Below are 54,603 nucleotides of genomic sequence, written 5' to 3'. Positions count from 1 at the left end.
AATCACCTGTATGAGCTGGCCAAGATGGACGGGGCCATCATTCTGAGCGAAGATATCCGCCGGATTCTGTATGCGAATACGCAGCTGATCCCGGATCCGACCATCTCCTCCTCGGAGACAGGCATTCGTCACCGGACCGCCGAGAGGGTGGCGAAGCAAACCGGCAAGCTGGTAGTCTCCATCTCTCAACGCCGGAATGTCATCACCTTGTACCAGGGAACCCTGCGCTATGCGCTTAAAGATATCGGGGTCATTCTGACGAAGGCGAATCAGGCCATTCAGACCCTGGAGAAGTACAAGACCGTTCAGGACCAGGCCTTAACCAACCTGGGGGCCTCCGAGTTTGAAGAATTGGTGACGGTCCATGATGTTTGTAATGTTCTGCAACGCATTGAGATGGTGCTGCGTATAAAAGGAGAGATCAAGCGTTACATTAACGAGCTCGGTACCGAGGGACGCTTGATCAGCATGCAGCTGGAAGAATTGGTCGGCAACACGGAGTATGAGATGCTTCTCTTACTGAAAGACTATGCAAGAGACCCATCGGACGAGAAAATCAAGGAAATTCGCATGGCCTTAAAACGGTTGAGCTCCGACGAGATCCTGGACCAGCATGATTTGGCAAGGCTTCTGGGGTATCCGCATTCTAATTCCATGCTGGAGGAGCAGCTGTCTCCCCGCGGTTACCGGGTGCTCAACAAGATTCCGAGACTGCCTTCCATCATCATCGCCAACCTGGTGGAGAAGTTCGAATACCTGCCCCACATGGTCATGGCGACCATCGAGGAATTGGATGAAGTTGACGGTATAGGCGAGGTGCGGGCCCGCGCCATCAAGGAAGGTTTAAAGCGGATACAGGATCAAGTATTCATTGACAGACATATTTAAATTGCATACAATCATGAAGTAGTGAATGGGGTTTGTGAAGAAATCGTAAAAGATTCCTGATGGCTTCATCGAATCTTTACAAAACGAGGTGGCGGCATTGATTAGAAAATCCGTTCCCAACATGTTCACGATCGGGAACCTGTTCTTGGGAATACTCGCGATTATACTTGTCTTCAACGACTATCCGGCACTGGCTGCCATCATGGTCATCGTGGCCATGCTGTGCGACGGATTGGACGGACGAGTTGCCCGCGCATTGAATGCTCAATCGGAATTCGGCAAAGAACTGGACTCTCTGTCCGATGTCATATCCTTCGGTGTAGCACCGGCTTTCATCATGTATGTGGTTGGCTTCCAGAACATCAATGAGCCTACGGCTTGGATCGTGACCGCCATCTTCCCGATATGCGGCGCGCTTCGTTTGGCCCGGTTCAATGTCATCGCCGGCACTCCTGGTTACTTCATCGGCCTGCCGATTCCGGCAGCCGGAGGCGTACTCTGCACCTTGGCCTTGTTCGCGCAGGACATGAATGAGATCGTGCTTCTCTTGAGCACCCTTCTTTTGTCCTACCTGATGGTCAGCACTGTGAAGTACCCGAACTTCAAGAAATTCGGCATTCCGAAGTCCGCGATTTGGGCTACGCCCATCGTGGTGATCGTGGCTGTGGTTCTGGCAATCAAGTTCCCGGAGCACCTGACCAAGCTGATCTTCATCCCGCTGGTTATCTATGCCCTGTACGGACTAAAAAAAAACGTTGAGCGTTTCGCTCGTTTGGACCGGATCGGCAAGCGCCGCAACCGCCATCTTCCGAAGGAAGAGCCGGTGAAGGAAACCAACGTGTAAGAGCCTAACAATTGCATATAAGCCCAAATAAAAAGCATTTATTTTCCGGGGAGGAAAATAAATGCTTTTTTATGCATCCGGCATGGATTATCGAATATTGAACAACCCGAGCGTAGAGCATTTGGCGGATTCCTGGGCGACGACCTTCTCCATATCCATATCGAGCAGGTTGCATAAGGAAGCCATGTAGAACAGATTCTTGCCGAGCTCGGAGGCGATGATCTCCTTGCAATGCTCACAAACCTGACCGTCCATGTGGGTATCGAGCTGATTCTTGGCCTGCTCCAGCGTCATCTCCGACGTGTAGTGCTGCTTGGACGCGTGCACTTCAATGCATCCGCATTCCGTGATGGACTTCACGACGGCACGGTTGGCCGCAGCGTTGGACTGCTGGAATTTGGACAAGACATCCAGCATGCTGCGATGGCGGAGCAACAAGGCGGAGACTTGATCCTGGAATTCCTTCAGGCTTAATGTGCTCATACAGTCACCTCGGGGACTTTCCTCGGGAAGAGGTTATTTTTCCCCATTATATAGCAAGCCCCTTCACAATTCAATTTGGCGTTTCCTGGGGGGCAGGGCACGTTTAGGCCGTTGGAAATTGGTTCATACTGGTAGCAGGAGGTGAATGTTATGAAAAAATGGTTTCAACTGCTGGCCGTGATCGTTGGAGCGGCTCTAGGCTATGAATGGAATACCGGAGGTAACGCGCCTGCGGCGAGAATCCTTCAGGAGCTGCCGGGAACGGGCGGAATCCAGGGTCCGGTCATCTGGACGATGCTAGCCGGAGCGGCAGCAGGATTAGTGGTGGTGCAAGTGGCGGACACGGTGGGCCGCAGATGGGTCCGCCTTGGAGAGGATTACATGGTCCGAACTCCCCTGTCCCACTTATTATCCGGGTTATTTGGGTTAATTCTGGGGCTTCTGGTATCCGTTATGGTCTTTCCCGCCTTGGGGAATATGGGAGCGGGCAGCTCGTTCCTGCCGGTAGTGGCGACAGGTCTTCTCGGTTATGCGGGCTTCCGGTTGGGGTACGCGAAGAAAGACGATCTTATCGGATTTTTTTCCAAATGGTCCTTGCCGAAGGACAAAGAGCCGGAAGCGGTGTCCCATGAGCAAAGCAAGATTCTGGATACCAGCGTCATCATTGACGGGCGGATCGCGGACATCTGCAAGACCGGCTTCATCGAAGGGACCCTGGTCATTCCCGAGTTCGTCTTGGAGGAGCTCCAGCACATCGCGGACTCCTCGGATCTCTTGAAGCGCAACCGAGGCCGCCGGGGGCTCGATATTCTGAACAAGATTCAGAAGGAACTGGACGTGAAGGTTCTGATCTACGAGGGTGACTTCGAAGAGATCTCTGAAGTGGACAGCAAGCTGGTCCGGCTGGCTAAGCTGCTCCGCGGCAAGGTGATCACCAACGACTTCAACCTGAACAAGGTGTGCGAGCTGCAGGGAGTCTCGGTGCTGAACATCAATGATCTGGCCAATGCGGTCAAGCCCGTGGTGCTTCCCGGCGAGGAGATCGTGGTTCAGGTCATCAAGGACGGCAAGGAGCACGGCCAGGGCGTGGCGTACCTGGATGACGGCACGATGATCGTCGTGGAGGGCGGCCGGGATTACATCGGCACCACCATGGAGGTCATGGTGACCAGCGTCCTGCAGACCTCCGCGGGCCGGATGATCTTCGCCAAGCCGAAACTGTTGGAAAAAGCTCAATAAAACGGTATAGTAATAATAATGGATAAACGTGGAGATTGCGCTTGCGCAATCTCCTTCGTTCGATTGTACGATTCATGGGGCTAATAGCGGAGGTTGGAGGATGGGACAAGTCGGAGTGGTCGTCGTCGCTGCCGGAAGAGGAACGCGGATGGGCGGGGCCGTCAGCAAGCAGTATTTGCCCTTGGCCGGGAAGCCGGTGCTGGTCCATACGCTGGAGGCTTTCGAAGCTATGGAGGCCGTAGATACGGTCGTATTGGTTATTGGGGCAGGGGACGAGGAACGATGCCGGAATTATGTGGACCAATATGGGCTGAGCAAGGTTACGGCGGTTCTGACCGGCGGGCCGGAGCGTCAATCCTCGGTCTATCTGGGGCTCCAGGCGCTGGACCCGGAGGTGGAATGGGTGCTGGTGCATGACGGGGTCCGCCCCTTCATTACCGAGCGGGATACCCTGGCGTGCCTGGAAGGGGCCCGTACCTACGGGGCTGCTGTGCTGGCTGTGCCGGCTAAGGATACGGTTAAGATCGTCGGTGCCGGCGGCAGGATCGAATCGACCCCTGACCGGAAGACCGTATGGGCAATCCACACACCGCAGGGGTTCCGGCTTTCGGAGCTGTTGGCTGCCCATGAGCTGGCCGAGCGGGAGGGCTACCTGGGCACCGACGATGCGATGCTCATGGAGCATGCGGGGCAGCCAGTCTATGTGGTGGAAGGCAGCTACGGCAACATCAAGCTTACGACTCCCGAGGACCTGGAGTGGGCGGAGTTCCGGCTGAAACAACGATAAAGGGGAGAAGCGGATGATACGGGTAGGACAAGGCTTCGACGTCCATCAGCTGGTAGAGGGGCGCAAGTGTATAATCGGCGGGGTGGACATTCCCTACGAGAAGGGTCTCTTGGGCCATTCCGATGCGGACGTGCTGCTGCACGCCATCACGGATGCCATTCTCGGTGCGCTGGGCAAGGGAGACATCGGCAAGCATTTCCCGGACACGGATCCGGCCTTCAAGGATGCAGACAGCCTGAAGCTGCTGCAGCACGTGTGGCGGCTGGGCAAGGGGATGGGGTACAAGCTGGGCAACCTGGATGCAACCATTATCGCCCAGAAGCCGAAGATGGCTCCGTATATCCCGCAGATGATCGAAGTGATCGCCGGCGTGCTGGATGCGGAGGCCGATCAGATCAACGTCAAGGCCACCACCACGGAGCAGTTGGGCTTCACCGGCCGTGGAGAGGGGATCGCGGCCCAGGCCGTCGTATGCCTTATCAAGAATTGAAGATTATGGTATGATCAGGTGAAATCATTCACAGAAGAGGGGTACCAGGAAGATGAATCAGGATGTACGCGTACGCTATGCTCCCAGTCCGACGGGGCATCTCCATATCGGCGGAGCCAGAACCGCCTTGTTCGATTATCTGATGGCACGCAAGCACGGCGGCCAATTCGTGGTCCGCTTCGAGGATACGGATCAGACCAGGCATAAGGAATCCGGGATCCAGGATCAGCTGGACGGACTCCGTTGGCTTGGACTGGAATGGGATGAAAGTGTCGATGTGGGCGGCCCCTATGCGCCTTACCGGCAGACGGAGCGCCTCCACTTGTATGCGCCTTATACGGACCAACTGCTGGCCTCCGGCCATGCTTATCACTGCTACTGCTCCGAGGAGGATCTAGAGAAGGAGCGTGCGGAGCAGGAGGCCCGGGGAGAGATGGGCGGCTACTCCGGCCGCTGCCGTCATCTGACGCCAGAGCAGGTGGAAGCCTTCCGGGCTGAGGGCCGCAAGCCATCCGTCCGCTTCAAGGTGCCGTCCGGACGGATCATTGCGTTCGAGGACCGGGTACGGGAGCATGTGGAATTCGAATCCGACGGAATCGGTGACTTCATCATCGAGCGTCCGGACGGCATGCCGACCTACAACTATGCCGTCGTGCTGGACGACGTCCTGATGAAGATCAATCTGGTGATCCGCGGGGAAGAGCACCTGTCCAATACGCCGCGCCAGATTTTGCTGTATGAGGCACTGGGGCTGCCGATACCGGAGTTCGCCCACCTGGCGCTCATCCTGAATGAAGACCGCAAGAAGATGAGCAAGCGGGACGAGACCGTCCTGCAGTTCATGAACCAATATGCGGAGTTGGGCTACATTCCGGAGGCCGTGCTGAATTTCATCGCCCTCCTGGGTTGGTCCCCGGTCGGCGAGCAGGAGATCTTCAGCAAGGAGGAACTGATCGAGCAGTTCGATCTGGGTCGCGTCTCCAAGTCCCCCGCCATCTTCGACACCCACAAGCTGAACCACTTGAGCAACGCCTATATGAAAAAAGCGGACCTCGACCGCGTGATCGGCCTCTGCGTGCCCCATCTGGTCAAGGCGGGCCTGGTGCCGGCTGAGCGTACCGCTGAAGAACAGGCTTGGGTAGAGAAGCTGGTGGCTCTCTACCAGGAGCAGCTGACCTACGGAGCGGAGATTGTGCCCCTGTCCTCCATGTTCTTCCGCGACGATGTGGAGATGGAGAACGAGGAGACCGCCGCCATCCTGAAGGAGGAGAGCGTGCCGGTGGTGCTGGGCGCCTTCTTGAGCAAGGTGGAGACGGCGCAGGACTTCGCACCGGAGACCATCGGAGCCATGCTGAAGGAAGTGCAGAAGGAAACCGGCTTCAAGGGCAAGCAGCTGTTCATGCCGACCCGTGTGGCGCTGACCGGCCAGATGCATGGACGGGACCTGAACCACACCATCCATCTCTTGGGCAAAGAAAAAGTGGCCGCCCGTCTTCGCCTCATATTGTCTTAAGACCCGAAGTTCCGTATAATGGAACCAATCTAGAACATGTCAAGGCTATGATCAGGAGAGTACAGGCAGCCAGGGTTTGTCAGAGAGGATGTCCTTCGCGCCGCAACCGCGGCCGTCGGCTGGGAGACATCCATACCCGCTGAATGGAAATGCACCTGGGAGCAGCGGATCGAACGGACTACCCGTAGACCCCGCCGGCCGGTTGCCGATATCAACCGTACAAGGGTAGGTCTTGCGTCCAGGAATGGACCCGGGCCATACCGAGCAGAGTGGGACCGCGTCACGAACGCCTCTGCAGCCTTATTACGGCTGCGGGGGCTTTTTTGCTTGCTGTAGAGTTCATGGGAGGGGGGAGCACGATTGTTCAGGACGATGAAAAGTGATGTGCAAGCGGTATTCGACAACGACCCGGCGGCCCGAAGCCGCTTCGAGGTGATCTGCACCTACTCGGGACTGCATGCCATATGGGCCCACCGGGTCGCCCATTGGCTCTACAAGAAGAAGCGCTACACGATCGCCCGCGTGATCTCCCAAGCCAGCCGGTTCTTCACAGGAATCGAGATTCATCCAGGGGCGACGATTGGGCATCGGCTGTTCATCGACCACGGGATGGGCGTCGTGATCGGGGAAACCTGTGAGATCGGCGATGATGTGGTGCTGTACCAGGGGGTTACGCTGGGGGGTACCGGCAAAGAAAAAGGCAAGCGGCACCCCACCATCGGCAGCAATGTGGTCATCGCGTCCGGGGCTAAGGTCCTAGGCTCCTTCAAGGTCGGGGACAACTCCCGGATCGGCGCCAACGCCGTGGTGCTGTCGGAGGTTCCGGCCAACAGCACGGTAGTCGGCTTCAAGGCCCGCGTGGTGAAGCGGGATGGCATCCGGGTGGACCGGCTGGACCATGCCAGCCTGCCCGATCCGGTGGTGGATATGTTCCGCCACATGCAGGAGCAGATCGATGACCTGAAGCGGCTATTGGAAGAAGAGAAAAAACGAAACGGAGGCATCCAGCTTCATGACACTCAAAGTGTATAATACGATGCACAGAGCGAAGGAAACATTCGAGCCCCTCGAGCCCGGCAAAGTCCGGATGTACGTCTGCGGCCCGACGGTATATAACTATATCCACATCGGGAACGCGCGGCCGGTGATCTTCTTCGACGTGGTCCGGCGATACCTGGAATATACCGGCTACCGGGTCACTTATGTGGTGAACGTCACCGACGTGGACGACAAAATGATCCGCCGCGCCCAGGAGGAAGGCACCTCGGTACCAGAGGTGGCGGAGCGCTACATTCAGGCATTCCTGGAGGACAGCCGGGCGCTGGGCGTGAAGGAAACCCTGCACCCGAGAGTCACGGACAACATCCGGGAGATTGTGGACTTCATCCAAGGTCTGGTGGACAAAGGCTTCGCTTACCCGAGCGGCGGGGATGTGTACTTCAGCACGCTGAAATTCGCCGAGTACGGGAAGCTGTCCCAGCAGAATCTGGAGGAGCTGCAATTCGGCATCCGGATCGAGGTGGATGAGCGCAAGGAACATGCGGAGGATTTCGTGCTCTGGAAGGGTGCCAAGCCCGGCGAGATTGCTTGGCCCAGCCCGTGGGGCGACGGCCGCCCCGGCTGGCACATCGAATGCTCGGCGATGGCGAGGAAATACCTCGGTAACACCATCGACATTCACGGCGGCGGACAGGATCTGACCTTCCCTCACCACGAGTGTGAGGTGGCCCAGTCCGAGGCGTTGAATAATCAGCCCCTCGCGCGCTATTGGATGCACAACGGCTATCTGAACATGAACAACGAGAAGATGTCCAAGTCCATCGGCAACGTGCTCAATGTCCGCGACATTCTGGGCATCGCCAAGCCTCAGGAGTTCCGGTTCGTCATCCTGTCGACCCACTACCGGAACCCGCTGAATTACAACGACGAGGTGCTGGAGCAAGCCAAGAACGGTCTGGAGCGCTTGAACAACAGCGTGGCCAATGTGAAGCACCGCCTGTCCGCCGCGGCGGAAGGACCTGCCGACGATGAGGTGCTGGCCTTCACCGTCCGGGCCTCTGAGCAGTTCGTGGCCAAGATGGACGACGACTTCAACACCCCGGACGCCATCACCGCCATGTTCGAGCTGGTCAGCGACACGAACCGGTACTTGGGCCAGAACGAATCGGTAACGAAGGGCTCGCTGGAAGCCATTCTGCGGCTGTTCCAAGAGATGGACGGCGTATTGGGCATATTAACGGCAGAAGGCGAGGACCTGCTGGACGCGGAGATCGAGGCGCTGATCGCGGAGCGTGCGGAAGCCCGCAAGGCGAAGAACTGGGCCCGATCGGACGAGATCCGGGATCTTCTGACTGCCAAGGGCATCCTGCTGGAGGACACTCCCCAGGGCATGCGCTGGAAGAGGAAGTGACGTCATGTCCAACGACGGGAAAAGTCAGGCATTTTACTATCCGCCTCACAAGGAAGCGAGGCAGATGAACCCGCTGGCATTGGCCTATATGGGGGACGCCGTCTACGAGGTGTTCGTCCGGCAGTATGTGATCTCCCAGCCGAACCAGCGGCCGAACATTCTTCACAAGAGCTCTACCCGGTACGTGTCCGCCAAGGCTCAGGCCAAGGCTCTGGAGCGGCTGCTGCCCCTCTTGAGCGAGGAGGAGACGGAGTGGGTGAAGCGGGGGCGGAACGCCAAGTCCGGCACCTCGCCGAAGAACACGGATATTCTCGTTTACCGGCACAGCACGGCCTTCGAATGCCTGCTGGGCTGGCTTTTTTACACCGGACAGGCAGAGCGGATGGAAGAGCTGATGAGGCTTGCGGTCGATGAGGCCGGAAGCGATGTATTTTCCGGGAAATAGAACGTTGTCCTCTTGTGACAAGGGGACTTGAGGGGAATGAGGAAGGCATGGAAGAAGAATATATCGGAGGCAAACATTCCGTTACGGAAGCCATCCGTTCGGGCCGTACCGTGAATAAGATCTGGATTGCGGAGAACGCCCAGAAGCATTATGTGGGTCCCGTGCTGGCCGAGGCCAAGGCCGCGGGCATCATCGTCCAGACGGTGGACAAGCGCAAGCTGGACCAGATGGCGGGAGGCGTGTCCCACCAGGGCGTTGTGGCGCAGGTGGCGCCTTACGCATATGCGGAAGTGGAGGATCTGTTGGCGCGGGCCAGCGCCAAGGGAGAGCAGCCCTTCCTGATCATCTTGGACGAGATCGAGGACCCGCACAACCTGGGCTCCATCCTGCGGACCGCCGACTGTGCCGGCGTCCACGGCATCATCATCCCGAAGCGGAGATCCGTAGGGCTGACGGCCACGGTGTCCAAGATTTCTGCCGGGGCGGTGGAATACGTGCCGGTGGCCAAGGTGACGAATCTGTCCCAGACCATCAAGGAGCTGAAGGAAGCCGGGGTATGGGTGGTTGGAGCGGACGTGCATACGGACAAGTCTCTGTATGACGTGGATTTCCATATGCCGGTGGCCATCGTGATCGGGAATGAAGGCAAGGGCATGGGGCGCCTGGTCAAGGAAAGCTGCGACTTTAACGTCAAGCTTCCCATGCAGGGGCAGATCAATTCGCTGAATGCCTCAGTCGCGGCATCCATCTTCATGTACGAGGTGGTCCGGCAGCGCTTGTCCAAGCGGTAAGCCTGCGGGGCGCCCATGAAGGAATATCTGATCGTTGACGGGTACAACATTATCGGGGCCTGGCCCGAGCTGGCCAAGCTCCGGGACATCGAGCTGGAGCAGGCCCGGGACCGGCTCATCGACGCTCTGGCCGATTACCAGGCCTTCAGCGGCATGAAGGTGTATCTGGTGTTCGATGCCCATCAGGTCCCAGGCTTGGGCGGCAAGTACGAGCAGAGCAAGCTGGAGATTCTCTACACGAAGGAGAAGGAAACGGCGGATGAGCTGATCGAGCGGCTGACCCTGGGTCTCATCGGGCGGCGGCGCCACGTCTATGTGGCCACCTCGGACATGGCGGAGCAGAGCGTCGTCTTCGGCCAAGGGGCGTTCCGCCTGCCGGCCCGGGAATTGCTCGTGAAGGTGAAGCAATCCCAGCGGGAGGTCCGCGAGCGGATTGAGTCGAAGGTTTCCCTGAAGAAGAATTCGATCGACAGCAAACTGACGGAGGAGCAGAGAGCCCTGTTCGAAAAATGGCGCCGCGGAGGCTCCTGAAGAACGGCTCTCTTTCTTCCTCATCCACTTCTTTTCCAGATGGCGCTAGTTGACGATAATTCAAGGCATCATGTATACTAATCCTATCTTTGAAGTGCTAGGAAAAAGCCTTGCGGGGCTTGGCCGGAGGGGTTTTAAGTGAGTGTCGACCTCAATGAGTTGAGAAAGTCCGAATTAGAGCTCCGTTCCGACGAAGACAATGTCGAAGCCGTGCGGGAAGGCGATGCCGAAGCCCTGGAATACTTGATCAACAAGTATAAGAATTTTGTCCGGGCCAAAGCGCGCTCTTACTTCCTGATCGGTGCAGACCGTGAGGACATCGTGCAAGAGGGCATGATCGGGTTATACAAGTCCATCCGCGATTTCCGCGGGGACAAGCTGGCCTCCTTCAAGGCCTTCGCCGAGCTGTGCATCACCAGACAGATTATAACAGCCATCAAGACGGCCACCCGGCAGAAGCATATTCCCCTGAACTCTTACGTGTCCTTGGACAAGCCCATCTACGATGAGGATTCCGACCGCACCCTGCTGGACGTGATCTGCGGCTCCCGGGTTACCGATCCGGAGGAGCTGATCATCAACCAAGAGGAATTCAGCGGCTTGGAGGACAAGATGGGGGAGATTCTGAGCGATTTGGAGCGGCGCGTGCTGATGCTCTATCTCGACGGAAGATCCTATCAGGAGATTGCCGTGGATCTGGACCGTCATGTGAAATCCATCGACAACGCCTTGCAGCGCGTGAAGCGCAAATTGGAGCGATACCTGGAGATTCGCGATTTGCATTAGCATCTTTTCCGACTTGTGGAAGAGGTGCTTTTTTTATATCGGGCAAGCGGATGAAGAGAACGGGACGGTGTGCGGAAGTGGCGACGGAGGACAATCGAGGGCAAGGGGATGCCTTTCGGGAATATCAAGGGCGGATCCACAAGGTGATGGACTATATCGAGGCCAGGCTGGGGGAGCCGATGACGCTGGATGAGCTGGCGGGAGAAGCGGGATTCTCTAAATATCACTTTCACCGCATCTTCCAGGCGGGGACCGGAGAGACGCTCTTTGGCTGCATTCAACGGCTCCGATTGGAAAAAGGGGCGCGGCTGCTGGCTGCTAGCAGCCGGAAATCCGTGACGGAGGTTGCCCTGGAGACGGGCTTTGCCAGCTCCTCCGCCTTCGCGCGCAGCTTTAAGCAGCACTTCGGGGTTACCGCTACGGAATGGAGAAGCAAGGGCGGAAGCCGGGATGACCGCAATCTGGGTATACCGGACCGCAATCGGAGTGAAGAGCACCGCAACTGCGGGCAATCGTTTCCAGCCGCCAAGGTCTATATTGAATATGCAGGCCATATTCAAAGGTGGAAGGTGGAAATGGAAATGGAACAAACGCGTGTGGTGGAAGTCAAGGAGATCCCGGCTTGGACCGTGGCTTATGTTCGGTATGTCGGGCCCTACGCTGGGGATGGGGAGCTGTTCCAGCGTCTGAACGACAAGCTGATGAGATGGGCGGGAGCCCGGGGCTTGGTCCGGTTTCCGGAGAGTCGGCTGTTGAATGTGTACCATGACGATCCCGGAATTACGGAAGAAGAGAAGCTCAGGATCAGCGTCTGCCTGACCGTGCCGGAGGACACGGAGACGGACGGGGAGATCGGGAGGATGACCCTAGCTCCGGGCAAGTATGCTTTCGCCCGCTTCACGGTGGGAACGGACGGCTTCGGAGAGGCTTGGGCTTGGGTATACGGGCAGTGGCTGCCCCAGAGCGGCTACGAGCCGGACGACCGACTTTGCTTCGAGCTTTACCATGGGGGCCCGGATGCGGACGGTAAGTTTACGGTAGACATCTGCGTGCCGGTCAAGCCGGTGTGAGCTTGAAGGCCGGGGATCTTGCGGACGAATTGTCCGGAGGTCCCCGGTTTTTTCGCGTTGGTCCCATTGGTTATCCCCCGGCCGAATTGGGTTTATTTGTTTGACGGGTTGTCCATACTGATGGAATAACCGCGTGGATGGGTGGAACTGGATGTTCCGATTTGTCAATGCTTTCTTGACATGGTTTTTCCGTTGTGTTAAATTATTTTAGTGACCCTAAATTGTTATTGGCGTACGTCCCAGACAATCGGGGTTCTTTATTAGTTTAGGTTGTCTACGGGAGGTGTAAAACATGCGGGTTATCATTACTCTGGCTTGCACGAACTGCAAACAACGGAACTATACATCCAACAAGAACAAGCGGAACAACCCTGACCGCATGGAGTTGAAGAAGTATTGCAAGTTCTGCAATGAACAAACTCCACATCGCGAAACGCGGTAAGTAGTTTTTGGAGGTGTAGCCGTGGCTTTCATGGACAAAATGAAACGCGGCTTTGGTTCCACGTTCTCCTTCTTCGGAGATGCTTGGTCCGAGCTGCGGAAAGTCAAGTGGCCGTCCCGTAAGGAACTGACCAGCTACACGTTGGTGGTTATGGGTACGGTAGCGTTCGTTACCCTGTATTTTTATGTGCTCGATCTTGGCATCTCTGAACTGATCCGTTTGGTCATCGAGTAAAGGTGGCAGCGGACATGGAGAAGAGATGGTATGTCGTTCACACGTATTCAGGGTATGAGAACAAGGTGAAGACGAACTTGGAGAAGCGCGTCGAATCCATGAACATGCAGGACAAGATCTTCCGCGTTCTGGTTCCCACTGAGGAAGAAATTGTGAACAAGGACGGCAAGAAGAAGACAGTCCAGCGTAAGGTTTACCCGGGTTATGTGCTGGTGGAGATGATTCAGACCGACGAGTCGTGGTATGTCGTGCGGAACACGCCCGGCGTAACGGGGTTCGTAGGTTCGACGGGTTCGGGCTCCAAGCCGACCGCTCTGCTGCCGGAAGAAGTGGAAGCTATCTTGAAGCACATGGGCATGGAAGAACCGAAGCCGAAGATCGACTTCGAGCTGAAGGAGAACGTCCGTGTCAAAGTAGGGCCTTTTGCGAATTTCGTCGGTTCCGTAGAAGAGATTCTCACCGACAAGATGAAGCTGAAGGTTCATGTCAACATGTTCGGCAGGGAAACCCCGCTTGAGCTGGATTTCACTCAAGTGGAGAAAGTATAAATAAACCCGGTTTCGGGTTTATGATGACGGCGTTGCTATGATACACACGGCGGCGTGGTTTCTAAAAAGGGCCTATTCCGCAAGGGCAGGCTCGCATTTGCGGGGATCGTTCGCGAACTCCGCGGTGGGAGGGGCAGCACCCCATCTGTACCACATTACGGCAAGGAGGTGTCTCACACATGGCAAAAAAGGTTATCAAACTGGTTAAGCTTCAAGTTCCGGCAGGTAAAGCGAACCCGGCACCGCCTATCGGTCCGGCGCTCGGTCAAGCAGGCGTGAACATCATGGCATTCTGTAAAGAATTCAATGCTCGCACCGCCGACCAAGCAGGTCTGATCATTCCGGTGGTTATCACCGTATTCGAAGACCGTTCCTTCACCTTCGAAACCAAAACCCCGCCGGCAGCCGTTCTGCTTCGCGTAGCCGCTAACGTTCCGAAAGGATCTGGCGAGCCGAACAAGAAGAAAGTGGCAACCGTCAAGCGTTCGAAAGTTCGCGAGATCGCCGAGCAAAAAATGCCTGACCTGAACGCAGCATCCGTGGAAGCGGCTATGCGTATGGTTGAAGGTACTGCCCGCAGCATGGGCATCGTGATCGAAGACTAATCTTCGGATCGCACACAGTGGGAGGATATTCCGCTAATACCACATAGGAGGACTACCAATGCCGAAACACGGTAAGAAATACGCCGAAGCGGTCAAGAACGTCAATGCCGATGCATTGTACGAAGGCGCTGAAGCGGTTGAACTCGTGAAAAAAATGGCAACGGCCAAGTTCGACGAAACCGTAGAGGTTGCCGTACGACTGGGCGTTGACCCGAAGAAGCAAGACCAAGCGGTTCGCGGTGTGGTTGTATTGCCGCACGGAACTGGTAAGACGAAGCGCGTCCTCGTATTCGCCAAAGGTGACAAGGCCAAAGAAGCCGAAGCAGCCGGTGCGGATTTCGTAGGTGACGTAGACATGATCAACAAGATCCAGCAGGGCTGGTTCGAGTTCGACGTCTGCGTAGCGACTCCGGACATGATGAGCGAAGTTGGTAAACTGGGCCGTATCTTGGGTGGTAAAGGCTTGATGCCGAACCCCAAAGCCGGCACCGTAACCTTCGACGTAACCAAAGCTGTTCAGGAAATCAAAGCTGGTAAAATCGAGTACCGTCTCGACAAAGCTGGTCAAATTCACGCTCCTATCGGCAAAGTATCCTTCGATGCCGACAAGCTGAGCGAGAACCTGAAAGCCCTGATCGATGCACTCGTGCGCTCCAAGCCGGCTGCAGCGAAAGGTGTCTATCTGAAGGGTGCCGCTGTGTCCTCCACAATGGGCCCGAGCGTGAAGCTGAACATCAGCAGCTACCGCTAAGATCTGACATTTGACTTACGCGCCTTGATCATGGTAGTATGACCTAAGGTCTTTCAAATTGAATATGCTGACCGTAGACAGCAGGTGCCCATGGGCTTAATGTCCTGCCGAGGTGTTGTGATATAGATCGGATATGCTTTTAGCATGTTTTCGAATCGACTGATCATGCCTTCGTAGAGTCTACGAAGGCATTTTTCATTTGTGCCTTCAGTAGCTTAGGTTGGACCAGATAGAATTGACTGCTTTAACAGGAGGTGTAACGAATGCCTAACGCAAAAGTGTTGGAAGAAAAACAACAGTTGGTTAACGAAGTGGTAACAAAGCTGAAAGAAAGCTCCTGTACCGTTGTTGCTGACTACCGCGGTCTGACGGTTGCGCAAGTAACCCAGCTGCGTAAGAATCTTCGCGAAGCGGGTATCGAGTTCCAGGTTCTGAAGAACACGCTGGTTCGCCGTGCTACTGCTGATGCGGCTCTGACCGAGCTGGACGAGATCCTGACCGGCCCGACCGCCATCGCTTTCGGTAAGGATGTTGTCGCTCCGGCGAAGATCCTGTCCGATTTCGCGAAGAAGAACGACAAGCTGCAGATCAAAGGCGGCGTAGTGGAAGGTCGCGTTGTCGACACTGCACAGATCAAGGCTCTGGCCGATCTGCCGTCCCGCGAAGGCCTGCTGTCCATGCTGCTTAGCGTGCTGCAAGCTCCGATGCGGAACTTCGCCCTTGCAGTTAAAGCCGTATCCGAGAAAGAAGCGTAAGCAACCCGCTTGTGCTTAGAACCAAATGCTTCACCAAAACCAAAAAATAATCGAACGATGAAATAGGAGGTTCCACCACAATGAGCAAAGAGCAAATCATTGAAGCCATTAAAGGCATGACCGTTCTGGAACTGAACGATCTGGTTAAAGCAATCGAAGAAGAATTCGGCGTAACTGCAGCAGCACCGGTAGCATTCGGCGGCGGCGCAGCAGCAGCTCCGGTTGAAGAAGAGCAAACTGAATTCGACGTAATCTTGACTAACGCTGGCGCGTCCAAGATCAACGTTATCAAAGTCGTTCGCGAAATCACCGGTCTGGGCCTGAAAGAAGCCAAGGACCTGGTTGACGGCGCACCGAAGCCGATCAAAGAGAAGATCGCCAAGGAAGAAGCAGAAGCTATCAAAGCTAAGCTGACCGAAGCTGGCGCAACCGTTGAAGTGAAGTAATTCACTTCGGCGACATACGACCCCTTGAAGATCCTTCAAGGGGTTGTTTCTTGTTAGGCGCGGTTTTGCGGTGTGACGGGGAGCGGGTTCTCTCCAGCTGCCGCCGGCAGGCGACAACTGGAGAGAACGGAAGCGCTCCAAAGCGATACAGGCAAATAAGAGGAGGCTTAGACCGGATGGCCGATCATTACTACTCGTCCAAGCCGTCATCCGTCCACGAGACGATCCGGTTTCAGGAGAAGCTGCGGGACTGGGAGTTCACCTTCAAGTCCGATGCAGGGGTATTCTCCAAGCATGGAGTGGACTATGGAAGCAAGGTGCTGATTCAAGCGATGGAGATCCCCTCAGGAGCCCGGGTGCTGGATGTCGGCTGTGGCTACGGGCCGATCGGACTCACGGCGGCTCGGCTCAGCCCGAGCGGGCAAGTGACCCTGGTGGACGTGAACGAACGGGCGCTGGAGCTGGCCCGGGAGAATGCGGCGCTGAACGGTGTCGAGAATGTCCGGATCCTGAAGAGCGATGCGCTGCAGGAGGTTTTGGAGGAGCGGTTCGACTGCATCTTGACGAACCCGCCGATTCGGGCCGGTAAGGAGACGGTCCATCGGATTTTCGAGCAGGCATACGGTTGTCTGGAAGAGGGCGGGGAGCTGTGGATCGTCATCCAGAAGAAGCAGGGTTCACCTTCAGCGTTCGCGAAGCTGGAAGAACTGTTCGGCGAAGACCAGGTTGAGGAAGTCACGAAGGACAAGGGATACAGGATATTCCGCGCATTGAAAAAAGTTTGACTTGATTTTTTGTTTGTGGTATGATTATAAAATGTCAGAATTAAGATGGGTGACATGTCTTTAGTTGGTTAAAATGTCAAGATCTTTTTTTCTGTGTTGGGTGCATAAAAAATGCCGTAATGACGTATAGGAGGCCATTTTTTAGCAAATTATAGGTAGATGGAGACTGGGTAAGGTCTGTCTGCCGTTGATTTGCCCACTTACGGATCGGCAGCTTTTTGCATGTTTGCTGTATGTTGTCATGTATGTACGGCTAAGCCATAGCAACTTTAAGTAGGCACGAGGGGTGAATGAAAGTTGGCGGGTCATCTTGTTCAATTTGGTCGACGTAAACGCAGGACTTATGCACGCATCAACGAAGTGCTGGATATCCCTAACCTGATTGAGATTCAGCAAAAATCATACCAGTGGTTTTTGGATGAAGGTCTGCGCGAGATGTTCCAGGACATCTCCCCCATTCAGGATTTTACCGGCAATCTGGTATTGGAGTTCATCGACTACAGTCTGGGCGAACCGAAGTACACGGTGGACGATGCGAAAGAACGGGACGTGACGTATGCGGCTCCGCTGCGCGTCAAAGTACGTTTGATCAATAAGGAAACCGGTGAGGTTAAAGAGCAGGAAGTCTTCATGGGCGACTTCCCGTTGATGACCGAAACCGGCACGTTCATTATCAACGGAGCCGAGCGTGTTATCGTCAGCCAGCTGGTCCGTTCGCCGAGCGTGTATTTCAGCACCAAAGTCGACAAGAACGGCAAGAAAAACTTCACCGCAACCGTGATTCCGAACCGGGGCGCCTGGCTCGAGCTTGAAACCGACGCCAAGGACATCATCTACGTGCGGATCGACCGCACGCGTAAGATTCCGGTAACCGTCCTGCTCCGTGCATTGGGCTTCGGAACGGATGCGGAGATCATCAGCCTCCTCGGTGACGACGAATATATTCGCAACACCCTGGACAAAGACAACACCGACTCGGTGGAGAAAGCGCTGATCGAGATTTACGAGCGCCTTCGTCCGGGCGAGCCTCCGACGCTGGATAACGCGAAGAGCCTGCTCGTTGCGCGCTTCTTCGATCCGAAGCGTTATGACCTGGCCAACGTCGGCCGTTATAAGATCAACAAGAAGCTTCATATTAAGAACCGTCTGTTCAATCAGCGCTTGGCCGAGACTCTGGTGGATGCCGAGACCGGCGAGATTGTGGCCGAGGCTGGCCAGCTGTTGGACCGCCGCCTGCTGGATGTGGTCATTCCATATCTGGAGAAGGGTCTGGGTCTGAAGGACTTCCATACGGCCGGCGGAGTTCTGGAGAATGACAACACCATTCCGCTCCAGAACATCAGCGTTTATTCGCCGAATGAAGACGGCAAGATCGTCAAGGTCATCGCCAACGGCTTCATCGACAAGTCCGTGAAGCATATCACTCCGGCGGATATCATTTCCTCGATCAATTATTTCATGAATCTGCTGCACGGTATCGGCAGCACGGACGACATCGACCACTTGGGCAACCGTCGTCTGCGCTCCGTCGGCGAGCTTCTGCAGAACCAGTTCCGGATCGGTCTGTCCCGTATGGAGCGTGTGGTTCGGGAGCGGATGTCCATTCAGGACGCCAATGTGATCACGCCTCAGGCGCTGATCAACATCCGTCCAGTCATCGCCTCCATCAAGGAGTTCTTCGGCAGCTCCCAGCTGTCCCAGTTCATGGACCAGACGAACCCGTTGGCCGAGCTGACGCACAAGCGCCGCTTGTCTGCACTGGGTCCGGGCGGTCTGACCCGGGAACGCGCAGGCATGGAAGTCCGGGACGTCCACCACTCTCACTATGGCCGGATGTGTCCAATCGAGACTCCCGAGGGTCCGAACATCGGTTTGATCAACTCCTTGTCCAGCTATGCCCGCATCAACGAGTATGGCTTCATTGAAGCTCCGTACCGTAAGGTGGATCCGAACACCGGCGTCGTCACCGAGCAGATCGTCTATATGACGGCGGATGAGGAAGATAACTACGTCATTGCGCAAGCGAATGCGGAGTTGTCCGAAACGGGTACTTTCGTTAACGAGACGGTTATCGTCCGTTACAAGGATGACATCACGACGCTTCCGCGCGAGCGCGTCGACTATATGGATATCTCCCCCAAGCAGGTCGTGTCGGTTGCAACGGCGCTCATTCCGTTCTTGGAGAATGACGACTCCAACCGCGCCCTGATGGGTTCGAACATGCAGCGCCAGGCTGTGCCGCTTCTCATTCCGAAGGCGCCGCTGGTCGGTACCGGCATGGAGCACAAGTCCGCCAAGGACTCCGGGGTATGTATTGTATCCAAAGTTCATGGCATTGTTGAAAAAGTTTCCGCCAACGAAATCTGGGTCCGCCGCCAGGAAATGGTAGACGGCCGATTGGTCAACGGGAACATCATCAAGCATCGCCTGCACAAGTTTATGCGTTCCAACCAAGGCACCTGTATCAACCAGCGGCCGATCTGCCGCAAGGGCGACATCGTGAAGCCGGGAGACATTCTGGCGGACGGACCGTCCACCGAGCAGGGCGAATTGGCACTGGGCCGCAACGTCGTAGTTGCCTTCATGACCTGGGAAGGCTACAACTACGAGGATGCGATTCTGCTTAGCGAGAGACTCGTGAAAGAGGATGTTTACACCTCCATTCACATTGAGGAATACGAATCCGAAGCCCGTGATACCAAGCTGGGGCCGGAAGAGATTACCCGCGACATCCCGAACGTCGGCGAAGACGCGCTGAAGAATCTTGACGAGCGCGGCATCATCCGCGTCGGTGCCGAGATCGGCGCAGGCGATATTCTAGTCGGCAAGGTCACTCCGAAGGGCGTTACCGAGCTGACGGCGGAAGAGCGTCTCCTGCATGCCATCTTCGGCGAGAAAGCACGCGAAGTGCGCGACACCTCGCTGCGCGTACCGCACGGTACGGACGGAATCGTCGTGGACGTGAAGGTCTTCACCCGCGAGAATGGCGACGAGCTGCCGCCGGGCGTGAACCAGCTGGTCCGCGTCTACATCGCGCAGAAGCGTAAGATCTCCGAAGGCGATAAGATGGCGGGACGCCACGGCAACAAGGGCGTTATCGCGCGCATCATGCCGGAAGAAGATATGCCGTTCCTGCCTGACGGTACTCCGGTAGAGGTTGTATTGAACCCGCTGGGCGTACCTTCCCGGATGAACATCGGTCAGGCGCTTGAGGTTCACTTGGGCATGGCCGCCAAGATGCTGGGCATTCACACCGCAACGCCGGTATTCGACGGCGCTCGGGAAAATGACGTGTTCGACACCATGGTGGAAGCCGGCATGAACCGTAACGGCAAATGGACCTTGTGCGACGGCCGGACGGGCGAACCGTTCGAGCGCGACGTTACCGTCGGCGTCATGTACATGATCAAGCTGGCGCACATGGTTGACGATAAGATTCACGCCCGTTCCACCGGTCCGTACTCCCTCGTTACCCAACAGCCGTTGGGCGGTAAAGCCCAATTCGGCGGACAGCGTTTCGGGGAGATGGAAGTATGGGCGCTGGAGGCCTATGGCGCGGCATACACCCTGCAAGAAATTCTGACGGTCAAGTCGGACGACGTGGTCGGCCGTGTGAAGACCTACGAATCCATCGTGAAGGGCGAGAATGTGCCGGAGCCGGGCGTACCGGAATCCTTCAAGGTATTGATTAAAGAGCTGCAGAGCTTGGGAATGGACGTCAAGATTTTGTCGGAGAACGAAGAAGAGATCGAAATGCGTGAGATCGACGACGATGAGACGACCAGCGATAAACTGAACCTGAACCTGGAAGGAGCCGAGCTGGGAGTGGAGTAATCCACTCTTGGCAAGGCGTTTTTCCTTAACGTCAGATACATTGGACCCACTTGTTTTCGCTCCATCATTCTTAAGGAGGGCTGCTCCTTGATCGACGTCAATAACTTTGAATTTATGAAGATCGGTCTCGCTTCCCCGGAGAAAATCCGGTCTTGGTCGCGCGGCGAAGTCAAAAAGCCGGAGACGATCAACTACCGGACCTTGAAGCCGGAGAAGGAAGGCCTGTTCTGCGAGCGCATTTTCGGTCCCCAGAAGGACTGGGAATGTCATTGCGGCAAATATAAGCGTGTCCGTTACAAAGGCGTGGTCTGTGACCGCTGCGGCGTAGAAGTTACCCGCCAGAAGGTCCGCCGCGAGCGTATGGGCCATATTGAGCTGGCTGCGCCGGTTTCGCATATCTGGTACTTCAAGGGTATTCCGAGTCGGATGGGTCTTGCGCTGGATATGTCCCCGCGTTCCTTGGAAGAAATCATTTATTTTGCATCGTATGTCGTCACCGACCCCGGTGATACACCGCTTGAGAAGAAGCAGCTGCTCTCCGAGAAGGAATACCGCAGCTACCGCGAGAAGTACGGATACGCATTCCAGGCCGGCATGGGTGCCGAGGCTGTGAAGCGACTCCTCCAGGACATCGACGTCGACAAAGAGATGGAGATGCTGAAGGAAGAGCTGAAGACGGCCCAAGGCCAGCGCCGCAACCGTGCGATCAAGCGTCTGGAAGTGATTGAGGCGTTCCGGAATTCGAAGAACAAGCCGGACTGGATGATCCTCGACGTGCTGCCGGTTATCCCTCCGGAACTGCGCCCGATGGTTCAGCTGGACGGCGGACGCTTCGCCACCTCCGACTTGAACGATCTGTATCGCCGCGTCATCAACCGGAACAACCGTCTGAAGCGTCTGCTCGACCTGGGCGCACCGGACATTATCGTACAGAACGAGAAGCGGATGCTTCAGGAAGCCGTCGACGCCCTGATCGACAACGGCCGCCGCGGCCGTCCTGTAACGGGCCCGGGCAACCGTCCGCTCAAGTCCTTGAGCCATATGCTAAAGGGCAAGCAAGGCCGCTTCCGCCAGAACCTGCTGGGCAAGCGCGTTGACTATTCCGGCCGTTCGGTTATCGTCGTAGGACCGAGCCTGAAGATGTACCAATGCGGTCTGCCGAAGGAAATGGCGCTGGAGCTGTTCAAGCCCTTCGTCATGAAGGAGCTTGTGAACAAGGGTCTGGCCCACAACATCAAGAGCGCCAAGCGCAAGGTTGAACGCAGCAGCTCCGAGGTATGGGACGTACTGGAGGAAGTCATCAAAGAGCATCCGGTTCTTCTGAACCGTGCGCCGACCCTTCACCGTCTCGGTATTCAGGCATTCGAGCCGATCCTTGTGGAAGGCCGCGCCATCAAGCTGCACCCGCTGGTATGTACCGCGTACAACGCCGACTTCGACGGTGACCAGATGGCCGTTCACGTTCCGTTGTCTGCAGAGGCCCAAGCGGAAGCGCGGATCTTGATGCTGGCATCCGGCAACATCCTGAACCCGAAGGACGGCAAACCGGTCGTAACTCCTTCTCAGGATATGGTACTCGGTTCCTTCTACCTGACCATGGCTGACCAAGGGGCCAAGGGAACGGGGATGATTCTGTCCTCCGTGAAGGAAGCAGTATCCGCATATCATCGCGGAGCGGCATCGCTGCATGCGGTAGTCGCTATTCCGGCCAAATTGCTGGGTAAGACCAGCTTCACGCCGAAGCAGCAGGAAGCGATGCTGGTAACTTCCATCGGTAAGATCATCTTTAACGAGATCTTCCCGGAGGATTTCCCGTATATCAACGAACCGACCAAGAACAACCTGTTGAACGGCACGCCGGACACCTACTTTGTGTTCGAGAAGGGCGCCGATATCCGCCAGCGCATCATGGATATTCCGACCAACCGGGTCGCCGTCGGCAAGGACTTCTTGGGCAGCATCATTGCGGAGTGCTTCCGCAAGTACAAGACGATGGAAACCTCCATCATCCTGGACAAAATCAAGCAGCTCGGCTTCACCTATTCGACGCGTGCGGGCATTACCATCGCCGTCGCCGACGTGCAGGTGCCGAATGAGAAATACGTCATTCTCGGCGAATCCGAAGAGAAGGTCCGCGCGGTAACCAACCAGTATCGCAGAGGACTGATCACGGATGATGAGCGCTATGACCGTGTCATTGACATTTGGTCCGGTGCCAAGGACGCCATTACCGATATTCTGATGAAGAACCTCCAGAAATTCAATTCCATCAACATGATGGTGGAGTCGAAGGCACGGGGTAACAAATCACAGATCACCCAGCTGGGCGGTATGCGCGGTCTGATGGCGACGCCGACCGGCCGGATTTACGAGCTTCCCATCAAATCGAACTTCCGCGAAGGCCTGACGGTATTGGAGTACTTCATCTCCACCCACGGCGCGCGTAAAGGTTTGGCGGATACGGCTCTCCGTACGGCTGACTCGGGTTATCTGACCCGCCGTCTTGTCGACGTGGCGCAGGATGTTATCGTCCGCGAGGACGATTGCGGCACCGATAAGGGTTCCATTGTAACCAAGATTCAAGACGGTAAAGAGGTTATCGAGGATCTCTACGACCGGATCGAAGGGCGTTACTGCTTCGAAACCATCCGTGATCCGAAGACCGGCGAGCTCATCGCAGCGCGCAATCAGCTGATCGATTCCGACGTTGCCGAGCGCATCATCAAGGCTGGTATCGAGAAGCTTCAGATCCGTTCCGTCCTTTCCTGCCGGACCCGTCATGGCGTCTGCAAAAAGTGCTATGGCCGCAACCTGGCAACCGGCCAGCATGTGGAAATCGGCGAGGCTGTTGGTATCATCGCTGCACAATCCATCGGCGAGCCGGGAACCCAGCTCACCATGCGTACGTTCCATACCGGGGGCGTTGCAGGGGATGACATCACTCAAGGTCTTCCGCGGATTCAGGAGCTCTTCGAGGCCCGGAATCCGAAAGGCCAAGCAACCATTACGGAGATCGACGGTGTGGTTAAGGACATCCGTGAAACCAAGGACCGCCGCGAGATCGAGGTCCAAGGCGAAGCCGAGTCCAAGACCTATCTTGTCACCTACGGTTCCCGTGTGCGCGTAACCAAGGGCCAGTCCGTAGAGGCCGGCGACGAGCTGACCGACGGTTCTATCGACCCGAAGGAAATGCTGCGCATCAAGGGCATCCGCGGCGTGCAGAACTACATCCTTCAGGAAGTTCAGCGCGTATACCGGAACCAGGGCGTAGAAATCAACGACAAGCACGTGGAAGTCATGATCCGTCAGATGCTGCGCAAGATCCGCGTCGTGGATGCAGGCGACACCACACTCTTGCCGGGCTCCTTCGTGGATATGCACGAGTACGAGGAAGCTAACAAAGTGGTTCTCTTCAACGGCACCGAGCCGGCTGTGGCGAAGCCCGTTCTTTTGGGTATCACCAAGGCGTCCCTGGAGACCGATTCCTTCCTGTCTGCTGCGTCCTTCCAAGAGACGACCCGCGTCTTGACCGATGCGGCTATCAAGGGCAAGGTCGACCAGCTGCTGGGTCTGAAGGAGAACGTCATTATCGGTAAGCTGATTCCGGCAGGCACGGGCATGGCCCGCTACCGGAACGTGAGAGTAACCGATCCGTACATCGAGGCGGCGGAAGCGGCGGCATTGGCCCAAGCAGAGCAGCAGGCAGCGGACGGCGAAGTACCCATCGGCTTAACGAAGTAAGGATATATGCATGATGGTCCGGTGTCAGGCCGGAGTGGGAGAGACTAGATGTTCGCCCAATAATCGTTCTTGACACCGGATTTTCAAAATGCTAAGATATCAAAGTGTGCCAAAAAGGCAACCCCCCTGGGCTTTGGAGGATGTATCATGTCTTACGATAAAGTCAAACAGGCAGGCAAGCTGAGCATTGGCACCAAGCAAGCGACGAAGGCTGTTGAGTCCGGTATTGCGGCGGAGGTTTTCGTAGCGAAAGATGCAGATCCGCGCATAACGAACAAGATGGTGAACTTATGCCGGAAGGTGGGGGTCCCCGTCACCTATGTCGACTCCATGAAGCAGTTGGGGAAGGCATGCGGGATTGAAGTGGGAGCGGCCATCGCGGCAGTGGTGAATGAATAAAGATCCCTATGTTTTTGTTAGAGGGGGGTTGAACCTCTCGGGCAAAAACATTTCCTTTGTCCATTTATGATTCACCTGGGTCTGTGGGCTTGTTAACAAGGGCTTAACAATCCGATTCAAACTCTGGAAGGAGGTGCCGAAATGCCAACAATCAACCAGCTGGTACGTAAAGGACGTCAAGCCAAGGTCGTCAAGTCGAAATCCCCTGCGCTGCAAAAGGGCTTCAACGCTCTGCGTCGTGAAGAGACTGATCTCTCCGCTCCGCAAAAGCGCGGCGTGTGCACCCGTGTGGGTACCATGACCCCGAAGAAGCCGAACTCTGCTCTTCGGAAATACGCGAGGGTTCGTCTGACCAACCGTATTGAAGTTACTGCGTATATTCCGGGTATCGGTCATAACCTGCAGGAGCACAGTGTCGTGCTCGTGCGCGGCGGTCGTGTTAAAGACTTGCCTGGTGTCCGTTACCACATCGTCCGCGGTGCGCTTGATACCGCCGGCGTGAACAACCGGAAGCAAGCTCGTTCCAAGTACGGTGCGAAGCGTCCCAAAGTGAAGAAGTAATTCGAACTCCTAGTTTAGGATGAATCCTGTAAGAAAGGGGGATAACTATGCCTCGTAAAGGTCCCGTAACCAAAAGAGACGTACTGCCGGATCCGGTGTACAATAGCAAACTTGTAACCCGCTTGATCAACCGTATCATGATCGATGGCAAGAAGGGCACTGCCCAAACCATCCTGTATGATGCGTTCAATCTGATCCAAGATCGTACCGGAAAAGAGCCGATGGAGGTTTTTGAGCAAGCCATCAAAAACATCATGCCGGTTCTGGAGGTAAAAGCTCGCCGTGTAGGCGGTGCGAACTACCAGGTTCCGATCGAAGTGAAGCCGGAGCGCCGCACTTCGCTGGGTCTTCGTTGGTTGGTCAACTACTCCCGCCTGCGCGGCGAGAAGACCATGGAAGAGCGTTTGGCTTCCGAAATCATCGATGCCAGCAACAACACTGGCGCTTCCGTTAAGAAGCGTGAAGACACACACAAAATGGCTGAAGCCAACAAGGCGTTCGCGCACTATCGTTGGTAAGATATCACCATAACAAGAGGATCTGAAAGGAGATCAACCCATGCCTAGAGAGTTCTCCTTGAAGGATACGCGTAACATCGGGATTATGGCGCATATCGATGCCGGTAAGACTACCACCACCGAACGCATTCTGTTCTACACCGGTCGTGTTCATAAGATCGGTGAAGTACATGAAGGCGCGGCCACCATGGACTGGATGGAGCAAGAGCAGGAGCGCGGCATTACGATTACGTCTGCCGCGACCACCTGCCAGTGGAAAGGTCACCGCATCAATATTATCGACACCCCGGGACACGTGGACTTCACGGTTGAGGTAGAACGTTCCCTTCGTGTACTTGATGGTGCAGTCGGCGTATTCAGCGCCAAAGAAGGCGTTGAACCGCAATCGGAAACCGTTTGGAGACAAGCGGACCGTTACGGCGTACCGCGTATCGCGTACGTGAACAAGATGGACATTATCGGTGCAGACTTCCTGGCTGTTATCGAGCAAATGCGCGACCGTCTGAAAGCAAATGCTGTTGCTATCCAATTGCCGATCGGCGCTGAGGCTGACTTCAAAGGCATCATCGACATCGTCGAGAGAGTGGCATACATGTATAAGGACGATCTGGGCAAGGACATCGAGAAGACAGAAATCCCTGCCGATTATGCCGATAAAGTGGCGGAGCTTCGCCTTGAGCTGGTTGAGAAAGTGGCCGAGCTGGACGAAGAACTGACCATGAAGTACCTCGAAGGGGAAGAGTTGACTGTTGAAGAGATCAAAGCTGCGCTGCGCAAAGGCGTATGCGAAGTGAAAATCTTCCCGGTTATCGTAGGTTCTTCCTATAAGAACAAAGGGGTCCAGCTGATGATGGACGCCGTTGTAGAATACCTGCCTTCTCCTATTGACGTACCGGACATCAAGGGTCATCTTGACGATGGCACTGAAGCTGTTCGTAAATCCGCTGACGATCAACCGTTTGCCGCTCTGGCATTCAAGATTGCAACGGACCCGTACGTTGGTAAGCTGACCTTCTTCCGTGTCTACTCCGGCGTATTGAACTCCGGTTCTTACGTGCTGAACTCCACCAAAGGCAAGCGCGAGCGCATCGGCCGTATTCTGCAGATGCACGCCAACAGCCGTCAAGAGATCAGCGAAGTATATGCAGGGGATATCGCTGCAGCCGTAGGCTTGAAGGATACCATCACCGGCGACACCCTGTGTGACGAGAAGCACCCGGTTATCCTGGAGTCCATGAACTTCCCGGATCCGGTTATCTCCATCGCAGTTGAGCCGAAAACCAAAGCCGACCAAGACAAAATGGGCGTGGCCCTGTCCAAGCTGGCTGAGGAAGATCCGACCTTCCGCTACTACACCGACGAAGAAACCGGCCAAACGATCATCCAAGGTATGGGCGAGCTCCATCTGGAGATCATCGTGGACCGTATGCTTCGTGAGTTTAAGGTAGAGACCAATGTGGGTAAACCGCAGGTTGCATACCGCGAAACCTTCAAAGCTGCAGCCAAAGTCGAAGGCAAGTTCGTACGCCAGTCCGGCGGCCGTGGTCAATACGGTCACTGTTGGGTGGAGTTCGAGCCGCTGGAGCCGGGCACAGGCTTTATCTTCGAGAACAAGGTTGTCGGCGGCGTAGTTCCGAGAGAATTCATCGGTCCGGTACAAGCCGGTATCGAAGAATCCATGAAGAACGGCGTTATCGCAGGCTTCCCGTTGGTTGACATCAAGGCTACGATCTTCGACGGATCTTACCATGATGTTGACTCCTCCGAGATGGCGTTTAAGATTGCCGGTTCTATGGCTCTTAAAGCTGCCAAGGACAAGTGTCAGCCGGTTCTGCTTGAGCCGATCATGAAAGTAGAAGTTACGGTACCGGAAGAGTACATGGGCGACGTTATGGGCGACCTGAACTCCCGTCGCGGCCGCATCGAAGGTATGGATTCCCGTGCTGGTGCACAGATCATCCGTTCCAAGGTGCCGCTGTCCGAGATGTTCGGCTACTCCACTACACTGCGCTCCCGTACCCAAGGCCGTGGCGTATACTCCATGGAGCTGTCTCACTACGAAGAAGTGCCGAAGTCCATCAGCGAAGAAATCATCGCGAAGAACAAAGGCGCATAAGCTTTCCTTTATATATCCCGGCGGAGTGCTTGCAAGAGTATTCCGCCTGGAGATATAACTCCGCTACATAGCGGTACGGACATCTTTGAGATGACTACGACTAAGTTTTTCTCATAATAAGGAGGAGAAAAAATGGGTAAGGCAAAATTCGAACGTAATAAACCGCACGTTAACATCGGCACCATCGGTCACGTTGACCATGGTAAAACTACCCTGACTGCAGCAATCACCACTGTACTGTCCAAGAAATACGGCGGCGCAGCTGTTGCATTCGACCAAATCGACAAGGCTCCGGAAGAGCGCGAGCGCGGTATCACCATCTCCACCGCTCACGTTGAGTACGAGACTCCGAACCGTCACTACGCACACGTTGACTGCCCTGGACACGCCGACTATGTTAAAAACATGATCACCGGCGCAGCTCAGATGGACGGCGCAATCCTGGTTGTATCCGCAGCTGACGGCCCGATGCCGCAAACTCGCGAGCACATCCTGCTGTCCCGTCAGGTAGGCGTACCTTACATCGTCGTATTCCTGAACAAGTGCGACATGGTTGAAGACGAAGAGTTGATCGAACTGGTTGAGATGGAAGTTCGTGACCTGCTGAACGAGTACGAGTTCCCGGGCGACGACACTCCGATCATCCGCGGCGCTGCTCGTCCGGCTCTGGAAGATCCGACTGGCGACTGGGCTCAGAAGATCGTTGAACTGTTCGAGCAAATCGACACCTACATCCCGACTCCGGAGCGCGATACTGACAAGCCGTTCCTGATGCCGGTCGAGGACGTATTCTCCATCACTGGCCGCGGTACCGTTGCTACTGGCCGTATCGAGCGCGGTGTATGTAAAGTTGGCGACGAGATCGAGATCATCGGTCTGCACGAAGAGAGCAAGAAATCCGTTGTTACCGGCGTAGAAATGTTCCGCAAATTGCTGGATCAAGCTATGGCTGGCGACAACATCGGCGCACTGCTTCGCGGTGTTGACCGTAAGGAAATCGAGCGCGGTCAAGTATTGGCTAAGCCGGGTTCCGTTAAGCCGCACACCAACTTCTCCGCTCAGATTTACGTTCTGACCAAAGAAGAGGGTGGCCGTCATAAGCCTTTCTTCACTGGCTACCGTCCGCAGTTCTACTTCCGTACCACTGACGTTACCGGCATCATCAACCTGCCGGAAGGTACTGAAATGGTTATGCCAGGCGACAACATCACCGTTACCGTTGAGCTGATCGCTCCGATCGCGATTGAAGAAGGTACTCGCTTCTCCATCCGCGAAGGCGGCCGTACCGTTGGTGCAGGTTCCGTTGTTAGCATCACTAAGTAATAACCCCTATCCCGGCTAACGGGAATGGAAAGAAGCCCCCATCAAAGAAATTTGATGGGGGCTTCATAATTTTCTTGCTTTTGTTGTCGAACTTTTATATAATAGTGAACGTTGGTCTGACGTTGCGATGATGCGAGAGGTTGCTGATACACCCGGCTCCTTTGCCATGGAGAGGGTATCAGGGGATTTTCGCGGAGTATGTCCGATACTAAATTGGGCGATAGAAGGAGGGACTTATCATGGCAAAGCAAAAGATTCGTATTCGTTTGAAGGCGTACGATCACAGAATCCTGGATCAATCCGCTGAGAAAATTGTGGAAACTGCCAAGCGTTCCGGTGCAGGTGTATCCGGACCGATTCCGCTTCCGACTGAGAAGCAAGTAATCACAATTCTTCGTGCGGTTCACAAGTACAAGGATTCCCGCGAACAATTCGAGATGCGCACCCATAAGCGCTTGATCGATATCGTGAACCCGACGCCGCAAACCGTAGACGCACTGATGCGTTTGGATCTGCCGTCCGGTGTGGACATCGAAATCAAGCTGTAATAGAAGCCGTTCCTTCATTTATATATGAAGAAACACGAAGCTATCCACAACTACTGAACGAATGAAAAGAGGTGTCAACATGAAAGGTATCTTAGGGAAGAAACTGGGTATGACTCAAGTTTTTACACCTGAAGGTCTGGTCGTTCCGGTGACCGTTATCGAGGTAGGCTCCTGCGTAGTTCTGCAGAAGAAGGACCAAGAAAACGACGGCTACGAAGCGATCCAGCTGGGTTATGCTGATAAGAAGCATCCGAACAAGCCTGAGCAAGGACATGCAGGCAAGGCCGGCGCAACTCCTAAGCGCTACGTTAAAGAAATCCGTGGAGTTGAGTTGGCAAACTACGAGGTTGGACAAGAAGTTAAAGCCGATCTCTTCGCGGAAGGCGAATATGTTGACGTAACGGGTATCTCCAAAGGTAAAGGATTCCAAGGTACCATCAAGCGCTGGGGTCAATCCCGCGGTCCGATGTCCCACGGTTCCGGTTACCATCGCGGCCACGGTTCCAACGCCATCATCCGTACGGCGAACCGTGTACCGAAAGGCAAGCACCTGCCGGGTCATATGGGTCATGAAACCATCACGATCCAGAAGTTGCAAGTCGTTCGCGTTGACGCAGAGCGTAATGTACTCCTTGTGAAAGGCTCCGTACCGGGCCCGAACAACGGTTATGTAACAGTTAAATCTACGGTAAAGAAATAAGATAGCGGAAAGGAGGAAATCAGATGCCTAAAGTAGCTTTGTTTAACGTTAGCGGCGCTCAAGTCGGTGAAGTAGAATTGAGCGAATCCGTATTCGGAATCGAGCCGAACACGCATGTGGTTCATGAAGCGGTTGTAATGCAGCAGGCTTCCCAGCGTCAAGGCACCCATAAAGTCAAAACTCGCGCTGAAGTTCGTGGCGGCGGTCGTAAACCTTGGAAACAAAAAGGCACAGGCCGTGCACGTCAAGGCTCCATTCGTTCGCCTCAGTGGAAGGGCGGCGGTATCGTATTCGGACCGACTCCCCGCAGCTATGGCTACAAACTGCCTAAGAAAGTGCGTCGTTTGGCCATCAAATCCGCATTGTCTTCCAAAGTATTGGCTAACAACATCATCGTTCTGGATCAACTGAGCTTCGCAGCTCCCAAGACGAAAGAGTTCGCAGCTATTCTGAAGAACCTCAATGTGGACCGCAAGGCACTCGTAGTAACCTCCAGCTTCGAAGAGAATGTAGCATTGTCCGCACGTAACGTGCCGGGCGTGAAATTCTTGACTGCTGAAGGTCTGAACGTTCTTGACGTAATGGTTTACGACAAGCTGATCATTACTAAAGACGCGGTTTCCAAGGTTGAGGAGGTGTTCGCGTAATGAAAAACCCTCGCGATATTATCAAGCGTCCGGTCATTACCGAGCGCACCAGTGAAATGATGGCCGGTAAGCGTTACGTGTTCGAAGTTGATCTTCGCGCTAACAAGACCGAGATCAAGCAAGCCATCGAGCAAATTTTCAAAGTAAAGGTTACAGGCGTGAACACCATTCGTATGCCTGCTAAGCCGAAGCGTTATGGCAAGTACTCCGGCTACACTTCCGAGTGGAAGAAAGCCATCGTTCAACTGAGCGAAGAAAGCAAAGAACTGGAGTTCTTTGAGTCCGTATAAGATCAATCTGTGAAGTAAGGAGGGAATTCAAAGTGCCTATCAAAACGTACAAACCGACATCTCCTGCACGTCGTCAGATGTCCGTGTCCACTTTTGAGGAAATCACGACATCTACACCGGAGAAATCGTTGCTGGCACCTCTGCCGAAGAAAGCAGGCCGCAACAATCAAGGTAAAATTACGACCCGCCACCATGGCGGCGGCCATAAGCGTAAATATCGGATCGTCGACTTCAAGCGGAACAAAGACGGAATACCCGGCAAAGTTGCTACAATCGAGTATGATCCGAACCGCTCCGCTAACATCGCTCTGATCAACTACGCAGACGGTGAGAAGCGTTATATCATCGCTCCTAAGGGTCTTAAGGTGGGAGATACCATCGTTTCTGGTCCGGAATCCGACATCAAGGTGGGCAACACCCTTCCGATGGAGAACATCCCGGTCGGTACCGTTATCCACAACATCGAGCTGAAGCCTGGCAAGGGCGGCCAATTGGTTCGCGCAGCTGGCGGCGAAGCTCAATTGCTCGGTAAAGAAGAGAAATACGTAACCGTTCGTCTGGCTTCCGGCGAAGTTCGCAAGCTTCTCAAGGTTTGCCGCGCAACTATCGGTTCCGTAGGCAACGAAGACCACGAGCTGGTAAGCATCGGTAAAGCAGGCCGTTCCCGTCATTTGGGCAAGCGTCCTGAAGTCCGCGGTGTCGTTATGAACCCGAACGATCACCCGCACGGTGGTGGCGAAGGCCGCGCTCCGATCGGCCGCAAATCTCCTATGTCTCCTTGGGGCAAACCGACCCTGGGCTACAAAACCCGCAAGAAGAAAAATGCTTCGGACAAATATATCGTTCGTCGCCGCAAGTAATAGGCTTGTAACGCGCATGGTTGGATGAAGGGAGGATAAACAATGGGACGCAGTTTGAAAAAAGGACCTTTTATTGACGGCTACCTGCTGAAGAAAGTGGAAGATATGAACACTTCCAACAAGAAAGTGGTCATCAAGACTTGGTCTCGCCGTTCGACGATTTTCCCACAATTTATCGGACACACTTTCGCGGTTTATGACGGCCGCAAGCATGTACCGGTATATGTGACGGAAGATATGGTCGGCCATAAGCTCGGTGAGTTCGCACCGACCCGTACCTACAAGGGTCACGCCGACGACGACAAGAAAACCGGCAAACGTTAATTATAGTTGATCTGAACAGTTCCGAGAGGAGGTACCGACATGCAAGCAACCGCACATGCAAGATATGTTCGTCTGGCTCCCCGCAAGGTGCAGCTGATTCTCGATCTGATCCGCGGTAAGCAAGTAGGCGAGGCGATCGCAATCCTGCGTCACACGCCGAAATCTTCTTCCCCGGTAGTGGAGAAGCTTCTGAACTCTGCGATCGCGAATGCAGAGAACAACTTCTCGCTGGATCCGAACAAGCTGGTGATCAGCCAGGCATACGCAAACCAAGGCCCGACCTTGAAACGCTTCCGCCCCCGTGCAATGGGACGTGCAAGCCGTATCAATAAACGCACCAGCCACATTACCATCGTGGTATCCGAAAAATAAGGAGGGACAACGTGTGGGTCAAAAAGTAAATCCGGTAGGCCTTCGAATCGGGATTATCCGCGATTGGGAGTCCAAGTGGTACGCAGGCAAAGAATACGGCACTCTGCTCATGGAGGACGTGAAAATCCGTGAGTACCTGAAGCAAAAGCTGAAGGATTCCGCCGTTTCTCATATCGAAATCGAACGTGCAGCTAACCGTGTAAACGTGACTATCCACACTGCCAAGCCGGGTATGGTAATCGGCAAAGGCGGCGCTGAAGTGGAGAACATCCGTCAATACATCTCCAAGCTGTCCAACAAGAAAGTACACATCAACATTTCCGAAATCAAAAACCCTGAGCTGGACGCGATCCTGGTCGCAGAAAGCATCGCTCAGCAGCTGGAGCGCCGTGTGTCCTTCCGCCGCGCCTTGAAGCAAGCGATCCAACGCACCATGCGTTCCGGAGCTAAGGGTATCAAAACAGCTGTTAGCGGTCGTCTGGGCGGCGCAGAAATCGCGCGTTCCGAAGGCTACAGCGAAGGCACTGTTCCGCTGCATACCCTGCGTGCGGATATCGATTACGGCACGGCTGAAGCACACACCACCTACGGTCGGATCGGCGTAAAAGTCTGGATCTACCGCGGCGAAGTTCTTCCGGCTGCCAAGAAGAAGGCTGTTCAGGAAGGAGGCAACTAATCATGTTATTACCTAAACGCGTCAAACACCGCAAAGAGCACCGCGGCACCATGAAGGGCCGCGCTAAGGGCGGCGCAGAAATCGCCTTCGGTGAATACGGTCTGCAGGCTCTCGAGCCGTCTTGGGTAACCAACCGCCAGATCGAAGCTGCCCGTATCGCGATGACCCGTTACATCAAGCGGGGCGGTAAAGTATGGATTAAAATCTTCCCTTCCAAGCCGATCACCCAGAAGCCGCTTGAAGTCCGGATGGGTAGCGGTAAAGGTAATGTAGAAAAATGGGTTGCCGTGGTTAAGCCGGGCAAAATCCTGTTTGAATTGGCGGGTGTCAGCGAAGAAATCGCACGTGAAGCGATGCGCCTTGCCGCTCACAAGCTGCCGATCAAGACGAAGTTTGTGAAACGCGAAGAATTGGGTGGTGAAGCAAATGAAAGCTAATGAATTTCGCAACTTAACCACTGCAGAAATCGAACACAAGATCTCCGGCTTCAAAGAGGAGCTCTTCAACCTCCGTTTTCAACTGGCAACCGGCCAACTCGATAACCCGTCTCAGATTCAGAAAGTGCGCAAAGACATCGCCCGTGCCAAAACCGTTTTGCGTGAAAGAGAACTGGGGATCATCAGCTAATTGATCCGGGAGAAGAAGGGAGGATATGAAGCATGGAACAACGCAATGAGCGTAAAGTTCAGATCGGTAAAGTCGTAAGCGACAAGATGGAGAAAACGATCGTTGTTGCGGTCGAAACCTATAAAAAGCACGACCTGTACCACAAGCGCATCAAGTACACCAAGAAATTCAAAGCCCATGACGAGAACAACGAAGCCAAAATCGGCGACGTAGTCAAAATCATGGAAACCCGTCCGCTCTCCAAAGACAAGCGCTGGAGACTGGTAGAAGTTGTAGAGAAAGCCGTAATCATCTAAAGAACGAACCTGACCTGAAAGGAGGGGACACGAATGATTCAACCATTTACACGATTGAAAGTGGCCGACAACTCTGGCGCCAAGCAACTGATGTGCATCCGTGTGCTGGGTGGTACCGGTCGTCGCGTTGGACATATCGGTGATCTCATCATCTGCTCCGTCAAAGAAGCAACACCCGGTGGCGTTGTCAAAAAGGGTGACGTGGTGAAGGCCGTAATCGTCCGTACCAGAAGATCTACTCGCCGTAAAGACGGTTCCTATATCACATTCGACGAGAATGCAGCAGTAATCGTGAAGGACGATAAGAGCCCTCGTGGTACTCGTATCTTTGGACCGGTAGCCCGCGAGCTCCGTGACAAAGACTTCATGAAGATCGTTTCTCTGGCTCCAGAGGTTATCTAAGCGGTAACCTGTGGAGTTGCCTTGTGAATATCCGGTATAGCGCCGGGTAAGTCCAGCCACCAGGAGGTGTAAATCAATGCCTAGACTGAAGAAAATCAAAGAATCCCACAACAATAAGCTGCACGTGAAGAAGGATGACACTGTCATCGTAATCACAGGCAAAGATAAAGGGAAAAAAGGTCGCATCATCGAAGCTTACCCGCGTCTCAACCGCGTACTGGTTGAAGGGGTAAACATGGTGAAGAAGCACCAGAAGCCCACCCAGCAAAACCCGCAAGGCGGCATCATCGAGCAGGAAGCGGCAATCCACGTTTCCAACGTTATGCTGATCGATCCGAAAAGCGGCAAGCCGACCCGCGTTGGCTACAAAGTGTTGGAAAACGGAGAAAAAGTTCGCGTTGCGAAAAAATCCGGTGAAGTAATCGACAAATAAGCAGTTAGGAAAGGAGGTCCATAAAGCATGGCGGCAAGAATGAAAGATCGTTACCTGAACGAAATCACTCCTGCTTTGATGCAGAAGTTCAACTATACGACTGTGATGCAAGTGCCGAAAGTTGAGAAAGTCGTTATCAACATGGGCGTTGGCGAAGCGGTTGGCAACTCCAAGATTCTGGACGTTGCTGTGGATGAATTGCAGCGCATCGCTGGTCAGAAGCCGGTTATCACTCGGGCGAAGAAGTCCATCGCAGGCTTTAAACTCCGTGAAGGAATGCCGATCGGCACGAAAGTCACTCTTCGCGGCGAGCGTATGTTCCACTTCCTGGATAAGCTCTTCAACGTGGCATTGCCCCGCGTCCGTGACTTCCGCGGCGTAAGCAACAAAGCGTTCGACGGCCGCGGTAACTATACCCTCGGTCTGAAGGAACAGCTGATCTTCCCGGAAATCGAGTATGACAAAGTAGACAAAATCCGCGGTATGGATATCGTTATCGTCACAACTGCCCGTTCTGATGAAGAAGCTCGTGAATTATTAACCCAGTTGGGCATGCCGTTTGTGAAGTAAACGGGCCTGACTCTCGGAGGTGTGTAAAGAGTGGCAAAAACTTCGATGAAGATCAAGCAGCAGCGTGAACCGAAGTTCAAGGTTCAAGCCTATACCCGCTGCGAGCGCTGCGGCCGTCCCCATTCGGTACTGCGCAAATTCAAAATTTGCCGGATTTGTTTCCGCGAATTGGCATACAAGGGCCAGATCCCTGGCGTAAGGAAAGCAAGCTGGTAATCACCCCATTACGGGAAGGAGGTTCGCAAAATGGTTATGTCCGATCCTATTGCAGATATGCTTACACGTATCCGCAACGCTAACACTGTCCGTCACGAAACCGTAGAGATCCCGGCTTCCACCATCAAGAAGGAGATCGCCGAGATCCTGAAAAAAGAAGGTTTCATCCGTGACGCTGAATATATCGAGGATAACAAGCAGGGGATCATCCGGGTTTTCCTGAAGTATGGTCCTAACAACGAGCGCGTTATTTCCGGCCTGAAGCGAATCAGCAAACCGGGTCTTCGTGTATACACCAAATCCACAGAGATCCCGCGCGTTCTCGGCGGCTTGGGTATCGCGATCATCTCGACATCCAAAGGCGTTATGACTGACAAAGAAGCTCGCCAGTCCAAAGCAGGCGGAGAAGTTATCTGCTACGTGTGGTAATACAGCATTAACAAGAATGGAGGTGTCACCATGTCTCGTATTGGTCGCAAACCGATCGCAATCCCGAACGGAGTAGACGTTAAGCTGGATAACACGCTTATCACAGTGAAGGGCCCGAAAGGCACCTTGTCCCGTGAACTCCATAAGGATATGAAAGTAACTGTTGAGAACAACGAAATTACGGTTGAACGTCCGTCCGACCATAAGCTTCACCGCTCCCTGCACGGCACCACCCGCAGTGTGGTTGCCAACATGGTAGCAGGCGTTACCGAAGGGTATGCCAAGAACCTGGAGCTGGTTGGCGTAGGTTACCGTGCCAATAAAACCGGCAATAAGCTGGTCCTGAACGTCGGTTACTCCCATCCGGTAGAGATTACTCCGGAAGCAGGAATCGAGTTCGAAGTTCCGGCTCAGAACAGAATCACCGTTAGGGGCATCGACAAGGAACTGGTAGGCGCAACTGCCGCTAAGATCCGCGAAGTCCGTCTGCCGGAGCCGTACAAAGGCAAAGGTATCAAGTACGAAGGCGAGCGCATCCTGCGTAAGGAAGGCAAAGCCGGTAAGAAGAAGTAATCCACTTGAACGAGTGGCTTAGCAAATCTGCTTCGTAAGCAGAAGGGAGTGAACCATTCTCATGATTACAAAAGGCGATAAGAACGAAGCCCGTGTAAAACGCCACCTGCGTGTGCGTAAGAAAATTACTGGTACTGCAGAGCGTCCGCGTCTGAACATCTTCCGTTCTTCGAAGCATATGTATGCTCAAATCATCGACGATACCCAAGGTGTTACCATCGTTTCCGCTTCCACCGTGGAGAAGGAATTGAATGTAACTAATGGGGGCAACGTTGATGCAGCCAAAGCCATCGGCGCCCTGATCGCTCAACGCGCGAAGGAAAAAGGCATCGTTAAAGTCGTATTCGACCGCAGCGGTTACCTGTACCATGGCCGTGTACAAGCGCTGGCTGATGCAGCCCGTGAAGCAGGTCTGGAGTTTTAATCGGAAAAATTCTTTACAAGGAGGTTAGTGACTTGCGCGTAGATCCTAATACGTTAGAACTGAAAGACAAAACGGTCCATATCAACCGCGTTGCTAAAGTCGTAAAAGGCGGACGCCGTTTCAGCTTCAGCGCACTGGTTGTTGTCGGCGACGGCAATGGTTGGGTCGGAGCCGGTATCGGCAAAGCGTCTGAAGTAGGCGACGCCATCAAAAAAGGCATCGAAGACGCGAAGAAAAACTTGGTATATGTACCGCTCGTCGGAACAACCATTCCTCACCAAGTCACCGGCAAATTCGGCGCAGGCCGCGTATTCATGAAGCCCGCATCCGAAGGTACCGGCGTTATCGCAGGCGGCCCGGTTCGTGCGGTTCTGGAACTGTCCGGTGTTGGCGATATCTTGACCAAATCCCTGGGCTCCAACAACCCTATCAATATGGTTAACGCTACTCTCGAGGGCCTTCAGCGCCTGAAGAAAGCCGAAGACGTTGCAAAACTTCGCGGCAAAACTGTAGCTGAGCTGTTAGGTTAAGGAGGGGAAACCATGGCGAAACAATTGCAAGTAACCCTCAAGCGCAGCTTGATCGGCCGTCCGGAATCTCAAAAGGTTACCGTACAAACCTTGGGCCTGCGCAAGCTTCACCAAAGCGTGCTCCATCAAGATAATGCCGCTATCCGCGGCATGATCAACAAGGTCAGCCACTTGGTTGAAGTTGTGGAAGTTGAAGCTTAAGATGAAAAGAAGCAACCATTCAGCATAAATACTGACTAAGGAGGTGCACAACGATGAAGTTGCACGAACTTTCTCCTGCTCCCGGATCGAAGCATCCTAAGAAGCGTGTAGGTCGCGGTACCGGTAGCGGTATGGGCAAAACATCTACTCGCGGTAGCAAAGGCCAATGGGCACGTTCCGGCGGTGGTGTTCGCCCTGGTTTCGAGGGTGGTCAAAACCCGCTGTACCGTCGTTTGCCTAAGCGTGGATTCAAAAACTTCAATCGCGTGGAATACGCAATTGTGAACCTGGAGGATCTGAACCAATTCGCGGCAGGTACCGAGGTAACCCCGGAATCCCTTATGGAAGCCGGAGTTGTCAAGAACCCTAAGGACGGCATTAAGATCTTAGGTAACGGTGAACTGACTGTTAGCTTGACAGTAAAAGCGAATAAGTTCTCCCAATCTGCGGTAGAGAAAATCCAGGCTGCCGGCGGTAAATCCGAGGTGATTTAATGTTTAAAACCATTTCCAACATCATGAAAGTAGATGAACTCAGGAAACGGATTTTATTTACATTAATCGTCCTGATCGTCTACCGTATCGGCTCGTTCATTCCGGTACCGAATATCGATACAGAAGTTCTGAAGGCGACCGACGCACAAAACGCGGACGTCTTCGGACTGATGAACGTATTCTCCGGGGGCGCGCTTTTCAAGTTCTCTATCTTTGCGATGGGGATCATGCCGTACATCACCGCTTCCATCATCGTTCAGCTGCTTTCCATGGACGTTATTCCGGCGTTCGCGCAGTGGGCGAAGGAAGGTGAAGTCGGCAGGAAAAAGCTGGCTCAGATTACAAGGTACGGAACCGTGGTATTGGGGTTGATTCAAGCTTTCGCGACGTCGATCGGCTTTAACAACTTCTATCGTGGTCTTGTGATTGATCCGCAGTTTACAACTTACTTGTTAATCGCCATCGTGCTGACTGCGGGAACTGCTTTCCTGATGTGGTTAGGGGAACAAATCACCGAGAATGGTATCGGCAACGGGATATCGATCATCATCTTCGCCGGTATCGTTGCTTCGATTCCGTCGACGATCCAGACGATCTACCTGAAGCTCTTCAAGGATGCGGGAGAAGCGCTGTTCCTGAATATCGTAACAGCTGTACTGATCCTCGTCGCGGTGGTCGTGATCATCGCCGGCGTCATCTTTGTCCAGCAAGGGATCCGGAAGATTCCGGTTCAATACGCCAAACGAGTGGTTGGACGCAAAATGTACGGCGGTCAATCGACCCACCTTCCGTTGAAGGTGAATGCCGCGGGAGTTATCCCGGTCATCTTTGCATCCTCCCTTCTGTATTTCCCGTCCACGATCGCCCAGTTCTGGCGCGGTAACGCTGTGGCGGATTGGATTCTCCGAGAATTCACATACCAACGGCCGCTTGGCATGGTACTGTTTGTTCTTATGATCATCGGGTTTACGTTCTTCTACACGTTCGTGCAGTTCAACCCGATGCAAATGGCTGACAACATGAAGAAAAACGGCGGATACATTCCTGGAATTCGTCCGGGCAAAACAACGGCAGTTTACCTGACCCGCGTGATGACCCGCATTACGCTTTCCGGTGCCATCTTCTTGTCGTTGATCTCCTTGCTTCCCGTGTTGTTTGTAAGCTTGGCAGGTCTTCCGAACTCTGTCCGAATCGGTGGTACATCGCTCCTGATCGTGGTGGGTGTTGCACTGGATACGATGAAGCAGATCGAGAGCCAACTGATCAAACGCCACTACAAGGGCTTTATCAACAAGTAAGCACACGAGAAGCGATACAGGATCGGCGAAAATCACGCTTTGGTTTTTGTCGATCTCCTTCGGGGGAGGTTAGCGAGCATGAACATTCTGTTTATGGGCCCTCCGGGAGCCGGGAAAGGCACCCAGGCCGAGAAGATCGTGAATGAATTTCAAATCCCGCATATCTCGACGGGCGATGCATTTCGGGCGGCCATGAGCCAGGGTACGCCTCTGGGCATTGAAGCCAAGAGCTATGTGGACAAAGGTTTACTGGTACCGGATGAGATCACCAACGGAATCGTCCGGGATCGTCTTGCCCAGCCGGACTGCGACAAAGGCTTTCTGCTGGACGGTTTTCCGCGGACGATCGCACAAGCCCAAGCACTGGATGGCATGCTGGCTGAGTTGGACAAAAAGATCGACGTCGTATTCAACCTGGTGGTAGACCGCGGCCTTCTCCTGGCCCGTCTCACCGGACGCCGGATCTGCAAATCCTGCGGAGCAACCTACCACGTCATCTTCAACCCACCCAAGCAAGAAGGCATCTGCGACAAGTGCTCCGGCGAGCTCTACCAGCGTTCGGACGATACCGAGGAAAAAGTCGGTACGCGGCTTGACGAGTATTCGAACAAGACCGCGCCTCTGCTGGACTACTACCGGAACAAGGGAATCCTGCACGAGGTAAACGGGGAACAGGACATTCATCAGGTTACTGCGGAAATCAGCTCTATACTGCGAGGTCAGTCCTAATGATCATATGTAAGTCCGAAGGCGAACTGCTCCTTATGAGAGAAGCAGGCCGGATCGTAGCGGAGACGCACAAGCTTCTGGCCAAGGCGGTCAAACCTGGAGTAACGACGAGGCAATTGGATCAATTAGCGGAAGACTTCATCCGCAGTCAGGGTGCGGTACCGTCCTTCAAAGGTTATAACGGTTTCTCCGGCAGCATCTGCGCTTCCGTCAACGAGGAATTGGTACACGGGATACCCGGTGACAGGGTGTTAAACGAAGGCGACATCATAAGCATAGATATAGGGGCGCAATACAAAGGCTACCATGGTGATTCGGCTTGGACCTACGGGGTTGGAGAGATCACTGCGGAAGCCAAGAAGCTTCTGGAGGTTACCGAACGTTCTTTGTACGAAGGACTGGCGTTAATCAAACCAGATGTACGCCTCTATACGATTTCCAATGCAATACAGCGTTGTGTCGAAGGTGAAGGGTTTTCGATCGTCCGAGAATACGTCGGACATGGAATCGGCAGTCAGCTGCATGAAGAACCCCAGATCCCGAACTATGGTGCTCCGGACCGCGGACCGCGGCTGAAGCCCGGAATGGTATTGGCCATCGAACCCATGGTGAATGTCGGTGAGCGCTTCGTGCGTACGCTGGCGGATAACTGGACGGTGGTCACGGTGGATGGATCTTTATGCGCACACTTCGAGCATACGGTTGCCGTAACGGCAGATGGATACGAGATTCTCACATTACAGACTCCGTAGGTGAGCGGCGTGGAACAAGACAAACAGCCTGTAATCGGTCAGATTGTCAAGATCCTGCGCGGTCGTGAATCCGGCCAGTATGCGGTTATCATCGGTTTGGAGGATCAGCGGGTTGCGCTGATAGCCGACGGTGGTAAGCGGAAGTTCGATCATCCGAAGAAGAAAAACCTGCTTCATCTGGAACTGCAACCGGAAATCAGCGATATCGTCGCCAATAGTTTGCATGAAACCGGACGGGTAACCAACGGCAAGCTGCGACACGCAGTTGCCAAGTACGAAGAAGCTCAACGAGCGCAAGCGAAAGGAGAATGACCGTGGCCAAAGAAGACGTTATCGAGGTGGAAGGCAAAGTAATCGAACCGCTTCCCAATGCGATGTTCAAAGTGGAATTGGAGAACGGCCATCAAGTTTTGGCCCATGTGTCCGGCAAAATCCGGATGCACTTTATCCGTATCCTGCCGGGCGACAAGGTGACAGTGGAATTGTCTCCGTATGACCTGACACGAGGCCGGATCACGTACCGTTACAAATAAATGTGTTTGATTCTTACGAAGTAAGTCTTGTCGTTTGATAAGACTACCAGGAGGGTTTACCATGAAAGTAAGACCGTCGGTTAAGCCGATCTGCGAAAAATGCAAGGTCATCAAGCGTAAAGGCAATGTCATGGTGATCTGCGAAAACCCGAAGCACAAGCAAAAACAAGGATAAGGAGGTTGTGTCTCTAACATGGCCCGTATAGCTGGTGTTGACTTGCCCCGCGATAAGCGCGTGGAAATTGGTCTGACGTATATCTTCGGCATTGGCAAAGCCACTGCCCAACAAATTTTGGCTTCTACCGGTATCAGCCCGGATACCCGTATCCGTGACCTGACCGAGGATGAAGTAAGCAAGCTGCGTGAATACATCGACCGTAACGTTAAGGTGGAAGGCGACCTTCGTCGTGAAGTGTCCCTGAACATCAAGCGCCTGATCGAGATCGGCTGCTACCGTGGTGTTCGTCATCGTCGTGGTCTGCCGGTTCGCGGACAGCGTACCAAAACCAATGCTCGTACCCGTAAAGGTCCTCGTCGGACTGTAGCGAACAAGAAGAAGTAATAAGGGGGGATAACTCGCAATGGCTAAACCTAAATCCAAAGTCGTTCGTACGAAACGCCGCGACCGGAAAAACATCGAATCTGGTGTTGCTCATATCCGTTCCACGTTCAACAACACGATCGTTACCATCACCGACCCGCACGGGAATGCAATCTCCTGGGCAAGCGCAGGTAACCTGGGCTTCAAGGGCTCCCGGAAAAGCACTCCGTTCGCCGCTCAGATGGCAGCTGAATCTGCAGCAAAAGCAGCAATGGAGCATGGCATGAAAGCCGTAGAGGTCATGGTTAAAGGTCCTGGCGCAGGCCGCGAAGCAGCTATCCGCTCTTTGCAAGCAGCCGGTCTGGAAGTTAACTTGATCAAGGACGTAACTCCGATCCCTCACAACGGATGCCGCCCGCCTAAACGTCGCCGTGTATAATCAAGCGGATGCAGTAGTATAAATCTTCCAAATACGTGCATAATGTTTGGAAGGGATAGGCATACTACTTGATTTATGGGGTAATACCGTATCCAGACGGAACGACGTTTCGAAGGAGGGTTATTTTAATGATAGAGATCGAAAAACCGAAAATAGAGACCGTAACGATCCACGATGACGGCACATACGGCAAATTCGTGGTCGAGCCGCTGGAACGCGGATACGGCACGACACTCGGTAACTCCCTGCGCCGGATTCTTCTGTCTTCCTTGCCGGGCGCCGCAGTGACTTCCGTTCAAATCGACGGGGTTCTGCATGAGTTCTCCACCATTCCCGGTGTAACGGAAGACGTAACGGAGATCATCCTCAACCTCAAGGGACTATCGTTAAAGATTCATTCCGACGAAGAAAAAGTTCTCGAGATAGATGCAGAAGGGGAAGGGCAAGTTTTCGCCGGCGATATCCGTACGGACAGCGACGTCGAGATCTTGAACCCCGACCTTCTCATCGCCACGTTGTCCTCCGACGCCCGACTTCATATGCGGATTCACGCTAATAGAGGCCGGGGATACGTATCGGCAGATAAGAACAAGCGCGAAGATACTCCTATCGGAGTCATTCCGATTGATTCCATCTACACACCGATTACTCGCGTGAACTACACCATCGAGAACACTCGTGTCGGTCAAGTGACCAACTATGATAAACTCACCCTCGAAGTTTGGACCGACGGAAGCATTCGTCCGGAAGAAGCTGTTAGTATCGGTGCCAAGATCTTAACCGAACATCTGATGCTCTTCGTTGGCCTTACCGATGAGGCCAAAGACGCGGAGATCATGGTGGAGAAGGAAGAGGACAAGAAGGAAAAGGTTCTGGAGATGACCATCGAAGAACTGGACCTGTCTGTCCGCTCCTACAACTGCCTGAAACGCGCAGGCATCAACACCGTTCAAGAGCTGATCACGAAGACCGAAGAAGACATGATGAAGGTCCGTAACTTGGGCCGGAAGTCTTTGGAGGAAGTTCAAGAGAAGCTGGAAGAACTGGGACTCGGTCTTCGTTCCGAAGACTAATCGGATCATGAATGAAAGAAGGAGGGAACACCATGGCATACCAAAAGTTGGGTCGTGACTCCAGCGCGAGAAAAGCTCTTTTCCGCGATCTGGTGACCGACTTGTTCATACAAGAGCGTATCCAAACTACCGAAGCTAAAGCGAAGGAAGTTCGTTCCATCGCAGAAAAGCTGATTACCCTGGCCAAGCGTGGCGATCTGCATGCACGCCGTCAAGTAGCAGCTTTCGTTCGCAGAGAGGACGCAGGCAACGATCAAGACGCAATCCAAAAGCTGTTTACCGAATTGGCCACTCGTTACTCGGAGCGTCCAGGCGGGTACACCCGTATCCTGAAGCTGGGGCCTCGTCGCGGCGATGCTGCTCCTATGGTTTATCTGGAACTGGTGGATCGGGCTTAAGACGGATGAGAAAGGGTGGACAGAGCCAATGGTTCTGATGAAGCCCTTTTTTTGTATTCCCCTATCCTAGGATGGGGATGCACGTCTAGCAACCGATCTCCAGGGGAGGATCCGCTGTGAGAAACATTGCCATGGTGATCGGTTACGACGGAACGGGGTATTCGGGTTATCAAACCCAACCCAGCGGCAACACCATTCAGGATAAACTGGAGGCTGCCGTAAGGGCTCTGACGGGTGAAACCGTTAAAATCCACGGCTCCGGTCGTACCGATGCCGGCGTGCATGCCAAGGCGCAGGTGGTTCATTTTCATACGGAATCCCGAATTCCTGCCGAGCGGTGGAGCTTGGCTCTGAATACCCGCCTTCCCGACGATATCGTCGTATACAAGGCATGGGAGGCCCCCCTGGAGTTCCATTCCAGGAAGTCGGCCAAGCGCAAGACCTATCGCTACTGTATTCAGAATTCGAGATTTCCTGACTTGGAGCACAGGCGGACAAGGCTCCATCACCCGATGCCACTTGACACAGCTGCAATGCGGCAGGCCTTGGCTTGTATCGTCGGGGAGCATGACTTTACTTCGTTTTGTACGGTCCGTTGCGAGAAGGATTCCAGAGTCCGCACGATCTATGCCGCGGAGCTCATTGTGATTCCTGACCCGCTGCCGGGGGACGATCGAGCGTGCTCGATTCATATCGAGATTACCGGAAACGGCTTTCTCTATAACATGGTTCGGATTCTGGTAGGCACGCTGATTGAAATCGGGCAAGGAAAAGTCGGGCCCGCCGAAATGAGGCGGATCCTGGAAGCCCAAGACCGCAGCAAGGCCGGTCCGACAGCAGTTTCGCATGGTTTGACCTTGTGGCGTGTTGAGTATCAATAAGATGTTGCTATTCATCATGTTCTGTAGTAATATAGTAGTTGGTGTTTCACAACTGGCACCCCCACTTGCCCCGAGTTGTGAAGCAACCGACCCTGAAGTGTCGCACCATGAATAACTCCATCCGGACAGCGGATGATCGATTTCGTAATTTTCTTTGTGAAAGCCCTAAGGAGGATAACCATGCGTACCACATATATGCCACAAGGCAATAATGCAGTTGAGCGCAAATGGTACATCGTCGACGCCGAAGGCAAAACCCTCGGTCGTCTGGCCAGTGAAGTGGCCAGTATCATTCGCGGCAAACATAAGCCGGAGTTCACTCCGAATGTTGACACCGGTGACTTCGTCGTCGTAATCAACGCCAGCAAGATCGTGCTGACCGGTAAGAAGCTGACTAAGAAGATGTACTACCGCCACTCCCATTACCCGGGTGGCCTGAAAGCCACTTCCGCCGGCGACATGATCAAGAACAAGCCGGAACGGATCATCGAGCTCGCAGTTCACGGCATGCTACCGAAGAACCGTCTGGGCGACGCTATGAAAACCAAGCTCAAAGTGTACGCTGGTGCCGAACATCCGCATCAAGCTCAACAACCCGAAGTTTGGGAACTTCGCGGATAATAAAGGGAGGACCATTTCATGGCAACTGTACAATACTATGGAACGGGTCGTCGTAAACACTCGGTAGCACGCGTGCGTTTGGTTCCGGGTGAAGGACGAATCGTCATCAATAAGCGCGATATCAACGAATATTTCGGCTTGGAGACCCTCAAGCTGATCGTCAAGCAACCGCTGGTCTTGACTGAGACTCTGGGTCAATACGACGTAATCGTCATCGCTAACGGCGGCGGCATGTCCGGTCAAGCCGGCGCCATCCGTCACGGCATCTCCCGTGCTCTGCTGAAAGCAGACCTGGAGCTACGCGGCGCACTGAAACGTGCAGGCTTCCTGACACGCGACCCTCGTATGAAGGAACGGAAGAAGTACGGCTTGAAAGCTGCTCGTCGTGCTCCTCAGTTCTCCAAACGTTAATCGGTACTTCACAGAAAACCTTCTTCGCACCCTTGGTGTGGAGAAGGTTTTTTTTCACGGTTGGGCGCATGGGTTCATATAATGAACCGTGCCTATAGAAAGGTTTTTACCAACTTGAAAAAAAGGTTGACAGCACCCGGGTCCAAATATAAAATGATCTTATCGATAACCTTTAATTCACATATAAATAGTAGGATATACATTATCGGGGAGGCAATGACGATGAATTTGTTTGAGAAGGAAGCTCTTATCAACAAAGCAGCAGAAGAATTCGAGAAGCAAGGGCCGGAAGCATTGATTAAGTGGGCGGTGGAGACATTCCCGAACATTACGTTGGCCTGCAGCTTCGGCGCAGAAGATGTGGTGTTGGTGGATATGCTGCAGAAGATCAGTCCGAAAAGCGACATTTTCTACCTGGATACCCATCTACACTTCCAGGAAACCTACGAAACCCGCGACCGGATGGAAGCTCACTATGGTTTGAAATTCGTCAAGGCGGAGACTGATTTGACCTTGGAGCAGCAGGCGGAGCAATTCGGTGAAGAGCTGTGGAAGAGCGACCCGAACAAATGCTGCAACCTACGCAAAGTAGATCCGCTTACTGCCATTCTGGGAAAATACGATGCATGGATTACCGGTATTCGCCGTGACCAGGCTCCAACCCGGGCTAATGCCAAGAAGGTGGAATACGATGTGAAGTTCGGTCTCGTGAAGTTCAATCCGTTGGCGGACTGGACCTCCGATGATGTATGGAACTACATCCGGGAGAACAATATCATCTACAACCCGCTGCATGACAACTATTATCCGAGCATCGGCTGCGAGAAGTGCACCCGTCAGGTTATGCCGGGTGAAGATCCCCGCGCGGGACGCTGGTCGGGCACGGATAAGACTGAATGCGGCCTGCATAAATAAAACCAGATCCCGGGAGGAGCATACACGTGAGAGAAACGATTCAAGCCCATGGCGGAAGCCTGGTGAACCGTTTGGTTACCGGAACGGAACGCGAGGAGCTGTTGAGCATCGCAGCGAGTCTTCCGTCCATCGCAGTGAACAAGTGGACCATATCCGATATCGACTTGATTGCCATCGGCGGATTTTCCCCGATCACCGGATTTATGGAAGAAGAAGACTATGTATCCGTTGTGGAGAACATGCGTTTGGCCAACGGGCTGGTGTGGAGTATTCCGATTACGCTAGCTGTGGATTCCGTACAAGCCTCCAAGCTGAAGATCGGCCAGCAAGTGGCGTTGGTTGGCGAGCATGACCAAGTCATCTACGCCATTCTGGACGTTCGCAGCATCTATACCGCCGATCAGAAGAATGAAGCGGTTAAGGTCTACAAGACCGATGACGCGGCGCATCCCGGCGTACAGAAGCTCTTCTCCCGCCCGAATACGTACCTAGGTGGACCGCTGCAGGTTCTGAACCGTCCGAAGCCGGAGAAGTTCGAGGAGTTCTACTTCACACCGGCTGAGACCCACAGGATCTTCGTAAAGAAGGGCTGGAAGACGGTTGTAGGCTTTCAAACCCGGAACCCGGTTCACCGTGCCCATGAGTATATCCAGAAAAGCGCTATGGAGATCGTGGACGGTCTCTTCCTGAATCCGCTAGTAGGCGAGACCAAGTCGGATGATATCTCCGCTGACGTCCGGATGGAGAGCTATCTGGTCCTGCTGGAGAATTATTATCCCAAGGACCGCGTATTCTTGGGTGTATTCCCGGCAGCTATGCGCTACGCTGGGCCGCGTGAAGCCATTTTCCATGCGATGGTCCGTAAAAATTACGGGTGTACCCACTTTATCGTGGGACGCGATCATGCAGGCGTGGGCGACTACTACGGCACTTACGAAGCGCAGGAGATCTTCGTGAACTTCACAAAGGAAGAGCTGGGTATCACGCCGCTGTTCTTCGAGCACAGCTTCTTCTGCACCAAGTGCGGCAACATGGCCTCCAGCAAAACCTGTCCGCACGACAAGTCCGCTCACATCGCTCTCTCGGGAACCAAAGTACGCGCCATGCTGCGCGACGGCATCTGTCCGCCGCCGGAGTTCTCCCGGCCGGAAGTGGCTCAGATCCTGATCAACGGCATGAAGGAGCAGGACGAATCCCTCTCTGAATCCAAGCTGTAAGCGAAACTGCTTGTCATAAAGATCCACCTTTGTCCATATAGATTCATAAGAATCTAGTGGATACGAGGTGGATTTTTTCATGCGCGGATTAAGAAAGAGGGTCGTCGTTTGGCTCAAGCCCAACGGGTTGCTGAAGCTGGCCGCCTCGGCACTCTTAATCATGGTCATGGTGTTCCTGATCAGCTACGAATTGCCCGCGGCTAAGACTTGGACCTACTGGACCATGCCGCTGTCGGGCAAGGTAATCGCCATCGATCCCGGCCACGGAGGGCCGGACGGCGGTGCTTCCAGCAAGGAAGGTCTGATTGAGAAGGACGTCAATCTGGCCATTGCGCTACACCTTCGGGATTATCTGCAGCAGGCGGGAGCGATTGTCATTATGACACGGGAAGTGGATAAGGATTTGGCCTCACCGGGGACCAAGGGCTACAGCAGACGGAAGACAGAGGATCTGCTTGAGCGGGTGGAGCTGGTGAAGAAGAGCAAGGCCGACCTGATCCTGTCCATTCACCTGAACAGCATTACGTCTTCCCAGTGGAACGGTGCCCAGACCTTCTACAACCCGGATCGGCCGGGAAGCGACAAGCTGGCGGAGCATATTCAGAACGAGCTGAAGAAGAACCTGGGCAATACTGACCGGATCGCGAAGGCGAACGAAACCTTTTATCCCCTGAAGGCCTTGAAGATCCCCGGTGCCCTGGTCGAGGTCGGATTTCTGTCGAACCCTGCAGAAGCACAGCTGATGGCCTCGGAGAAGTATCAGAAAAAGGTAGCCACCTCCGTATATCAAGGGGTGCTGCGTTACTACTCGGGTGAAAAAATTGGAACTCCTTGAAACTATGCTATAATGGGTTCAGAAACTTGCTGACAAGAGGTGGAGACATGGTTACCAAAGAACAAGTTCTGGAATCCCTGCAGCATATATTCGATAAGACCTACAATCGCAGGTTGGTGGAGCTGGGCCTCATCCGCGATATCATGCTGAAGGATGGCCGTGTGAATCTGACGGTCGTATTGACCGAGGATAGCGAAGCGCTGAAGGGACAATATCGGCAGGACGTGGAGGAAGCTCTGAAGAAGCTGGGCGTGCAGGATGTTCATATCCGGTATCGGGTGATCTCCGATGCGGAGCGCAGCGAGACTGAACGGAAGCTGCAGCAGGGAGAATCCTCCGACAAGCAGCACAAGCATCAGACGACCCACGCGCCGGCTCCTGGCACCTCTCCGATCCTTTCGCCGGAATCCGGCGTTCAATTCATAGCCATTGCCAGCGGCAAGGGAGGCGTAGGCAAATCCACGGTAACGGTGAACGTGGCGGCGGCTTTGGCTCGCCAAGGCAAGAAGGTCGGGATCATCGATGCCGACATCTACGGCTTCAGCGTGCCCGACATGATGGGCATTGAGGAGCGTCCCCAGGTGGTAGACAACCGGATCCTGCCGATTGAACGATTCGGCGTCAAGGTGATCTCCATGGGCTTCTTCGTAGAGGATAACGCGCCGATCATCTGGAGAGGGCCGATGCTGGGCAAGATGCTTCGTAACTTCTTCTCCGAGGTGGAGTGGGGCGAGCTGGACTACATGATTTTGGACTTGCCTCCGGGTACAGGAGACGTGGCGCTGGACGTCCATCAGATGATTCCCCAGAGCAAGGAAATTGTCGTTACCACCCCGCATGCGACCGCTGCTTTCGTTGCAGCACGGGCGGGCGCCATGGCGCTGCATACCAACCACGAGCTTCTCGGGATCATCGAGAATATGTCGTACTACACCGAATCGAGCGGGGAAAAGGCCTATATCTTCGGCCGCGGGGGCGGTGCGAAGCTGGCAGAGGAGCTGCATACGGATCTGCTGGCTCAGATTCCGCTTGGAGCTCCAGACAACCACCCTTCCGAAGCGGAATATTCGCCTTCCGTCTACAAGGCGGAATCGGAGACGGGTCACATCTACGACGAAGTGGCCCGCAATATTATCGACAAGCTGAGCCGTTAAAAGGAGAAGGACGGGCCCGTCTGGGCCCGTCCTCTTTATCATTATTTCTTCTTATCCTTGGAAGAACCTTCCTCTTCACCGCCGCCACCGGATTCGCCGCCGCTGGAATCGCCACCGCCGCCACCGGATTCACCGCCGCCGCCAGACTCACCCCCGCCTGACTTCTCCCCGCCGGATTTATCACCCGACTTACCTCCGGATTCGCCTCCTCCTCCTTCGGATTTGCTTTCGGATTTGCCTTCGGATTTGCCTCCCGACTTGCCGCCATCCGAAGATAACAGCAGAGTCTCGTCCTCTTTTGGCTTCAGTTCCTCCTTGACGGCCCGCTGGAACATCTCGATGAGCTGTGCCTTATACAGAGGACTTTGCAATGCCTCTCGGATCACATCCATCATTTGCTGCCGGTATTTTGGGCTTTTCATGGCCTCTAATACAAGTCGTTGAAAGTCAGGAGTATCGAACGCTTCGAATAGAGCTTTTTGATACTCAGGATCCTTCATCAGATCCTTCTGCATTTGCTTCAGCGTCTTCTCTGAGGCCTTGGCGAAGCTGCCGGCGAATTTCGGGTCCGTCATGGTTTTTTCGAGCATCTTTACGCCATGATTTTCCGTGGTCAGAAGGTCCTTAACAGCAATCTGGATATTTTGCCCTTCGCCGGTAGCCAAGAGCTTGGTCGTCTTATCCTGGCTTTTGGACGAGGCCTCCTGAATCGCCTTCATGGCATCCTCAGTTTTGAGCACGTCCAGAACCATGGTTTTCGTATCCTTATAACTCTGCTGCTGTGGTTGTGCCTGCTGCTCCTGGCCGCACGAAGTGATGATGAACATAAGGGGGACAAGAGCGGATATAAGCCGGAGGCTATGGGCCTTCATAAGGGTTCATGCTCCCTTCCTTAGGTTGTCTATACGTGTAGTATGCTTGGCGGAATGAGGTTTCATGAACGGGATTATTAGCATTTTGTTGTGAAGGTTGGTACAATTAACTGGAATTTTCGGATATTTGAACGGTACGGTGGAGGGAACGCGTTGTGACAATTCGCAATTGGCTTCGATTGTTTTGGACGACCTTGCTGGCCGGCTCCGCTGCTGCTCTGGCTGCAGGCGGCGTATTGGTGGCCCTGTTTCCGGATTTTACGCTGATGGAGCTCTCCGAGCCTGGCTTTAATTGGCAGACGGGATCCTTGATCGTATTTGCGGGCGCTGCGGTAAGCGTAGTCAGTCATATCGGATTTTTCTCTTATTTAATCGTCCGGGATATCTTCCTGGGGATCTTGCGCTCCCACAAGCTCTGGAACATCTTCCAACTGATCGTAACCGCGGTATGCTTCGAGATTATGGTCTACATGCGCTGGACTTATAACGGCGGAGCAGAGGAGGGGGGCTGGTTCCCCTACACGCTTCTTCCGAGTGTGATGGCCTTGGTGGCCTTCGCGATCGCATACTGGAAGATCAAATGGACGAACCGCGCGGCGTTGGTACCCACTCTGTTCTTTATGTTTGTCGGCACATTCATCGAGGTGACGCCGGCGCTGCGTTACAACACTTTGTCCATCGTATTTATGCTTGTTCCGTTGTGGGCCAGCAATGCATGGCAGATTCTCATGCTTCCCCGCTTTCTTCGCAGAACAAAGGAGCAAGCCTAAGGCCTGCTCCTGTCTTTTATTCATCCACCTGGCTCGTCGTAATGGAGGACTGCTCCATCAGCTCGGAGACGGAGACGAATTCGTAGCCTTGCTCACGCAATCGGTCGATGATCTGTGGGAGAGCGTCTTGATTGTACTTTACGGAATCGCTGGCATGAAGGAGTATGATGTCCCCGGGGTGGGTTTTTGAAGTAACACGATCGACGATTTCTTGGGCGTTGGATGCTTTCCAGTCCAGAGAATCCGTTCCCCATTGGATCACCTTATACCCCAATTCATCTGCGACTCGGAGGACTCTTTTGTTGAAATCCCCATTGGGCAGCCGAATCAAGTTCGGGCTTTTGCCGGTTACTTCCGTTAAGATGGAGTGTGCCTTCTGGATCTGGGAGCGGATCTCATCATCGCTCAGACCGCTGTAATTGGTATGCTTGTGCCCGTGGCTTCCGATTTCATAGCCGGACTTGACGATTTGGTTGACGATGTCGGGGTGGCTTTTGCTCCAGGGAGACGATAGGAAGAAGGTGGCCTTTTGAACTTTTTTCTGTTCGAGAATTTGGAGAATCGGCTCCGTTCGCACTTCACCCCAACTGATGTCAAAAGTGAGCGCCACGACCTTTTTCTCCGTTGGAACACTATAAACCGCGGCCGGCTCCTGCAAGGAGAAGACGGAGATGTTTTCTTTCTCCGCATAGATGATACCCGCCGCGAAGAAGCAGGCCACGACGATGATGGCCATCTGCTTCAGCCTCTTGCCGTTTACGACATAAAAGAAATTCATGGGGAAGCCTCCTTGGCAGCCTCCCTTACGCCGGAACGGAGCGGGAGGGCTTGGTTCATGATTAGTACAATCTATGCTCGTACCATCAAGTTATGTCACTCTATCTGGAGGATTTGGAGGGGTTCGGATGAATTTTAAGCTGTTGTTTCTTCATCTTCGGGAGATGAAGCACTATTTGATTGCATCCTGCATTACGTTTGCCGTTGGGCTGTACTTAGGCTACATGGAGTCGGATAGCTTCATGTTCTATCTCAACGGGCAGACCGATCATATGAAGAATGTGGTGGAAGGGATCAACCGGATGGGGAACTCCCAATGGTGGTTGCTGGCCTTCATCTTCGCGAATAACGTCTTGGTATCTACATTCATGGTATATGCGGGGGTCATGTTCGGGATTATCCCCCTGTTCACGCTGATCTCCAACGGATTGTTCATCGGTTATCTGGCTCAGATTGCGATTCCCGAGAGGGGGATGGGCACCTTCCTGTTAAGCGTTCTCCCCCATGGGGTTATCGAGATTCCGGCAATCATCCTGGCTTGCTCGTACGGTATCAAGTTCGGAGCGCTGGCGGTTAAGAGTATTTTGTTCCTGCCACTTCCCAACCGCAGAGCGGCCAACAATCAACAATTCTTGAGGCTGCTGAAAGTCTCTTTGCCGTTGGTTCTGCTTTTGGTGATGCTTCTTTTTTCTGCGGCGCTAGTGGAGAGCTTCGTCACCTATGCGTTGGTGAATTGATTATTTTGCACGCTCATCATAAAAAAGCCATATTTTGTACATAACAGTAAAGCACACGCTATGACACCTGACCACTCTTTAGCCTAAGGTTTGAAGGGAGACAGACGATGCTGGGCTTTTTGTTTAACGAGAGAGAGTGCAGAGAACTGGATTACGTCCTGCGTAAAGAGCTGGACGAAATGCTTTACGACCTGAACGACAAGCGTATGGACAACGAGATTAAAGGGGCCATCGAAGCCCGTTATAAAATCGTCTTCCGTATGTATGCGCGTCTGGCTTCACCCAAGGACATCTCGAAGTATGCGCGCAACCGGATGCAGCACAATTGACCGCTAGAGGGAGAGAGCTTCTCGGACGAGGCGTATGGAGGCTTTCTCTCTTGGGTTTACGTATGCACCAGCGGCAATCATAGGGTGAAAAAAAGAAAGTCAAAAGAGGCGCTTGACTTTGGGGGATCAGCTGTGGTAATTTATTATTCGCCCCACTAAACAAGAACTTAAGACTTCGTTAAGAAGTCGTTTTTCAAAAAAAGTTCTTGCAATGTGGCAAGCGAATATGATATATTAAGAAAGTCGCCTCTGAGAGACGACAAAATGCAACAACAACTTAGCTCCTTGAAAACTGAACAACGAGTAGTAACAAAACACAGCCAAGTGTAATGAATGAGCTATATCGAACGAACCTTTTTGGAGAGTTTGATCCT

General features: G+C 53.9%; 72 protein-coding genes and 1 other annotated feature (1 of these 73 only partly in view). Of the genes, 69 read left to right on the top strand and 3 right to left on the bottom strand.

From position 1 onward, the window contains the following. Together disA and pssA are read left to right on the top strand one after the other, a co-directional pair. Positions 1 to 888, top strand: partial view of a DNA integrity scanning diadenylate cyclase DisA gene (gene disA / locus ACSEXW_RS26370; RefSeq protein ID WP_438449176.1) — the 3' portion only. Its footprint begins 192 nt before the window's first position; 888 of the gene's 1,080 nt are visible here — the last part of the coding sequence; its start codon lies beyond the left edge, outside the window; it ends in the stop codon at positions 886 to 888. Between the two features lie 97 nt (positions 889 to 985). After that, entirely contained in the window at positions 986 to 1,732 is a 747-nt protein-coding gene (pssA, locus tag ACSEXW_RS26365; protein ID WP_438449175.1) for a CDP-diacylglycerol--serine O-phosphatidyltransferase, read from the top strand. Between the two features lie 87 nt (positions 1,733 to 1,819). Here pssA and ACSEXW_RS26360 read toward each other — a convergent pair whose 3' ends face one another. Further along, positions 1,820 to 2,215, bottom strand: a complete 396-nt coding sequence (locus tag ACSEXW_RS26360) for a nucleoside triphosphate pyrophosphohydrolase family protein (RefSeq protein WP_438449174.1) — start codon at positions 2,213 to 2,215, stop codon at positions 1,820 to 1,822. 150 nt (positions 2,216 to 2,365) lie between these two features. Here ACSEXW_RS26360 and ACSEXW_RS26355 point away from each other — a divergent pair, with 150 nt between their 5' ends. From ACSEXW_RS26355 to salA, 64 genes are all read left to right on the top strand, one after another. Further along, positions 2,366 to 3,454, top strand: coding sequence for a PIN/TRAM domain-containing protein (locus tag ACSEXW_RS26355; protein ID WP_438449173.1), 1,089 nt, complete (start codon positions 2,366 to 2,368; stop codon positions 3,452 to 3,454). Between the two features lie 100 nt (positions 3,455 to 3,554). Continuing rightward, positions 3,555 to 4,241, top strand: a complete 687-nt coding sequence (ispD, locus tag ACSEXW_RS26350; RefSeq protein WP_438449172.1) for a 2-C-methyl-D-erythritol 4-phosphate cytidylyltransferase — start codon at positions 3,555 to 3,557, stop codon at positions 4,239 to 4,241. Between the two features lie 13 nt (positions 4,242 to 4,254). Continuing rightward, the gene (ispF, locus tag ACSEXW_RS26345) at positions 4,255 to 4,731 is read left to right on the top strand and encodes a 2-C-methyl-D-erythritol 2,4-cyclodiphosphate synthase (protein WP_438449171.1); all 477 of its coding nucleotides are present in this window, start codon (positions 4,255 to 4,257) and stop codon (positions 4,729 to 4,731) included. Between the two features lie 52 nt (positions 4,732 to 4,783). Continuing rightward, entirely contained in the window at positions 4,784 to 6,244 is a 1,461-nt protein-coding gene (gene gltX / locus ACSEXW_RS26340) for a glutamate--tRNA ligase (RefSeq protein WP_438449170.1), read from the top strand. Between the two features lie 360 nt (positions 6,245 to 6,604). Continuing rightward, positions 6,605 to 7,276, top strand: a complete 672-nt coding sequence (cysE, locus tag ACSEXW_RS26335; protein WP_438449169.1) for a serine O-acetyltransferase — start codon at positions 6,605 to 6,607, stop codon at positions 7,274 to 7,276. Continuing rightward, positions 7,257 to 8,654 carry a cysteine--tRNA ligase gene (gene cysS / locus ACSEXW_RS26330; RefSeq protein WP_438449168.1) on the top strand — a complete coding sequence of 466 codons (1,398 nt, stop codon included), beginning with the start codon at positions 7,257 to 7,259 and terminating at the stop codon, positions 8,652 to 8,654. The genes cysE and cysS overlap by 20 nt, the downstream gene beginning before the upstream one ends. Positions 8,655 to 8,658: 4 nt before the next feature. Continuing rightward, positions 8,659 to 9,099 (top strand): Mini-ribonuclease 3, encoded by a 441-nt coding sequence (locus ACSEXW_RS26325; protein ID WP_438449167.1) that lies wholly within the window; start codon positions 8,659 to 8,661, stop codon positions 9,097 to 9,099. A 47-nt stretch (positions 9,100 to 9,146) separates the two neighbouring features. Continuing rightward, positions 9,147 to 9,890: a 23S rRNA (guanosine(2251)-2'-O)-methyltransferase RlmB gene (gene rlmB, locus ACSEXW_RS26320; protein WP_438449166.1), complete on the top strand. Its 744-nt coding sequence runs from the start codon at positions 9,147 to 9,149 to the stop codon at positions 9,888 to 9,890. 15 nt (positions 9,891 to 9,905) lie between these two features. Then, on the top strand, positions 9,906 to 10,421 hold the full coding sequence (locus ACSEXW_RS26315) for an NYN domain-containing protein (RefSeq protein ID WP_438449165.1): 516 nt from the start codon (positions 9,906 to 9,908) through the stop codon (positions 10,419 to 10,421). A gap of 138 nt (positions 10,422 to 10,559) precedes the next feature. Beyond that, positions 10,560 to 11,207 (top strand): RNA polymerase sporulation sigma factor SigH, encoded by a 648-nt coding sequence (gene sigH, locus ACSEXW_RS26310; RefSeq protein ID WP_438449164.1) that lies wholly within the window; start codon positions 10,560 to 10,562, stop codon positions 11,205 to 11,207. 146 nt (positions 11,208 to 11,353) lie between these two features. Beyond that, positions 11,354 to 12,277, top strand: a complete 924-nt coding sequence (locus ACSEXW_RS26305; RefSeq protein ID WP_438449182.1) for an AraC family transcriptional regulator — start codon at positions 11,354 to 11,356, stop codon at positions 12,275 to 12,277. Positions 12,278 to 12,569: 292 nt separating this feature from the next. Then, the gene (gene rpmG / locus ACSEXW_RS26300; protein ID WP_438449163.1) at positions 12,570 to 12,719 is read left to right on the top strand and encodes a 50S ribosomal protein L33; all 150 of its coding nucleotides are present in this window, start codon (positions 12,570 to 12,572) and stop codon (positions 12,717 to 12,719) included. A 21-nt stretch (positions 12,720 to 12,740) separates the two neighbouring features. Continuing rightward, positions 12,741 to 12,953, top strand: a complete 213-nt coding sequence (secE, locus tag ACSEXW_RS26295; RefSeq protein ID WP_438449162.1) for a preprotein translocase subunit SecE — start codon at positions 12,741 to 12,743, stop codon at positions 12,951 to 12,953. Positions 12,954 to 12,967: 14 nt separating this feature from the next. Further along, positions 12,968 to 13,501, top strand: a complete 534-nt coding sequence (gene nusG / locus ACSEXW_RS26290; RefSeq protein ID WP_438449161.1) for a transcription termination/antitermination protein NusG — start codon at positions 12,968 to 12,970, stop codon at positions 13,499 to 13,501. Positions 13,502 to 13,680: 179 nt separating this feature from the next. Next, entirely contained in the window at positions 13,681 to 14,106 is a 426-nt protein-coding gene (gene rplK / locus ACSEXW_RS26285; protein ID WP_438449160.1) for a 50S ribosomal protein L11, read from the top strand. Between the two features lie 58 nt (positions 14,107 to 14,164). After that, on the top strand, positions 14,165 to 14,857 hold the full coding sequence (rplA, locus tag ACSEXW_RS26280) for a 50S ribosomal protein L1 (protein ID WP_438449159.1): 693 nt from the start codon (positions 14,165 to 14,167) through the stop codon (positions 14,855 to 14,857). 53 nt (positions 14,858 to 14,910) lie between these two features. Continuing rightward, positions 14,911 to 15,062 (top strand) — a sequence feature (ribosomal protein L10 leader region). Positions 15,063 to 15,120: 58 nt separating this feature from the next. Next, positions 15,121 to 15,612, top strand: coding sequence for a 50S ribosomal protein L10 (gene rplJ, locus ACSEXW_RS26275; protein WP_438449158.1), 492 nt, complete (start codon positions 15,121 to 15,123; stop codon positions 15,610 to 15,612). Between the two features lie 80 nt (positions 15,613 to 15,692). After that, a complete protein-coding gene (gene rplL, locus ACSEXW_RS26270) occupies positions 15,693 to 16,058 on the top strand; it encodes a 50S ribosomal protein L7/L12 (RefSeq protein ID WP_438449157.1) in 366 nt (121 codons plus the stop codon). Between the two features lie 176 nt (positions 16,059 to 16,234). Continuing rightward, positions 16,235 to 16,843, top strand: a complete 609-nt coding sequence (locus ACSEXW_RS26265; protein WP_438449156.1) for a class I SAM-dependent methyltransferase — start codon at positions 16,235 to 16,237, stop codon at positions 16,841 to 16,843. 297 nt (positions 16,844 to 17,140) lie between these two features. Beyond that, entirely contained in the window at positions 17,141 to 20,677 is a 3,537-nt protein-coding gene (rpoB, locus tag ACSEXW_RS26260; RefSeq protein ID WP_438449155.1) for a DNA-directed RNA polymerase subunit beta, read from the top strand. An 87-nt stretch (positions 20,678 to 20,764) separates the two neighbouring features. Further along, positions 20,765 to 24,418: a DNA-directed RNA polymerase subunit beta' gene (gene rpoC / locus ACSEXW_RS26255; RefSeq protein WP_438449154.1), complete on the top strand. Its 3,654-nt coding sequence runs from the start codon at positions 20,765 to 20,767 to the stop codon at positions 24,416 to 24,418. A 147-nt stretch (positions 24,419 to 24,565) separates the two neighbouring features. Then, on the top strand, positions 24,566 to 24,817 hold the full coding sequence (locus ACSEXW_RS26250; protein WP_438449153.1) for a 50S ribosomal protein L7ae-like protein: 252 nt from the start codon (positions 24,566 to 24,568) through the stop codon (positions 24,815 to 24,817). Between the two features lie 141 nt (positions 24,818 to 24,958). Then, positions 24,959 to 25,378 (top strand): 30S ribosomal protein S12, encoded by a 420-nt coding sequence (gene rpsL / locus ACSEXW_RS26245; RefSeq protein WP_438449152.1) that lies wholly within the window; start codon positions 24,959 to 24,961, stop codon positions 25,376 to 25,378. A gap of 47 nt (positions 25,379 to 25,425) precedes the next feature. Continuing rightward, positions 25,426 to 25,896 carry a 30S ribosomal protein S7 gene (rpsG, locus tag ACSEXW_RS26240; RefSeq protein ID WP_438449151.1) on the top strand — a complete coding sequence of 157 codons (471 nt, stop codon included), beginning with the start codon at positions 25,426 to 25,428 and terminating at the stop codon, positions 25,894 to 25,896. A gap of 40 nt (positions 25,897 to 25,936) precedes the next feature. Beyond that, the gene (fusA, locus tag ACSEXW_RS26235) at positions 25,937 to 28,012 is read left to right on the top strand and encodes an elongation factor G (protein WP_438449150.1); all 2,076 of its coding nucleotides are present in this window, start codon (positions 25,937 to 25,939) and stop codon (positions 28,010 to 28,012) included. 132 nt (positions 28,013 to 28,144) lie between these two features. Continuing rightward, positions 28,145 to 29,335: an elongation factor Tu gene (gene tuf / locus ACSEXW_RS26230; RefSeq protein ID WP_438449149.1), complete on the top strand. Its 1,191-nt coding sequence runs from the start codon at positions 28,145 to 28,147 to the stop codon at positions 29,333 to 29,335. 239 nt (positions 29,336 to 29,574) lie between these two features. Beyond that, positions 29,575 to 29,883, top strand: a complete 309-nt coding sequence (rpsJ, locus tag ACSEXW_RS26225) for a 30S ribosomal protein S10 (RefSeq protein WP_006676490.1) — start codon at positions 29,575 to 29,577, stop codon at positions 29,881 to 29,883. Positions 29,884 to 29,962: 79 nt separating this feature from the next. Beyond that, a complete protein-coding gene (gene rplC / locus ACSEXW_RS26220; RefSeq protein WP_438449148.1) occupies positions 29,963 to 30,583 on the top strand; it encodes a 50S ribosomal protein L3 in 621 nt (206 codons plus the stop codon). 23 nt (positions 30,584 to 30,606) lie between these two features. Beyond that, positions 30,607 to 31,230 (top strand): 50S ribosomal protein L4, encoded by a 624-nt coding sequence (gene rplD / locus ACSEXW_RS26215; RefSeq protein WP_438449147.1) that lies wholly within the window; start codon positions 30,607 to 30,609, stop codon positions 31,228 to 31,230. Beyond that, positions 31,230 to 31,520: a 50S ribosomal protein L23 gene (rplW, locus tag ACSEXW_RS26210; protein WP_438449146.1), complete on the top strand. Its 291-nt coding sequence runs from the start codon at positions 31,230 to 31,232 to the stop codon at positions 31,518 to 31,520. The genes rplD and rplW overlap by 1 nt, the downstream gene beginning before the upstream one ends. 32 nt (positions 31,521 to 31,552) lie before the next feature. Next, positions 31,553 to 32,380, top strand: a complete 828-nt coding sequence (gene rplB, locus ACSEXW_RS26205) for a 50S ribosomal protein L2 (RefSeq protein WP_438449145.1) — start codon at positions 31,553 to 31,555, stop codon at positions 32,378 to 32,380. A 42-nt stretch (positions 32,381 to 32,422) separates the two neighbouring features. Further along, on the top strand, positions 32,423 to 32,704 hold the full coding sequence (gene rpsS / locus ACSEXW_RS26200) for a 30S ribosomal protein S19 (protein ID WP_438449144.1): 282 nt from the start codon (positions 32,423 to 32,425) through the stop codon (positions 32,702 to 32,704). 39 nt (positions 32,705 to 32,743) lie between these two features. Next, entirely contained in the window at positions 32,744 to 33,076 is a 333-nt protein-coding gene (rplV, locus tag ACSEXW_RS26195) for a 50S ribosomal protein L22 (protein WP_438449143.1), read from the top strand. A 13-nt stretch (positions 33,077 to 33,089) separates the two neighbouring features. Continuing rightward, positions 33,090 to 33,752: a 30S ribosomal protein S3 gene (gene rpsC, locus ACSEXW_RS26190; RefSeq protein WP_438449142.1), complete on the top strand. Its 663-nt coding sequence runs from the start codon at positions 33,090 to 33,092 to the stop codon at positions 33,750 to 33,752. A gap of 2 nt (positions 33,753 to 33,754) precedes the next feature. Beyond that, positions 33,755 to 34,189: a 50S ribosomal protein L16 gene (gene rplP / locus ACSEXW_RS26185; RefSeq protein WP_438449141.1), complete on the top strand. Its 435-nt coding sequence runs from the start codon at positions 33,755 to 33,757 to the stop codon at positions 34,187 to 34,189. Beyond that, the gene (rpmC, locus tag ACSEXW_RS26180; protein WP_438449140.1) at positions 34,179 to 34,379 is read left to right on the top strand and encodes a 50S ribosomal protein L29; all 201 of its coding nucleotides are present in this window, start codon (positions 34,179 to 34,181) and stop codon (positions 34,377 to 34,379) included. Before rplP ends, rpmC begins: the two co-directional genes overlap by 11 nt. 32 nt (positions 34,380 to 34,411) lie before the next feature. Beyond that, positions 34,412 to 34,675: a 30S ribosomal protein S17 gene (rpsQ, locus tag ACSEXW_RS26175; RefSeq protein WP_438449139.1), complete on the top strand. Its 264-nt coding sequence runs from the start codon at positions 34,412 to 34,414 to the stop codon at positions 34,673 to 34,675. A 33-nt stretch (positions 34,676 to 34,708) separates the two neighbouring features. Continuing rightward, on the top strand, positions 34,709 to 35,077 hold the full coding sequence (gene rplN / locus ACSEXW_RS26170; RefSeq protein ID WP_113022652.1) for a 50S ribosomal protein L14: 369 nt from the start codon (positions 34,709 to 34,711) through the stop codon (positions 35,075 to 35,077). A 76-nt stretch (positions 35,078 to 35,153) separates the two neighbouring features. After that, complete coding sequence (gene rplX / locus ACSEXW_RS26165) at positions 35,154 to 35,510, top strand: 50S ribosomal protein L24 (RefSeq protein ID WP_438449138.1); 357 nt, start codon at positions 35,154 to 35,156, stop codon at positions 35,508 to 35,510. A gap of 27 nt (positions 35,511 to 35,537) precedes the next feature. After that, a complete protein-coding gene (rplE, locus tag ACSEXW_RS26160; RefSeq protein ID WP_438449137.1) occupies positions 35,538 to 36,080 on the top strand; it encodes a 50S ribosomal protein L5 in 543 nt (180 codons plus the stop codon). Between the two features lie 30 nt (positions 36,081 to 36,110). After that, positions 36,111 to 36,296 (top strand): type Z 30S ribosomal protein S14, encoded by a 186-nt coding sequence (locus tag ACSEXW_RS26155; protein ID WP_438449136.1) that lies wholly within the window; start codon positions 36,111 to 36,113, stop codon positions 36,294 to 36,296. A gap of 30 nt (positions 36,297 to 36,326) precedes the next feature. Further along, on the top strand, positions 36,327 to 36,725 hold the full coding sequence (gene rpsH / locus ACSEXW_RS26150) for a 30S ribosomal protein S8 (RefSeq protein WP_438449135.1): 399 nt from the start codon (positions 36,327 to 36,329) through the stop codon (positions 36,723 to 36,725). A 30-nt stretch (positions 36,726 to 36,755) separates the two neighbouring features. After that, positions 36,756 to 37,298 (top strand): 50S ribosomal protein L6, encoded by a 543-nt coding sequence (rplF, locus tag ACSEXW_RS26145; protein WP_438449134.1) that lies wholly within the window; start codon positions 36,756 to 36,758, stop codon positions 37,296 to 37,298. 61 nt (positions 37,299 to 37,359) lie between these two features. Continuing rightward, positions 37,360 to 37,722 carry a 50S ribosomal protein L18 gene (rplR, locus tag ACSEXW_RS26140; RefSeq protein WP_438449133.1) on the top strand — a complete coding sequence of 121 codons (363 nt, stop codon included), beginning with the start codon at positions 37,360 to 37,362 and terminating at the stop codon, positions 37,720 to 37,722. A gap of 32 nt (positions 37,723 to 37,754) precedes the next feature. Further along, entirely contained in the window at positions 37,755 to 38,252 is a 498-nt protein-coding gene (gene rpsE / locus ACSEXW_RS26135; protein ID WP_438449132.1) for a 30S ribosomal protein S5, read from the top strand. Between the two features lie 12 nt (positions 38,253 to 38,264). Next, positions 38,265 to 38,453 (top strand): 50S ribosomal protein L30, encoded by a 189-nt coding sequence (gene rpmD / locus ACSEXW_RS26130; RefSeq protein WP_438449131.1) that lies wholly within the window; start codon positions 38,265 to 38,267, stop codon positions 38,451 to 38,453. Positions 38,454 to 38,506: 53 nt separating this feature from the next. Continuing rightward, positions 38,507 to 38,947, top strand: a complete 441-nt coding sequence (gene rplO, locus ACSEXW_RS26125; RefSeq protein WP_438449130.1) for a 50S ribosomal protein L15 — start codon at positions 38,507 to 38,509, stop codon at positions 38,945 to 38,947. Continuing rightward, complete coding sequence (gene secY, locus ACSEXW_RS26120; protein ID WP_438449129.1) at positions 38,947 to 40,245, top strand: preprotein translocase subunit SecY; 1,299 nt, start codon at positions 38,947 to 38,949, stop codon at positions 40,243 to 40,245. Before rplO ends, secY begins: the two co-directional genes overlap by 1 nt. A gap of 78 nt (positions 40,246 to 40,323) precedes the next feature. After that, entirely contained in the window at positions 40,324 to 40,974 is a 651-nt protein-coding gene (locus tag ACSEXW_RS26115) for an adenylate kinase (RefSeq protein ID WP_438449128.1), read from the top strand. Next, on the top strand, positions 40,974 to 41,726 hold the full coding sequence (gene map, locus ACSEXW_RS26110) for a type I methionyl aminopeptidase (protein ID WP_438449127.1): 753 nt from the start codon (positions 40,974 to 40,976) through the stop codon (positions 41,724 to 41,726). Before ACSEXW_RS26115 ends, map begins: the two co-directional genes overlap by 1 nt. A 9-nt stretch (positions 41,727 to 41,735) precedes the next feature. Continuing rightward, positions 41,736 to 42,038, top strand: a complete 303-nt coding sequence (locus tag ACSEXW_RS26105; RefSeq protein ID WP_438449126.1) for a hypothetical protein — start codon at positions 41,736 to 41,738, stop codon at positions 42,036 to 42,038. Positions 42,039 to 42,040: 2 nt separating this feature from the next. Beyond that, entirely contained in the window at positions 42,041 to 42,259 is a 219-nt protein-coding gene (gene infA, locus ACSEXW_RS26100) for a translation initiation factor IF-1 (RefSeq protein WP_438449125.1), read from the top strand. A gap of 61 nt (positions 42,260 to 42,320) precedes the next feature. Next, a complete protein-coding gene (rpmJ, locus tag ACSEXW_RS26095; RefSeq protein WP_023388342.1) occupies positions 42,321 to 42,434 on the top strand; it encodes a 50S ribosomal protein L36 in 114 nt (37 codons plus the stop codon). 18 nt (positions 42,435 to 42,452) lie between these two features. Continuing rightward, positions 42,453 to 42,821, top strand: a complete 369-nt coding sequence (gene rpsM, locus ACSEXW_RS26090) for a 30S ribosomal protein S13 (protein WP_438449124.1) — start codon at positions 42,453 to 42,455, stop codon at positions 42,819 to 42,821. Between the two features lie 19 nt (positions 42,822 to 42,840). Then, entirely contained in the window at positions 42,841 to 43,239 is a 399-nt protein-coding gene (gene rpsK / locus ACSEXW_RS26085) for a 30S ribosomal protein S11 (protein ID WP_438449123.1), read from the top strand. A gap of 128 nt (positions 43,240 to 43,367) precedes the next feature. Then, entirely contained in the window at positions 43,368 to 44,312 is a 945-nt protein-coding gene (locus ACSEXW_RS26080) for a DNA-directed RNA polymerase subunit alpha (protein WP_438449122.1), read from the top strand. A gap of 32 nt (positions 44,313 to 44,344) precedes the next feature. Beyond that, on the top strand, positions 44,345 to 44,710 hold the full coding sequence (gene rplQ, locus ACSEXW_RS26075) for a 50S ribosomal protein L17 (RefSeq protein ID WP_438449121.1): 366 nt from the start codon (positions 44,345 to 44,347) through the stop codon (positions 44,708 to 44,710). Positions 44,711 to 44,826: 116 nt separating this feature from the next. After that, positions 44,827 to 45,591, top strand: coding sequence for a tRNA pseudouridine(38-40) synthase TruA (gene truA / locus ACSEXW_RS26070; protein WP_438449120.1), 765 nt, complete (start codon positions 44,827 to 44,829; stop codon positions 45,589 to 45,591). 180 nt (positions 45,592 to 45,771) lie between these two features. Further along, complete coding sequence (rplM, locus tag ACSEXW_RS26065; protein ID WP_438449119.1) at positions 45,772 to 46,212, top strand: 50S ribosomal protein L13; 441 nt, start codon at positions 45,772 to 45,774, stop codon at positions 46,210 to 46,212. 18 nt (positions 46,213 to 46,230) lie between these two features. Then, the gene (gene rpsI, locus ACSEXW_RS26060; RefSeq protein ID WP_438449118.1) at positions 46,231 to 46,623 is read left to right on the top strand and encodes a 30S ribosomal protein S9; all 393 of its coding nucleotides are present in this window, start codon (positions 46,231 to 46,233) and stop codon (positions 46,621 to 46,623) included. 222 nt (positions 46,624 to 46,845) lie between these two features. Further along, entirely contained in the window at positions 46,846 to 47,538 is a 693-nt protein-coding gene (locus ACSEXW_RS26055) for a phosphoadenylyl-sulfate reductase (protein ID WP_438449117.1), read from the top strand. Positions 47,539 to 47,564: 26 nt separating this feature from the next. Beyond that, positions 47,565 to 48,755, top strand: coding sequence for a sulfate adenylyltransferase (sat, locus tag ACSEXW_RS26050; protein WP_438449116.1), 1,191 nt, complete (start codon positions 47,565 to 47,567; stop codon positions 48,753 to 48,755). Between the two features lie 79 nt (positions 48,756 to 48,834). After that, positions 48,835 to 49,590, top strand: coding sequence for an N-acetylmuramoyl-L-alanine amidase CwlD (cwlD, locus tag ACSEXW_RS26045; RefSeq protein ID WP_438449115.1), 756 nt, complete (start codon positions 48,835 to 48,837; stop codon positions 49,588 to 49,590). Positions 49,591 to 49,637: 47 nt separating this feature from the next. Next, complete coding sequence (salA, locus tag ACSEXW_RS26040; RefSeq protein WP_438449114.1) at positions 49,638 to 50,744, top strand: iron-sulfur carrier protein/transcriptional regulator SalA; 1,107 nt, start codon at positions 49,638 to 49,640, stop codon at positions 50,742 to 50,744. 41 nt (positions 50,745 to 50,785) lie between these two features. On the opposite strand, the gene gerD is transcribed toward salA, so the two are convergent. Beyond that, positions 50,786 to 51,616 (bottom strand): spore germination lipoprotein GerD, encoded by an 831-nt coding sequence (gene gerD / locus ACSEXW_RS26035; protein WP_438449113.1) that lies wholly within the window; start codon positions 51,614 to 51,616, stop codon positions 50,786 to 50,788. A gap of 155 nt (positions 51,617 to 51,771) precedes the next feature. Between gerD and ACSEXW_RS26030 the strand changes: the two genes are divergently transcribed. Next, positions 51,772 to 52,386, top strand: coding sequence for a KinB-signaling pathway activation protein (locus tag ACSEXW_RS26030; protein ID WP_438449112.1), 615 nt, complete (start codon positions 51,772 to 51,774; stop codon positions 52,384 to 52,386). Between the two features lie 16 nt (positions 52,387 to 52,402). Here ACSEXW_RS26030 and pdaB read toward each other — a convergent pair whose 3' ends face one another. Beyond that, complete coding sequence (gene pdaB / locus ACSEXW_RS26025; protein WP_438449111.1) at positions 52,403 to 53,164, bottom strand: polysaccharide deacetylase family sporulation protein PdaB; 762 nt, start codon at positions 53,162 to 53,164, stop codon at positions 52,403 to 52,405. 127 nt (positions 53,165 to 53,291) lie between these two features. Here pdaB and ACSEXW_RS26020 point away from each other — a divergent pair, with 127 nt between their 5' ends. Together ACSEXW_RS26020 and ACSEXW_RS26015 are read left to right on the top strand one after the other, a co-directional pair. After that, a complete protein-coding gene (locus tag ACSEXW_RS26020; RefSeq protein ID WP_438449110.1) occupies positions 53,292 to 53,900 on the top strand; it encodes a stage II sporulation protein M in 609 nt (202 codons plus the stop codon). Between the two features lie 107 nt (positions 53,901 to 54,007). Continuing rightward, positions 54,008 to 54,229, top strand: a complete 222-nt coding sequence (locus ACSEXW_RS26015) for a hypothetical protein (RefSeq protein ID WP_438449109.1) — start codon at positions 54,008 to 54,010, stop codon at positions 54,227 to 54,229. Positions 54,230 to 54,603 lie beyond the last annotated feature (374 nt).

Source organism: Oryzibacillus soli (genome assembly GCF_051594765.1).
Classification (GTDB): domain Bacteria; phylum Bacillota; class Bacilli; order Paenibacillales; family NBRC-103111; genus Paenibacillus_AR.
This window is presented reverse-complemented; position numbering and strand designations above follow the sequence as displayed.

Coding starts and splice junctions, on each gene's coding strand:
- ACSEXW_RS26360 (WP_438449174.1), bottom strand. CDS start 2,215: ATGAGCACATTAAGCCTGAAGGAATTCCAGGATCAAGTCTCCGCCTTG.
- ACSEXW_RS26355 (WP_438449173.1), top strand. CDS start 2,366: ATGAAAAAATGGTTTCAACTGCTGGCCGTGATCGTTGGAGCGGCTCTA.
- ispD (WP_438449172.1), top strand. CDS start 3,555: ATGGGACAAGTCGGAGTGGTCGTCGTCGCTGCCGGAAGAGGAACGCGG.
- ispF (WP_438449171.1), top strand. CDS start 4,255: ATGATACGGGTAGGACAAGGCTTCGACGTCCATCAGCTGGTAGAGGGG.
- gltX (WP_438449170.1), top strand. CDS start 4,784: ATGAATCAGGATGTACGCGTACGCTATGCTCCCAGTCCGACGGGGCAT.
- cysS (WP_438449168.1), top strand. CDS start 7,257: ATGACACTCAAAGTGTATAATACGATGCACAGAGCGAAGGAAACATTC.
- ACSEXW_RS26325 (WP_438449167.1), top strand. CDS start 8,659: ATGTCCAACGACGGGAAAAGTCAGGCATTTTACTATCCGCCTCACAAG.
- rlmB (WP_438449166.1), top strand. CDS start 9,147: ATGGAAGAAGAATATATCGGAGGCAAACATTCCGTTACGGAAGCCATC.
- ACSEXW_RS26315 (WP_438449165.1), top strand. CDS start 9,906: ATGAAGGAATATCTGATCGTTGACGGGTACAACATTATCGGGGCCTGG.
- ACSEXW_RS26305 (WP_438449182.1), top strand. CDS start 11,354: ATGGACTATATCGAGGCCAGGCTGGGGGAGCCGATGACGCTGGATGAG.
- rpmG (WP_438449163.1), top strand. CDS start 12,570: ATGCGGGTTATCATTACTCTGGCTTGCACGAACTGCAAACAACGGAAC.
- nusG (WP_438449161.1), top strand. CDS start 12,968: ATGGAGAAGAGATGGTATGTCGTTCACACGTATTCAGGGTATGAGAAC.
- rplK (WP_438449160.1), top strand. CDS start 13,681: ATGGCAAAAAAGGTTATCAAACTGGTTAAGCTTCAAGTTCCGGCAGGT.
- rplA (WP_438449159.1), top strand. CDS start 14,165: ATGCCGAAACACGGTAAGAAATACGCCGAAGCGGTCAAGAACGTCAAT.
- rplJ (WP_438449158.1), top strand. CDS start 15,121: ATGCCTAACGCAAAAGTGTTGGAAGAAAAACAACAGTTGGTTAACGAA.
- rplL (WP_438449157.1), top strand. CDS start 15,693: ATGAGCAAAGAGCAAATCATTGAAGCCATTAAAGGCATGACCGTTCTG.
- ACSEXW_RS26265 (WP_438449156.1), top strand. CDS start 16,235: ATGGCCGATCATTACTACTCGTCCAAGCCGTCATCCGTCCACGAGACG.
- ACSEXW_RS26250 (WP_438449153.1), top strand. CDS start 24,566: ATGTCTTACGATAAAGTCAAACAGGCAGGCAAGCTGAGCATTGGCACC.
- rpsL (WP_438449152.1), top strand. CDS start 24,959: ATGCCAACAATCAACCAGCTGGTACGTAAAGGACGTCAAGCCAAGGTC.
- rpsG (WP_438449151.1), top strand. CDS start 25,426: ATGCCTCGTAAAGGTCCCGTAACCAAAAGAGACGTACTGCCGGATCCG.
- fusA (WP_438449150.1), top strand. CDS start 25,937: ATGCCTAGAGAGTTCTCCTTGAAGGATACGCGTAACATCGGGATTATG.
- tuf (WP_438449149.1), top strand. CDS start 28,145: ATGGGTAAGGCAAAATTCGAACGTAATAAACCGCACGTTAACATCGGC.
- rpsJ (WP_006676490.1), top strand. CDS start 29,575: ATGGCAAAGCAAAAGATTCGTATTCGTTTGAAGGCGTACGATCACAGA.
- rplC (WP_438449148.1), top strand. CDS start 29,963: ATGAAAGGTATCTTAGGGAAGAAACTGGGTATGACTCAAGTTTTTACA.
- rplD (WP_438449147.1), top strand. CDS start 30,607: ATGCCTAAAGTAGCTTTGTTTAACGTTAGCGGCGCTCAAGTCGGTGAA.
- rplW (WP_438449146.1), top strand. CDS start 31,230: ATGAAAAACCCTCGCGATATTATCAAGCGTCCGGTCATTACCGAGCGC.
- rpsS (WP_438449144.1), top strand. CDS start 32,423: ATGGGACGCAGTTTGAAAAAAGGACCTTTTATTGACGGCTACCTGCTG.
- rplV (WP_438449143.1), top strand. CDS start 32,744: ATGCAAGCAACCGCACATGCAAGATATGTTCGTCTGGCTCCCCGCAAG.
- rplP (WP_438449141.1), top strand. CDS start 33,755: ATGTTATTACCTAAACGCGTCAAACACCGCAAAGAGCACCGCGGCACC.
- rpmC (WP_438449140.1), top strand. CDS start 34,179: ATGAAAGCTAATGAATTTCGCAACTTAACCACTGCAGAAATCGAACAC.
- rpsQ (WP_438449139.1), top strand. CDS start 34,412: ATGGAACAACGCAATGAGCGTAAAGTTCAGATCGGTAAAGTCGTAAGC.
- rplN (WP_113022652.1), top strand. CDS start 34,709: ATGATTCAACCATTTACACGATTGAAAGTGGCCGACAACTCTGGCGCC.
- rplX (WP_438449138.1), top strand. CDS start 35,154: ATGCCTAGACTGAAGAAAATCAAAGAATCCCACAACAATAAGCTGCAC.
- rplE (WP_438449137.1), top strand. CDS start 35,538: ATGGCGGCAAGAATGAAAGATCGTTACCTGAACGAAATCACTCCTGCT.
- rpsH (WP_438449135.1), top strand. CDS start 36,327: ATGGTTATGTCCGATCCTATTGCAGATATGCTTACACGTATCCGCAAC.
- rplF (WP_438449134.1), top strand. CDS start 36,756: ATGTCTCGTATTGGTCGCAAACCGATCGCAATCCCGAACGGAGTAGAC.
- rplR (WP_438449133.1), top strand. CDS start 37,360: ATGATTACAAAAGGCGATAAGAACGAAGCCCGTGTAAAACGCCACCTG.
- rpmD (WP_438449131.1), top strand. CDS start 38,265: ATGGCGAAACAATTGCAAGTAACCCTCAAGCGCAGCTTGATCGGCCGT.
- rplO (WP_438449130.1), top strand. CDS start 38,507: ATGAAGTTGCACGAACTTTCTCCTGCTCCCGGATCGAAGCATCCTAAG.
- secY (WP_438449129.1), top strand. CDS start 38,947: ATGTTTAAAACCATTTCCAACATCATGAAAGTAGATGAACTCAGGAAA.
- ACSEXW_RS26115 (WP_438449128.1), top strand. CDS start 40,324: ATGAACATTCTGTTTATGGGCCCTCCGGGAGCCGGGAAAGGCACCCAG.
- map (WP_438449127.1), top strand. CDS start 40,974: ATGATCATATGTAAGTCCGAAGGCGAACTGCTCCTTATGAGAGAAGCA.
- rpmJ (WP_023388342.1), top strand. CDS start 42,321: ATGAAAGTAAGACCGTCGGTTAAGCCGATCTGCGAAAAATGCAAGGTC.
- rpsM (WP_438449124.1), top strand. CDS start 42,453: ATGGCCCGTATAGCTGGTGTTGACTTGCCCCGCGATAAGCGCGTGGAA.
- rpsK (WP_438449123.1), top strand. CDS start 42,841: ATGGCTAAACCTAAATCCAAAGTCGTTCGTACGAAACGCCGCGACCGG.
- ACSEXW_RS26080 (WP_438449122.1), top strand. CDS start 43,368: ATGATAGAGATCGAAAAACCGAAAATAGAGACCGTAACGATCCACGAT.
- rplQ (WP_438449121.1), top strand. CDS start 44,345: ATGGCATACCAAAAGTTGGGTCGTGACTCCAGCGCGAGAAAAGCTCTT.
- rplM (WP_438449119.1), top strand. CDS start 45,772: ATGCGTACCACATATATGCCACAAGGCAATAATGCAGTTGAGCGCAAA.
- rpsI (WP_438449118.1), top strand. CDS start 46,231: ATGGCAACTGTACAATACTATGGAACGGGTCGTCGTAAACACTCGGTA.
- ACSEXW_RS26055 (WP_438449117.1), top strand. CDS start 46,846: ATGAATTTGTTTGAGAAGGAAGCTCTTATCAACAAAGCAGCAGAAGAA.
- cwlD (WP_438449115.1), top strand. CDS start 48,835: ATGCGCGGATTAAGAAAGAGGGTCGTCGTTTGGCTCAAGCCCAACGGG.
- salA (WP_438449114.1), top strand. CDS start 49,638: ATGGTTACCAAAGAACAAGTTCTGGAATCCCTGCAGCATATATTCGAT.
- gerD (WP_438449113.1), bottom strand. CDS start 51,616: ATGAAGGCCCATAGCCTCCGGCTTATATCCGCTCTTGTCCCCCTTATG.
- pdaB (WP_438449111.1), bottom strand. CDS start 53,164: ATGAATTTCTTTTATGTCGTAAACGGCAAGAGGCTGAAGCAGATGGCC.
- ACSEXW_RS26020 (WP_438449110.1), top strand. CDS start 53,292: ATGAATTTTAAGCTGTTGTTTCTTCATCTTCGGGAGATGAAGCACTAT.
- ACSEXW_RS26015 (WP_438449109.1), top strand. CDS start 54,008: ATGCTGGGCTTTTTGTTTAACGAGAGAGAGTGCAGAGAACTGGATTAC.